General features: G+C 67.9%; 49 protein-coding genes, 1 tRNA gene, 1 other RNA gene and 1 pseudogene (1 of these 52 running past the window's edge). 30 read left to right on the forward strand and 22 right to left on the reverse strand.

The genetic code is table 11. From position 1 onward, the window contains the following. Positions 1-75: 75 nt before the first annotated feature. Positions 76-394 (forward strand): annotated as a pseudogene (locus TW83_RS03905) (integrase core domain-containing protein); the annotation flags it as partial. A 608-nt stretch (positions 395-1,002) separates the two neighbouring features. Further along, complete coding sequence (locus TW83_RS20430) at positions 1,003-2,223, forward strand: Hint domain-containing protein (protein WP_045981470.1); 1,221 nt, start codon at positions 1,003-1,005, stop codon at positions 2,221-2,223. A gap of 51 nt (positions 2,224-2,274) precedes the next feature. On the opposite strand, the gene opgC is transcribed toward TW83_RS20430, so the two are convergent. From opgC to TW83_RS03950, 8 genes are all read right to left on the reverse strand, one after another. Beyond that, the gene (gene opgC, locus TW83_RS03915; RefSeq protein ID WP_045981540.1) at positions 2,275-3,399 is read right to left on the reverse strand and encodes an OpgC domain-containing protein; all 1,125 of its coding nucleotides are present in this window, start codon (positions 3,397-3,399) and stop codon (positions 2,275-2,277) included. After that, positions 3,396-5,495, reverse strand: a complete 2,100-nt coding sequence (mdoH, locus tag TW83_RS03920) for a glucans biosynthesis glucosyltransferase MdoH (RefSeq protein ID WP_239441279.1) — start codon at positions 5,493-5,495, stop codon at positions 3,396-3,398. Before mdoH ends, opgC begins: the two co-directional genes overlap by 4 nt. Positions 5,496-5,509: 14 nt before the next feature. Next, on the reverse strand, positions 5,510-7,015 hold the full coding sequence (locus tag TW83_RS03925; protein ID WP_239441280.1) for a glucan biosynthesis protein G: 1,506 nt from the start codon (positions 7,013-7,015) through the stop codon (positions 5,510-5,512). A 187-nt stretch (positions 7,016-7,202) separates the two neighbouring features. Next, positions 7,203-9,446, reverse strand: a complete 2,244-nt coding sequence (gene ptsP / locus TW83_RS03930) for a phosphoenolpyruvate--protein phosphotransferase (RefSeq protein ID WP_045981473.1) — start codon at positions 9,444-9,446, stop codon at positions 7,203-7,205. 59 nt (positions 9,447-9,505) lie between these two features. Beyond that, positions 9,506-10,762: an aspartate kinase gene (locus TW83_RS03935; RefSeq protein ID WP_045981474.1), complete on the reverse strand. Its 1,257-nt coding sequence runs from the start codon at positions 10,760-10,762 to the stop codon at positions 9,506-9,508. A 74-nt stretch (positions 10,763-10,836) separates the two neighbouring features. Further along, positions 10,837-11,241, reverse strand: a complete 405-nt coding sequence (locus TW83_RS03940; protein WP_045981475.1) for a DUF1178 family protein — start codon at positions 11,239-11,241, stop codon at positions 10,837-10,839. A 14-nt stretch (positions 11,242-11,255) separates the two neighbouring features. Beyond that, positions 11,256-12,473, reverse strand: a complete 1,218-nt coding sequence (locus TW83_RS03945) for a glycosyltransferase N-terminal domain-containing protein (protein WP_045981476.1) — start codon at positions 12,471-12,473, stop codon at positions 11,256-11,258. A 29-nt stretch (positions 12,474-12,502) separates the two neighbouring features. After that, a tRNA-Cys gene (locus TW83_RS03950) sits at positions 12,503-12,576 on the reverse strand. 138 nt (positions 12,577-12,714) lie between these two features. Here TW83_RS03950 and TW83_RS03955 point away from each other — a divergent pair. From TW83_RS03955 to TW83_RS03965, 3 genes are read left to right on the forward strand one after another with little or no spacing between them, the layout of a single operon-like run. Then, positions 12,715-13,368 (forward strand): protein-L-isoaspartate O-methyltransferase, encoded by a 654-nt coding sequence (locus TW83_RS03955; RefSeq protein WP_045981477.1) that lies wholly within the window; start codon positions 12,715-12,717, stop codon positions 13,366-13,368. Continuing rightward, positions 13,365-14,750, forward strand: a complete 1,386-nt coding sequence (locus TW83_RS03960; RefSeq protein WP_046000130.1) for a TolC family outer membrane protein — start codon at positions 13,365-13,367, stop codon at positions 14,748-14,750. Before TW83_RS03955 ends, TW83_RS03960 begins: the two co-directional genes overlap by 4 nt. Positions 14,751-14,770: 20 nt before the next feature. Continuing rightward, complete coding sequence (locus tag TW83_RS03965) at positions 14,771-15,856, forward strand: hypothetical protein (protein WP_045981479.1); 1,086 nt, start codon at positions 14,771-14,773, stop codon at positions 15,854-15,856. Positions 15,857-15,870: 14 nt separating this feature from the next. Here the strand turns inward: TW83_RS03965 and TW83_RS03970 are convergent, their stop codons facing one another. Genes TW83_RS03970 through surE form a run of 3 tightly spaced genes read right to left on the reverse strand, consistent with a single transcriptional unit; the run spans position 15,871 to position 18,494 of the window. Continuing rightward, positions 15,871-17,001, reverse strand: a complete 1,131-nt coding sequence (locus tag TW83_RS03970; protein ID WP_204245715.1) for a M23 family metallopeptidase — start codon at positions 16,999-17,001, stop codon at positions 15,871-15,873. Between the two features lie 36 nt (positions 17,002-17,037). Further along, a complete protein-coding gene (locus TW83_RS03975) occupies positions 17,038-17,688 on the reverse strand; it encodes a protein-L-isoaspartate(D-aspartate) O-methyltransferase (RefSeq protein WP_045981481.1) in 651 nt (216 codons plus the stop codon). Next, positions 17,685-18,494 carry a 5'/3'-nucleotidase SurE gene (gene surE, locus TW83_RS03980; protein WP_045981482.1) on the reverse strand — a complete coding sequence of 270 codons (810 nt, stop codon included), beginning with the start codon at positions 18,492-18,494 and terminating at the stop codon, positions 17,685-17,687. The genes TW83_RS03975 and surE overlap by 4 nt, the downstream gene beginning before the upstream one ends. A 170-nt stretch (positions 18,495-18,664) precedes the next feature. Between surE and TW83_RS03985 the strand changes: the two genes are divergently transcribed. Both TW83_RS03985 and TW83_RS03990 read left to right on the forward strand, forming a co-directional pair. Continuing rightward, positions 18,665-19,579, forward strand: a complete 915-nt coding sequence (locus TW83_RS03985) for a sulfite exporter TauE/SafE family protein (protein ID WP_045981483.1) — start codon at positions 18,665-18,667, stop codon at positions 19,577-19,579. Continuing rightward, complete coding sequence (locus TW83_RS03990) at positions 19,579-20,478, forward strand: TIGR02186 family protein (RefSeq protein ID WP_239441281.1); 900 nt, start codon at positions 19,579-19,581, stop codon at positions 20,476-20,478. Before TW83_RS03985 ends, TW83_RS03990 begins: the two co-directional genes overlap by 1 nt. An 825-nt stretch (positions 20,479-21,303) precedes the next feature. On the opposite strand, the gene TW83_RS03995 is transcribed toward TW83_RS03990, so the two are convergent. Next, the gene (locus TW83_RS03995; RefSeq protein ID WP_045981484.1) at positions 21,304-22,260 is read right to left on the reverse strand and encodes an L-malyl-CoA/beta-methylmalyl-CoA lyase; all 957 of its coding nucleotides are present in this window, start codon (positions 22,258-22,260) and stop codon (positions 21,304-21,306) included. Positions 22,261-22,424: 164 nt separating this feature from the next. On the opposite strand from TW83_RS03995, the gene TW83_RS04000 reads away from it, so the two are divergent. Further along, entirely contained in the window at positions 22,425-23,285 is an 861-nt protein-coding gene (locus TW83_RS04000; RefSeq protein WP_045981485.1) for a D-amino-acid transaminase, read from the forward strand. A gap of 50 nt (positions 23,286-23,335) precedes the next feature. Here TW83_RS04000 and TW83_RS04005 read toward each other — a convergent pair whose 3' ends face one another. Then, on the reverse strand, positions 23,336-24,088 hold the full coding sequence (locus tag TW83_RS04005; RefSeq protein WP_045981486.1) for an N-formylglutamate amidohydrolase: 753 nt from the start codon (positions 24,086-24,088) through the stop codon (positions 23,336-23,338). A 98-nt stretch (positions 24,089-24,186) separates the two neighbouring features. On the opposite strand from TW83_RS04005, the gene pyk reads away from it, so the two are divergent. From pyk to TW83_RS04030, 5 genes are all read left to right on the forward strand, one after another. Beyond that, on the forward strand, positions 24,187-25,632 hold the full coding sequence (gene pyk, locus TW83_RS04010) for a pyruvate kinase (protein WP_045981487.1): 1,446 nt from the start codon (positions 24,187-24,189) through the stop codon (positions 25,630-25,632). Between the two features lie 30 nt (positions 25,633-25,662). Beyond that, a complete protein-coding gene (locus TW83_RS04015) occupies positions 25,663-25,887 on the forward strand; it encodes a hypothetical protein (RefSeq protein WP_045981488.1) in 225 nt (74 codons plus the stop codon). Positions 25,888-25,995: 108 nt separating this feature from the next. Beyond that, positions 25,996-26,196, forward strand: coding sequence for a 50S ribosomal protein L35 (gene rpmI / locus TW83_RS04020; protein WP_042244892.1), 201 nt, complete (start codon positions 25,996-25,998; stop codon positions 26,194-26,196). A gap of 15 nt (positions 26,197-26,211) precedes the next feature. After that, on the forward strand, positions 26,212-26,571 hold the full coding sequence (gene rplT, locus TW83_RS04025) for a 50S ribosomal protein L20 (RefSeq protein WP_045981489.1): 360 nt from the start codon (positions 26,212-26,214) through the stop codon (positions 26,569-26,571). Between the two features lie 125 nt (positions 26,572-26,696). Next, positions 26,697-26,879 (forward strand): CsbD family protein, encoded by a 183-nt coding sequence (locus TW83_RS04030; RefSeq protein WP_045981490.1) that lies wholly within the window; start codon positions 26,697-26,699, stop codon positions 26,877-26,879. A 57-nt stretch (positions 26,880-26,936) separates the two neighbouring features. On the opposite strand, the gene TW83_RS04035 is transcribed toward TW83_RS04030, so the two are convergent. Beyond that, positions 26,937-27,515, reverse strand: coding sequence for a LysE/ArgO family amino acid transporter (locus TW83_RS04035; RefSeq protein ID WP_204245716.1), 579 nt, complete (start codon positions 27,513-27,515; stop codon positions 26,937-26,939). A gap of 121 nt (positions 27,516-27,636) precedes the next feature. On the opposite strand from TW83_RS04035, the gene TW83_RS04040 reads away from it, so the two are divergent. From TW83_RS04040 to pheS, 4 genes are all read left to right on the forward strand, one after another. Beyond that, the gene (locus TW83_RS04040) at positions 27,637-28,557 is read left to right on the forward strand and encodes a LysR family transcriptional regulator ArgP (protein ID WP_045981492.1); all 921 of its coding nucleotides are present in this window, start codon (positions 27,637-27,639) and stop codon (positions 28,555-28,557) included. A 56-nt stretch (positions 28,558-28,613) separates the two neighbouring features. Beyond that, a complete protein-coding gene (locus TW83_RS04045; protein WP_045981493.1) occupies positions 28,614-29,969 on the forward strand; it encodes a cytochrome P450 in 1,356 nt (451 codons plus the stop codon). A gap of 63 nt (positions 29,970-30,032) precedes the next feature. Further along, complete coding sequence (locus tag TW83_RS04050) at positions 30,033-31,439, forward strand: alanine/glycine:cation symporter family protein (RefSeq protein ID WP_045981494.1); 1,407 nt, start codon at positions 30,033-30,035, stop codon at positions 31,437-31,439. A 75-nt stretch (positions 31,440-31,514) separates the two neighbouring features. Then, the gene (gene pheS / locus TW83_RS04055) at positions 31,515-32,597 is read left to right on the forward strand and encodes a phenylalanine--tRNA ligase subunit alpha (protein WP_045981495.1); all 1,083 of its coding nucleotides are present in this window, start codon (positions 31,515-31,517) and stop codon (positions 32,595-32,597) included. 42 nt (positions 32,598-32,639) lie between these two features. On the opposite strand, the gene TW83_RS04060 is transcribed toward pheS, so the two are convergent. From TW83_RS04060 to TW83_RS04070, 3 genes are all read right to left on the reverse strand, one after another. After that, the gene (locus TW83_RS04060) at positions 32,640-32,954 is read right to left on the reverse strand and encodes a TM2 domain-containing protein (protein WP_239441282.1); all 315 of its coding nucleotides are present in this window, start codon (positions 32,952-32,954) and stop codon (positions 32,640-32,642) included. 172 nt (positions 32,955-33,126) lie between these two features. After that, positions 33,127-33,426, reverse strand: coding sequence for a TM2 domain-containing protein (locus tag TW83_RS04065; protein WP_042244914.1), 300 nt, complete (start codon positions 33,424-33,426; stop codon positions 33,127-33,129). Between the two features lie 204 nt (positions 33,427-33,630). Next, entirely contained in the window at positions 33,631-34,857 is a 1,227-nt protein-coding gene (locus TW83_RS04070; RefSeq protein WP_157001335.1) for a hypothetical protein, read from the reverse strand. A 171-nt stretch (positions 34,858-35,028) separates the two neighbouring features. On the opposite strand from TW83_RS04070, the gene pheT reads away from it, so the two are divergent. After that, a complete protein-coding gene (gene pheT, locus TW83_RS04075) occupies positions 35,029-37,416 on the forward strand; it encodes a phenylalanine--tRNA ligase subunit beta (protein ID WP_045981542.1) in 2,388 nt (795 codons plus the stop codon). 266 nt (positions 37,417-37,682) lie between these two features. Here the strand turns inward: pheT and ffs are convergent. Continuing rightward, an RNA gene (ffs, locus tag TW83_RS19565) (signal recognition particle sRNA small type) lies at positions 37,683-37,781 on the reverse strand. Positions 37,782-37,831: 50 nt separating this feature from the next. Then, positions 37,832-39,691 (reverse strand): bifunctional 2',3'-cyclic-nucleotide 2'-phosphodiesterase/3'-nucleotidase, encoded by a 1,860-nt coding sequence (locus TW83_RS04080; protein WP_045981543.1) that lies wholly within the window; start codon positions 39,689-39,691, stop codon positions 37,832-37,834. Positions 39,692-40,023: 332 nt separating this feature from the next. On the opposite strand from TW83_RS04080, the gene TW83_RS04085 reads away from it, so the two are divergent. Next, positions 40,024-40,482 carry a hypothetical protein gene (locus TW83_RS04085; RefSeq protein WP_045981498.1) on the forward strand — a complete coding sequence of 153 codons (459 nt, stop codon included), beginning with the start codon at positions 40,024-40,026 and terminating at the stop codon, positions 40,480-40,482. A 6-nt stretch (positions 40,483-40,488) separates the two neighbouring features. On the opposite strand, the gene TW83_RS04090 is transcribed toward TW83_RS04085, so the two are convergent. Then, positions 40,489-41,349 carry a prephenate dehydratase gene (locus tag TW83_RS04090; protein WP_045981499.1) on the reverse strand — a complete coding sequence of 287 codons (861 nt, stop codon included), beginning with the start codon at positions 41,347-41,349 and terminating at the stop codon, positions 40,489-40,491. A gap of 120 nt (positions 41,350-41,469) precedes the next feature. Here TW83_RS04090 and TW83_RS04095 point away from each other — a divergent pair, with 120 nt between their 5' ends. From TW83_RS04095 to TW83_RS04145, 11 genes are all read left to right on the forward strand, one after another. Next, positions 41,470-42,000: a cytochrome c family protein gene (locus tag TW83_RS04095; protein WP_045981500.1), complete on the forward strand. Its 531-nt coding sequence runs from the start codon at positions 41,470-41,472 to the stop codon at positions 41,998-42,000. Positions 42,001-42,142: 142 nt separating this feature from the next. Next, positions 42,143-43,999 (forward strand): extracellular solute-binding protein, encoded by a 1,857-nt coding sequence (locus tag TW83_RS04100; RefSeq protein ID WP_045981501.1) that lies wholly within the window; start codon positions 42,143-42,145, stop codon positions 43,997-43,999. 102 nt (positions 44,000-44,101) lie between these two features. Continuing rightward, positions 44,102-45,184, forward strand: coding sequence for a microcin C ABC transporter permease YejB (locus TW83_RS04105; RefSeq protein WP_045981502.1), 1,083 nt, complete (start codon positions 44,102-44,104; stop codon positions 45,182-45,184). Next, positions 45,184-46,287, forward strand: a complete 1,104-nt coding sequence (locus TW83_RS04110; protein ID WP_045981503.1) for an ABC transporter permease — start codon at positions 45,184-45,186, stop codon at positions 46,285-46,287. Before TW83_RS04105 ends, TW83_RS04110 begins: the two co-directional genes overlap by 1 nt. 65 nt (positions 46,288-46,352) lie before the next feature. Then, positions 46,353-47,987, forward strand: coding sequence for an ABC transporter ATP-binding protein (locus TW83_RS04115; RefSeq protein ID WP_045981544.1), 1,635 nt, complete (start codon positions 46,353-46,355; stop codon positions 47,985-47,987). After that, positions 47,984-49,207: a glycosyltransferase gene (locus tag TW83_RS04120; RefSeq protein WP_045981504.1), complete on the forward strand. Its 1,224-nt coding sequence runs from the start codon at positions 47,984-47,986 to the stop codon at positions 49,205-49,207. The genes TW83_RS04115 and TW83_RS04120 overlap by 4 nt, the downstream gene beginning before the upstream one ends. A 33-nt stretch (positions 49,208-49,240) precedes the next feature. After that, positions 49,241-50,710 (forward strand): cysteine--tRNA ligase, encoded by a 1,470-nt coding sequence (gene cysS, locus TW83_RS04125; RefSeq protein WP_045981505.1) that lies wholly within the window; start codon positions 49,241-49,243, stop codon positions 50,708-50,710. Then, positions 50,707-51,477 (forward strand): squalene/phytoene synthase family protein, encoded by a 771-nt coding sequence (locus tag TW83_RS04130; RefSeq protein ID WP_045981506.1) that lies wholly within the window; start codon positions 50,707-50,709, stop codon positions 51,475-51,477. The genes cysS and TW83_RS04130 overlap by 4 nt, the downstream gene beginning before the upstream one ends. An 84-nt stretch (positions 51,478-51,561) precedes the next feature. Then, a complete protein-coding gene (locus tag TW83_RS04135) occupies positions 51,562-52,434 on the forward strand; it encodes an ABC transporter permease (protein ID WP_045981507.1) in 873 nt (290 codons plus the stop codon). Beyond that, positions 52,431-53,243, forward strand: a complete 813-nt coding sequence (locus tag TW83_RS04140; RefSeq protein ID WP_045981508.1) for an ABC transporter permease — start codon at positions 52,431-52,433, stop codon at positions 53,241-53,243. The genes TW83_RS04135 and TW83_RS04140 overlap by 4 nt, the downstream gene beginning before the upstream one ends. Before the next feature lie 14 nt (positions 53,244-53,257). Continuing rightward, positions 53,258-54,358, forward strand: coding sequence for an ABC transporter ATP-binding protein (locus TW83_RS04145; RefSeq protein WP_045981545.1), 1,101 nt, complete (start codon positions 53,258-53,260; stop codon positions 54,356-54,358). A gap of 13 nt (positions 54,359-54,371) precedes the next feature. Here TW83_RS04145 and TW83_RS04150 read toward each other — a convergent pair whose 3' ends face one another. Both TW83_RS04150 and TW83_RS04155 read right to left on the reverse strand, forming a co-directional pair. Beyond that, entirely contained in the window at positions 54,372-55,700 is a 1,329-nt protein-coding gene (locus TW83_RS04150) for a cytochrome P450 (RefSeq protein WP_045981509.1), read from the reverse strand. Continuing rightward, a protein-coding gene (locus TW83_RS04155; protein ID WP_045981510.1) for a hypothetical protein crosses the window boundary here: on the reverse strand, positions 55,697-56,375 show its 3' portion. Its footprint extends 485 nt past the window's final position; 679 of the gene's 1,164 nt are visible here — the last part of the coding sequence; its start codon lies off the right edge, out of view; its stop codon occupies positions 55,697-55,699. Before TW83_RS04155 ends, TW83_RS04150 begins: the two co-directional genes overlap by 4 nt.

Consider the following 56,375-nt stretch of genomic DNA (forward strand, 5'->3'; position numbering starts at 1 on the left):
CAACCCGATCAGCAGGAGCAGATCAGAGCTTGAAAAGCGCCAGATCCTGTCAAAGGAATGGGGAGCGCCTCACATCGCAACCCCGGCCTAGGGCATGTTCATCATTCGGATCGTGGATCACGATTCTTCTCTGTCGACTACCATTCGCTGCAAACGCGGCATCCTGATCTCAATGAGCGGGCGCAGGAACTGTTACGACAACGCGATGATCGAGATATTCTTCAAGACCCTCAAGTCCGAGCGGGTTTGGCTGGTCGAATGGCAATCCCACCAGCAGACTGAAAAAGCCGTCGCCAGATACATCGACGGGTTCAGTAACCCCGTCAGGCGACATTCATCGCTCGGCTTCCAAAGCCCCACCGCCTTCGGGCGAAAGACCTCGGACGTGAGCTAAGCGCTCTCTACAAAAGCCGGGCAAGTCCAATGATCTGATGTGCTGCTTCAGTAGGTGATCACGATAAAGTGATGCACAGCGTCTTGCGGAGATTCCAGGTCGTACAACCTGAGAGTGTATAGAGCCTAAATTGCTCAGCTTTCAGAATTTCTGCACTGTCTGCATTTGTTTTATCTAAACATTTCGGTACGTTTCACCTCCGTTTCAGCGATAATCCACGTTGCTGAGAGGCGACGTGTCCTTGGCAGATTTCGTTCGCTCGGAACGTATCATTGCTAGAGTTGCAGCCCATCTCGACTGGAACCGTACCGTTCGGTTCTTTCTTGGTCATGCATCTTCGCGTACATAATGTGGTAATGAAGATTAACAGGGTCGCCGTCGCGGTCCTGCACTTGGCCCCTGCAGTATTTGCGCACGGGCCCCGATCGGAGCGAGGCCAGACCATGCGACACGGCATCCGACCCCATCCCCCGTGCCCGCACTGGCCGATCGCTTACTGACCCCTGAAGGGTGCCTTCGGGCGCCCCGGCAATTCCGATTACCTGATTGGCCCCCAGAGCTGTTCTGCGGGGACGGACCTCTTACGCCCCTGTTCCAAGGAGACGCCCATGCCCGTCCTTACCCAACTTGAAGGCACGACCATTACCGGAACCGTCGACTCTCCGGTGGTGACGCTGCCGCCCACCTCCGTGCTGAATGATTTCGGCGCCGGCCAGTCCTTTGACGGCTATCGCGTCCAGGACGATGAGACCGGACCGAACACCGTTACTGCCGGTGAGTTCCTGACGCCGATCATCGATGGAGAGCCCCTGCCGGGCACGTATCTAGGGTCCGGCGTCCTGTCGACAGCGGCCGCCAATATCGGTCAGCTGTCGGGTGCGTTGACCAACGGCGTCCGCCTGCAGGTCAATCCAGTGGACGTCGACTATTTCCGCGACAATGACGGCAACGTGTATTTCATCAGCGATCAGCCCCTGACCGCAGACCGCCTTCAGGCGACCCTCACTGTTCGGGTCCTTGGTGTGAACACGACCGTGACGGTTCCGCTCAACGAGGTGAACCAAACCATTGCAGGGCTGGACCCGACAGGGGCTCTGCGTGCCGCGCTGCCGCAAGTCACAGGATTGACCCAGCAGGTGCTTGATACCGCCGTGATCAACACCACGATCAGCGGTGACGGGACGCTCGTGCTGGCGGATGACGATATCGAAATCGTGTGCTTTGCCGCTGGCACCCTGATCGACACGCCGGATGGGCCGGTGGCCGTCCAGACCCTTCGCCCGGGCGATCTGGTCATGACGCGCGACAACGGGGCGCAGCCGCTGCGCTGGACGGGATCGCAGCGCCTGTCCGCGGTGGCGCTGGCGCGCAATCCGCGCCTGACGCCGGTCCGCATCGCGGCAGGTGCCCTAGGCATCAACACACCGTCCCGGGATCTGATCGTCTCTCCCCAGCATCGGGTGCTGGTGCGGTCCCGGATCGCGCAGCGCATGTTCGGTACGTTCGAGGTGTTGGTCGCCGCCAAGCAACTGCTGTCGCTGGACGGGTTCGAACTGGCCACCGATCTGGCCGAGGTCGAATATTTCCACATCATGTTCGACCGCCACGAGGTCATCCGGTCCAACGGGGCGGATACCGAATCGCTCTATACCGGCGTGCAGGCCCTGCGCATGGTCGGCCCGGCCGCACGGCAGGAGCTGCTGACCCTGTTTCCGGATCTGGTCGATGCGGGTCGCGCGACCCTTCCTGCACGCGATCTTCCGCAGAACAGGATGGTGCGCAAGATGGCCGAACGCCATCAGCGCAACGCCTGCGCACTGGTGGGCTGAACCGCCGGCGCGACAGCAAGAAGGCCGCCCGTCACGGGCGGCCTTTTCGATTCAGGCCCGTCGTGCCTTGCGGGCACGCTGCCAGGGGGCGCCGTGCTCCAGCCACAGGGCCGACACCCACCACAGCGCCACGCAGGCCCACAGATCGACCGCAAGACGCCGCCACGTGGGCTGGTCCGCGGGGGTCATCTGGAACGCGTCGCCCAGCACCGACAGCAGCACGCAGGCCACGAAGGCGAACAGTCCGCCCTTGCCGATCTGCTGCAATGCGACGCCGGGGCGGGTGGCCGCCAGCCATTCCATCGGCCGTGCCAGGGGGACCGAGACCAGCCACGCGGCGGCGACGATCGCCAGATAGCGGGTGCCGTCCAGGCTCCATTTGTCGATGGTGCCATAGACCTGCATCAGCGCTTGGCGGAAAGCCAGCGCGGGCTCTCCGATCCGGGCGCCGATGACGATGGCGCTGCCGAAGGCGAACATGCCGATCGCCAGCACGGTCAGCACATGCCGCCACGGCCACAGCACCGCCATGATCGTCTGGCGATAGAGGCCGATCGCCGTACCTGTATAGAACAGCATCTGCCAGCCGAACGGGTTGAACAGGAAGCCGTTCTCGGTCCGGTGGTTCGGGATCATCGCGTTCAGTTCGGGCGCGTGCCACCACAGCAGGACCGACCCCAACGCCACGATCAGCGGCCAGCGCAGCATCAGCGGCACCACGACCACCGAAAGGGTGATCAGGATCACGTAGACGGCCAGCACATCGATGATGTTGGGCTGGACCCAGAAGGTGGCGACCGTGCCGACGAAGCCCAACGGGTTCTCCAGGATCCAGATCGCGTACTGATTCCAGATCGCCGTGTGCGGACGATCCAGCGCCAGCAGGGCCGCCGACAGCAGCGCCATCAGCACCGCGCCGATCAACATGGCGCGCCAGACCTCGAACGCGCGGCGGGCGAACCGGCGCTGGGCCATGCGGCGTCCCTCGCGAGTTTCGACGCTGCGCCAGACGAGGCCCACCAGAAAGCCGGACAGCAGCACGAACATCTCGGACGCATCGAAGATCGAGAAGTTCGGCAGCGTCGTCCCCCGCAGGACCGAGATCGGCATGTGGTTGATCATGATACTGACCAGCGCGTAGCCGCGCAGCATATCCAGCGCAATCAGACGGTTCATGCGGGCAACCGGCTCCACCGGGTCAGGAGGGCCGGATCCAGCAGCATGGCATCCGTTTCGGTGCGATCCATGTCGTCAAGGGCGGCGACCTGTCCGCTGGCATGCTCGATCTTGGCGCCGGCGGTGATCCGGGCCAGGCGGACCGCGCGGGGCAGGTCGTCGGGCAGGGGGGCCAGCATCGCGACATGGCGCGCCAGCAGGTCCGCGTCGGACCCAAGCCGCAGCAGGCTGTCGCGCCCGGTCATGGCCTGGGGCAGGGACCGGCTGATGGCCGCGGCCTCGGTCAGGATGGCGGGGGGATCGCGTTCTTCGGGGGTGACCAGCAGGCCGCGCAGACGTGCCCACCGGCCGAAGACCGGGCTGGCCGACAGGCGCGAGGTCAGAGGCGACAGGATCAGCCCCGCCAGGATCGGCGACAGCCAGATCAGCTGGGCAGGAGAGAAGGTCGCCAGCACGATCAGCGTTCCCAGGCCCAGGACGACATGCGCCCAATGGTGGCGCAGCACCACGCCCCAGGACGGCATCGACCCGGCGCGCGTCTGGGCGTTCCAGCCGCTGTCGCGGCCCGACAGGATCTCGAAGATCTGGCGGGTCTGGACCAGCATCTGCACGGGCGCGATCAGCGCGGACAGGACCGTCTCGAAGATGGCGCTGGCAAAGATGCGTACGCGGCCGCCGGAATTGCGCGCCAGGGGACGCGCCCAGGCCCGGAAGGTCGCGATGAACTTGGGCAGAAGCAGCAGGCCCATGGCGATGGCGAACAGCCACAGCATCCGGCGGCTATCGAAGACCGGCCATTCGGGGAACAGCTGATAGGCGTTGGGAAAATATTCCGGCGTCGACAGCAGCACGGTGGCCGACAGGACCAGACCCACCAGGATCAGGGCCAGCCACAGCGGGCTCATCAGAAAGCCCATGATGCCGATGATCATGTGCGCCCGGCTGACACCGCGCAGGCCCTTGACCCCCAGCAGGCGGGAATGCTGCAGGTTGCCCTGCGCCCAACGGCGTTCGCGCACGGCCATGTCCAGCAACGTGGGCGGGCATCCCTCATAGCTGCCGCGCAGGTCATGATCCAGGCGCACGGCCCATCCGGCCCGGCACAGGGCGGCGGCTTCGACGAAATCGTGGCTGAGGATGGTGCCACCAAAGGGCGGATTGCCGGGCAGGCGGGGCAGGCCGCAGGCCTGGGCAAAGGCGCTGACGCGGATGATCGCGTTGTGACCCCAGTAGTTGCCGGTATCGCCCGACCACGCGGCCACGCCGCGCGCGATCATCGGGCCATAGACGCGACCCGCGAACTGGGTCAGGCGGGCAAAGATCGTCTCTCCGCCGACCAGCATGGGCATGGTCTGGATCAGGCCGGCCTGGGGGTCGGCCGACATGCGCGCCGACAATGCGCGGATGGTGGCGCCCGACATTACGCTGTCGGCGTCCAGCACGACCATCTGGTCATAGCGTCCGCCCCATTGGCGCACGAATTCCGCCAAGTTGCCCGACTTGCGATCGTCGTTGGACAGGCGGCGGCGATACCACAGGGGCAGCGGCGACAGGGCGCGGGCGCGGTCGATCACCAGCGTCTCGTTGACGGCGATGGCGGGGTCGCGGGTGTCCGACAGCACGAAGATTTCGGTCCGGTCGGCCATGCCCTCGGCCTCCAGCTCTCGGGCGAGGGCGACCAAAAGGCCCGTGCTGGTCGCGACATCCTCGTGATAGATGGGCATGACGACGACGACGCGGGCATCGTTCGGCCCATCCGGCGTGGTCAGGCGGGGGGCTAGGAACCCGGCCAGCGTCCCGCAGAACGAAAAGCCCACCCAGGCAAAGGTCGGCACGAACAGCACCAGCAGCGCGATCTGCATCGGCGTGGGATCGGCGCCGAAGGCCGCCAGCATCTGCGAAAAGCCCACGACGGCCAGGACCGCGGTGCCGCCAAAGGCGATCAGCCGCGCCAGCCAGACGCGAAGGCTGTTCATGCGCCGCGCGGGCCCCGCCTGCGGAAGGCGCGCGAAATCCTGCACGGGCATCGTCAGCGGCGCCAGAGGCGGCACAACGGGTGCCACGGCCGGCGCGTCGGAACGACCGGCCGTCGTCATGTCATGATCCATGGTCATGCCGTCCAGCGCGTCAGCCAGGTCTCGCTGAGGGCGAGGCCGTCGGGATCGGTCAGCAGCGCGCTGAGTTCGGACAGCTGCGTCCGCCCCGGTTCGAATTCGAATGCCAGGCGCAGCACGCCCTGTTCCGGCAGCGGTTTCAGGTAGGCATGCGCGATCCGGCCCTCGGACGCGCTGACCTGGTAGTTGGGCAGCGTCTCGCGGAACATGCCAAGATCGAAATCGATGATATAGCTGCGCGTCGTCTCGACATTGATCGACCGGCCGGACCGCACCTGCCGGACCTTGGCCAACGGCAGGTTGCTGGGCGGCAGACCCGCAAAGCTGAGTCGATAGCGGAACTCGGTCCGCTCTCCGCCGGGGATCGTGTCGGAGGGCAGCCAGTAGCTGACGATGTTGTCGTTGAACTCGTTCTCGACCGGGATCTCGATCAGGCGCACCTCGCCCGCGCCCCAATCGCCCTCGGGCTCGATCCAGGCGGAGGGACGCAGATGGTACATCGCCTCGGCATCCTGATAGGTCTCGAAGTCGCGGGGCCGCTGCACCAGGCCAAAGCCGCGCGGATCGGTGTCGACGAAACTGCTGATCTGCAGGTTGCGCGGCGACATCAGCCCGCGCCACAGCGACTGGCCCGCACCGGTCTGCATCTGCAGCCCGTCGCTGTCGTGGCAGGCGGGGCGATAGTCGTCGACGACCCGTCGGCTGGCCGGGCTGAACCAGAACATCGACGTCAGCGGCGCCAGGCCCGTCTCGCGCAGATCGACGCGCGGGAACAGCGCGACGCGGGTCCGCACCATGGTCACCGCGCCGGGCGTCACGTCGAACTGGAACGCTGCCGCGACCGACTTGCTGTCCAGGATCGCATAGATGCGGACGCTTTCGGCGCCGGGCTTGGGCTCGACGATCCAGAAGTCGGTGAACAGCGGGAATTCCTCGCCGTCGGGGCTGCCGGTCTTGATGGCCAGGCCACGCGCCGACAGGCCGTACAGCGTGCCGCGCGCCACCGCGCGGAAATAGCTGGCGCCCTGAAAGACGATGAACTCGTCCATGACGCCGGGGCGGTTCAGCGGCGTGCGCATCCGGAACCCGGACCAGCCCATGTTGCCGATCGTGTTCAGGTCCGGGCCGTCGGGGAAATAGCGTTCGTCGAATTCCAGCAGCGCCGGGTCGAACGGGATCGGCCGGGTGACGCCGTCGCGGACCAGGTTGATCTGCACCGGTTCATAGAAGATCGAACCGGGCGACAGCAGATCCACCCGGAAGGTCGCGTTGCCCGCCAGCGGGTCCTGGTCGCGGCGGAAACGGATGCCGCGATACTGGTCATAGTCCAGGTTGGCAAAGCTGCCGACCAGTTCCGCGACCGGCTGGACGTAAAGGCGCGCGGACCGTTCCTGCGCCAGCGTCGCGACCTGTTCAAAGTCGAAGGGCTGCGGGGCAGGGGGCCCGAAGGCTGCGGGGTCCACGCCTTCGGCAGGCGCCTGGGCCTGTGCCGGGACCGCCATCAGCGATCCGCCGGCAGCCAGGGCGGTGGCAGCATTGAGAAATTGACGACGTTTCATATCCGGGGATGTCTCGACAAGGATAAGCGAATATACGCGGCACGCCGCAGTGCAGCAAGCGTGCCGGGCGGTTTGCTCGCTTATCGGCCGATATGGGCCCGCCGGGCAAGCAGGAATCGGCCTTATCGGTTCATTGTCGTGCCAGCCAGGCCGTCACGGGGCCGCGCACGCTGGTCAGGCCCTCGGCCTCGGCCTCCTCGATGACGCGGGCCAGCTCGACGATGCTGATGCGCCGGATGAGGTGCTTGACCGGTCCGATCGACGCCGGCCGCATCGACAGGCGGTGGATGCCCAGGGCCGCAAAGACCAGCGCCTCGACCGGCCGCCCGGCATCCTCGCCGCAAAAGGACAGCGGCACGCGGGCATCGGCGCAGCGCGCGATGATCTGGCGCAGCATCGACAGGAACGACACGTTCAGCGTGTCATAGCGGCGGCGGACCCGCTCGTTCTCGCGGTCGGCGGCAAAGAAGAACTGCTTCAGGTCGTTGCCGCCGATCGAGATGAAGTCGCACATCTCGAAGAACCGCTTGGGTGCGAAGGCCAGCGACGGCGTCTCCAGCATGGCGCCGACGCGGATGTCGCTGGGCATGGAATGCCCCAGGCGCTGTTCGCGCGCCATCTCCTGCATCAGGATGCGGTGCGCGGCCTCGTATTCCGTGATGTCCGCGATGAAGGGGAACATGACGTGCAGGGGCCGGCCAACGCTGGCGCGGATCAGGGCCTGCAGCTGCATCCGCAGCACGCCGCGCTTGTCCAGCCCCACGCGGATCGCGCGCCACCCCATCGCGGGGTTCGGTTCGTCCTGCGGCTTCATGTAGGGCAGAACCTTGTCCGACCCGATGTCCAGCGTGCGGAACATCACCGGCTTGCCCTGGGCGTTGTCCATGACGCGCGCATACAGACCGGCCAGCTCGGCGCGCCGGGGGACGTGGCTGCGGACCAGGAACTGCAGTTCGGTCCGGAACAGGCCCACCCCCTCGGCGCCCGACCCCTCCAGCGAGGGCAGGTCGGCCATCAGGCCCGCGTTCATGAGCATCTGGATGGTGGTGCCGCAGGTGCCCGTGGCGGGCTGGTCGCGCAGGTCGGCATAGCGGTCCTGCGCCTCGGCCTGCATGGCGATCTTGTCCAGGAACGCCTTGTGGACGGTCTCCTCGGGGCGCAGGTGGACGACGCCCTGATCGCCGTCGACCAGGATCGGGTCGCCGTTCAGCGCCTCGGTGGTGATGCGGGTGGCGTGGATGACCAGCGGAATGGCCAGCGCGCGGGCGACGATGGCCGCGTGGCTGCCGACCGATCCCTCCTCCAGCACGACGCCCTTCAGGCGACGCCCGTATTCCAGCAGCTCGGCCGGCCCGATGTTGCGGGCGACCAGGATCGGGCGTTCGGGCATCTCGGCGCCGGTGTCGTGTCCCTGTCCGGTCAGGATGCGCAGCAAGCGGTTGGACAGGTCGTCCAGATCGTGCAGGCGATCGCGCAGATAGGGGTCGGCGGCCATCTCTAGCCGGGCGCGAGCGCCGGACTGCTCCTTCTCCACCGCGGCCTCGGCCGAAAGGCCAAGGCGGATGTCCTCCTCCATGCGCTTCAGCCAGCTGCGCGAATGGGCAAACATCCGATAGGTCTCCAGGACCGCGGCATGATCGCCGTCGCCCATGTCGACCGCGCCCAGCATCCTGTCGACCGTCTCGCGCAGGGTCTCCACGCCCTCGTGCAGGCGGGCCAGCTCCTTGTCGGGGTCGTCGCCGACCGGGTTGGCGATGACCACGCGCGCCTCGTGCAGCCAGACGCGTCCCTCGGCCACGCCCTCCTGCCCGGTGGCGCCGCGCACCAGAAGCGGAAAGCGGTGTGCCAGCGGCAGGCTGTCGGACTGGCTGCCCTGGAACGCGCCCAGTTCGGTCATCTCGGCCAGGACCATGGCCACGACCTCCAGGCCATAGACCTCGTCCTCGGAGAACTGCCGGGCGGTCGCGCATTGCACGACCAGCACGCCAAGCCGTTCCCCGACCCGCTGGATCGGCACGCCCAGGAAGGCGGGAAAGACCTCCTCCCCGGTCTCGGGCATGAACCGGAAGCCGGGCTGGGCGGGGGCGTTCGCGGTGTTCACATTGCGCCCGGTACGGGCGACGCGGCCGACCAGACCCTCGCCCAGGCGCAGCCGGGTCTGGTGGACGGCCTCGGGGCGCAGCCCTTCGGTCGCGCACAGTTCCAGCGTGTCGGCATCGCGGAACAGATAGATCGAGCAGACCTCGGTGCCCATCGAATCGGCGATGTGGTGGGTGATCTGGTCAAGCCGATCCTGCCCACCGCCCGCCGCGGCCAAGATTTCCTTGAGCCGCTTCAGCAGCTTGCGAGAGTCGCTGTCGGTGCGATCCTGCATCGCCTGCCCCGCCTTCTGCCGTTACGCGTGCCCCCGACCGGGGAACCAACCAGAGGGCGTTATGCCTTCTCCAGTTCGAAGGCATCATGCAGCGCCTGCACGGCCAGTTCCATGTATTTCCGATCGATCAGCACCGAAATCTTGATCTCGGAGGTGGAGATGACCTTGATGTTGACGTTTTCATCGGCCAGCGCCTTGAACATGCGGGCGGCGACCCCCGCATGGCTGCGCATGCCGATGCCCACGACGGACACCTTGGCGACCTCGGTATCGACGACCAGTTCGTCATAGGCGATGTGGCCGGCCTGGCGGGCCTCCTCCATCGCACGCTTGGCGCGCTCGACCTGGTTGATCGGCACGGAAAAGGTCATGTCGGTCACCGAACCCGGGTGATCGTCATAGTCCTTTTCCGAGATGTTCTGAACGATCATGTCGACGTTCACGCCCGCATCGGCCAGCGGCGCGAAGATCGCGGCCGAGATGCCGGGACGGTCCTCGACCGTGACCAGGGTGATCTTGGCCTCGTCGCGCGACGAGGCGACACCGTTGACGACTTTCGATTCCATGATTTCATCCTCATCGCAGATCAGCGTGCCGGAATTTTCGTCGGTATCCTCGAACGAGGACAGCACCCGCAGGCGCACCTTGTAGCGCATCGCAAGCTCGACCGACCGCGTCTGCAGCACCTTGGCGCCAAGGGATGCCAGTTCCAGCATCTCCTCGAAGGCGATGCGGGGCAGCTTGCGCGCGCGCGAGGTGATGCGCGGATCGGTGGTATAGACCCCGTCCACGTCGGTATAGATGTCGCAGCGTTCCGCATCGAAGGCGGCGGCGAACGCCACCGCGGTCGTGTCCGATCCGCCGCGGCCAAGCGTGGTGATGCGGCCTTCGGGCGACAGGCCCTGAAAGCCCGCGACCACGGCGACCTTGAAGCCTTCGGCGAACTTCTGGTCCAGGTTCTTACGCGGGATGTCCACGAAGCGCGCGGCCGAATAGGCGGCGGTCGTGTTGATCGGCACCTGCCAGCCCTGCCAGCTGCGTGCAGGCACGCCCATCTCCTGCAGGGTCAGGGACATCAGGCCCGCGGTCACGTTCTCTCCGGAACTGACCACCGCGTCGTATTCGCGCGCGTCGAACAGCGGAGAGGTCTGTTCGACCCATCCGACCAGTTCGTTCGTCTTGCCGGACATGGCGCTGACGATGACGATCACGTCATAGCCCCGCTCGACCTCGCGCTGCACCTTGCGGGCGGCGTTCTTGATCCGGTCCAGATCGGCCACCGAGGTGCCGCCGAATTTCATTACCAGAAGCGGCATCAAGGGCCTCCAGCCAAAGGATGTGCGTCGGCGGGGCTTTTAGGGGCGGTGCGCGCGAACCGCAAGGGGCGGCGCTAGTTCGTCTTGGGACGCGGGACGAAGGGCAGAGGGGCCACGGGAACGCCGTCCTCGATCAGCTTGCGCGCATCCTCGGGGCGGGCCTCTCCATGGATGGCGCGGGCGGGCCGCGTGCCTTCGTGCATCGCGCGGGCCTCCTCGGCGAAGGACAGGCCGACATAGTCGGAGCTGGTCTCGATCTTGCGGCGCAGCGCCTGCAAGGCGGCCTCGGCCGGGTTGCGCGGCGCGGTCAGGGTCTTGTCGCTGACCGCCGGGGCCATCAGCGCCCGGTCGACCTTGGTCGCGCCGCAGACCGCGCAGCCGACCTGACCCGCATCGCGCATCGCCTCGAACCCGTCCGAGGACCGGAACCAGCCGTCGAAATCATGCCCCTGGTCGCAGCGCAAGGCATAGCGGATCATCGCAACAACTCCTGTCAGATGATCCCTATATCGGGTCCGCCGGGGGCGCGTGCAAGATCGTCCAGCCGCGCGATCAGCGCCGCAGGATCGCCCGCCCGATCCACCAGCACGGCCCGCGCCGCGAGGCCCATCGCACGGGCCTCGTCGGGCGTGTCGGTCAGCCGCGACAGGGTCGCCGCCAGATCGCCCGCGGGTCGCGCCGCGCCGTGCCCGTCCAGGGCATCGAAGGCCTCGACGAAGTTGCCGACATGGGGCCCGTGGATCAGCGCGCAGCCATGGGCCGCGGGCTCCCACGGGGTGTGGCCGCCATGGTCCTGCAGGCTGCCGCCGATGATGCAGATCCCGGCGCGCGCGTACCAGCGCGCCATCTCTCCCAGGGTGTCGGCCAACAGCACGCCGCCCGTCGGCGCATCGTCCGCGCCTGCGCTGCGGCGCGCGAAGGACAGGCCGCGCGCCGCGATCAGTGCCGCGATGGCATCGCCCCGGTCGGGATGGCGCGGCGCCAGGATCAGGCGCAGGTCGGGCCGGGCATCCCGCAGCGCGGCAAAGGCGTCCAGCACCGGGCCGTCCTCGCCCTCATGCGTCGATGCCGCCAGGATCACCCGGTCGCGGGCCGCGCTGTCCGGGGGCACGGGCTGCGCCGCAGGGGCCAGCAGCTTGAGGTCCAGCCGCGGCAGCAGCGCGCGGTGCGGCAGGCCCAGGTTCAGAAGGCGCGCCTCGCTGCCTTGATCCTGCGCCGACAGGGCCGCGACGCGTCCCAGCATCGGCTCGATGATGCGCGGAAACCGCGCCCAGGTGCCCGCCGACCGTTCCGACATGCGCGCCCCAATCATCGCCTGGCGGATGCCGCGTTCGGCCAGCAGGCGCGACCGCAGCGGCCAGAACTCTCCCTCGACGGTGATCGCCAGCGTGGGGCGCGCGGCATCCAGGAACCGGGCCAGCGCGCCGGGCAGATCCAGAGGCGCCAGCCGCGCGGCCAAGCCCCAGTCCTGCGCCAGTGCGCGGCCCGTCTCGCTGTTGGTGGTGACCGTCAGGAGGTGGCGGGCGGCCAGTGCCTCGATCACCACGCGGGCCGAGGTCAGCTCTCCGACGGATGCGGCATGCAGCCAGATCGCGGCGGGGCCGGGCGCGCCCGTGCAGACCAGACGCTCGCGCAGCGCCCGCGATCCGCCCAACCGCGCGCGCAGGCACAGCGCGGCCTCGGCGATGCGGGTCGTGGCGTCATAGATCATGCAGGAAGGTCCCCTCGGTCAGGATGAGGTGGAGGCGGGTACCGGAATCGAACCGGTCTTCACGGATTTGCAATCCGGTGCGTAACCTCTCCGCCAACCCGCCGCCGTCGAGAGTGGCCGTGTCCTAGCGGATTGCCGCGACCCTTGCAAGACGCGAAGCGCGGGGCCGATGTCCTGCGTTGCCCAACTGCGGGAAACATGGCAATAGTCGGCCAAACAGGTCCAGCAGAGGTTCCCCGACATGAGCGATTTCGCCGCGCGCCGCACGACGATGGTGGATACGCAGGTGCGCACCAGTGACGTCACCAAGTTCCCGGTGATCGACGCGATGCTGACCATTCCGCGCGAGGAGTTCGTACCCGCCAGCCGCCGCTCTGTCGCCTATTCCGGCGAGAACCTGGACATCGGCCACGGCCGCGTCCTTCTGGAGCCGCGGACCCTGGCCAAGATGGTCGATGCGCTGGACATCCAGCCCGACGAGCTGGTCCTGGACCTGGCCTGCGGCTATGGCTACTCCGCCGCCGTCATGGCCCGCATGGCCGAGGCCGTCGTCGCGATCGAGGACGACGCGGAACTGGCCTCCGAGGCCGAACAGCGCCTGTCGGAGGCGGGCATCGACAACGTCGCCGTCCTGCACGCCCCGCTGACCGAAGGCGCGCCCAAGCAGGGGCCCTATGACGTGATCCTGATCGAGGGCGCGGTCCAGGACATCCCCGCCGCCATCGTCGAGCAGCTGCGCGAGGGCGGCCGCGTCGCCGCCCTGTTCGTCGAGGGCGCGCTGGGCGTCGCCCGGATCGGCACCCGGCAGAACGGCCAGCTCAGCTGGCGTTATTCGTTCAACGCCAAGGCTCCGATGCTGCCCGGGTTCGGCCTGCAACGCGGGTTCGCATTGTGACCCCGCTTGCGCGGTTCGCGGGGGGGGCGCTGCTGGCCTTGGCCGCGGCACTGCCCGCCCGCGCCGAATCGCTGGCCGACACCATGGTGGCGGCCTATCGCCATTCGGCGCTGATCGAACAGAACCGCGCCGTCCTGCGCGCCGCCGACGAGGATGTAGCGGCCTCCGTCGCGGCCCTGCGCCCGGTCGTCGAATGGGTCGCGCGCCAGTCCGCCTCGCGGACCGAGGGGGGTACGACCGTGCGGTCGACCTCGCTGTCCCTTGGCGCGCAGCTGACGCTTTATGATTTCGGACGCTCGCAGCTGGCCATCGACGGGGCCAAGGAACAGGTCCTGGCCACGCGACAGGCGCTGGTGGGGGTCGAACAGGACATCCTGCTGGCCGCGACCGTCGCCTATTTCGACGTGCGCGAGGCCATCCAGCAGGTCGGGCTGCAGGAAAACTCGGTCGACGTCCTGTCCAGCGAACGCCAGGCCGCGCAGGACCGATTCGACGTGGGCGAGATCACGGTGACCGACGTGGCGCTGGCCGATGCGCAGCTGGCGGCGACCCGTGCCGCGCTGGCTGCCGCCAACGGCCAGCTGGAGATCGCGCGCGAGGCCTATCTGGCCGTGACCGGCCGCCAGCCGGGTCGCCTGGACGCGCCGCCGCCGCTGCCCAACCTGCCCGCCACCCTGGACGAGGCACGCCAGATCGCACAGCGCACCCACCCCGCCATCGGCCAGTCGCAACGCCAGGCCGCCGCGGCCGAGATCGGCGTGGCCGCCGCCGCCGCCGAACGCAACCCGACCCTGTCGGGCACGGCCAGCGTCGGCGTGACCCGTGCGCCCGAAGCGAGCCTGGGCGGCCGCTATGGCAGCCGCAATTCGTCGTCTGTGGGGCTGGAGCTGAGCCAGACCCTGTATTCGGGCGGGCGCCTGTCGGCCGCGCATCGCCGCGCGATGGCACAGCGCGACCAGGCCCGTTCGGCGCTGCTGAACACCGCGCGCCAGATCAGCCAGCAGGTCGGAGAGACCTGGGCGAACATCGCTGTCGCCCGCGCGCAGATCACCGCGATCAACCAGCAGATCTCGGCCGCGCAGCAGGCCTATGACGGCGTCCGCGAGGAGGCGCTGCTGGGTGCGCGAACCACGCTGGACGTGCTGGACGCCGAACAATCGCTGCTGGAGGCGCGGGCCGACCGTATTTCCGCGGAATCGAATCTGCAGTTAGCTCATTATCAACTTCTGGCTGCTATGGGTCTGTTGACGGTAGAAAACCTGCAACTGGGGATACCCACCTATGACCCATCGCAATATTACAACGCTGTGCGGGACGCGCCCGCAACCAGCAAGCAGGGCGAAAGCCTGGACCGCGTGCTGCGCGCCATCGGCCGGAACTGATCCGGCCCCGGCGGTGCGCCATGACTGAGGCGCGCCGCATGACCCCCGTCGAGGATTCGGCGATCGACACCCCCGCACCGCGGCGCAGCACCGCCAAGGCCGCTGCGGCGCCCAACGCACCGCGCCGCCGCAGCGCCAAGGCCGATGCGGCCCCCCCCGCCACCAAGCCTGCCCGTGCCAAGGCCCCCCGCGCCAAGGCCGACCCGGAGGCCAAGCCCGCCCGCGCGCGCACCCGCAAGGTCGCGCCGGCGCAGCCCGCTCAGGTCGTCACCCTGCCGGTCCTGACCCAAGATCAGCCGATCGGGCAGGCCGCCCAGGAAATCGCCCGCATCCGTGCCGAAATGCAAAGCATCCGGCACATGATCGACGGCCAGCCCGTGATTCACAGCGACGCGCGCCCGATGCTGCACCGCCTGTCTCAGGATCCGACCCCGCGAGGCATGCTGGCGGGCAGCACGGCCTCGGTCATCCAGCTGGCCCCGCATCTGCGCAGGGCGGTCGCGGATCTGCCGGACGACGGCGTCCCACCGTCGCGGCCCCGGCGTGCGACAGGCAAGGCCCGCGGCAGGACGGCAGCGGCGCTGGCCCTGCCTGACGCGGTCGTCGAGGCGCCCATCGCCGATGCCCTGACCGAGGAGGTCGTGGGGCCTGCCGTGGCACCGGCGGTCATCCTGGCCGCAGCGGCGCCCCGGTCCCGCATCGCACGGCTGCTCTCTGCCTGGGGCGACTGGTTGCTGTGGCGCCTGCTGCCGCCGGCGATGCCCGCCCAGGCATCCGCACAGGATGCGGCTGTCGGTCCTGCGCAGGTCCGCGGATCAGCGGCCGCCGATGTCGTCCCTGCGCCGCAGGCCCATGCGCCCGCGGGCGACGGTCCTGACCGTCCGCAGGCGGACGATGCCGCCGCGCTGCCGCATCTGCCGGTCGCGCAGATCGTCGCCCAGACCGTTGCGCAGATGATGGACGACAAGACCATGCGCGCCCACCTGCAGGAGATGATCCGCGAGGAGCTGGAGGGAGAGATGGGCGCCCGCTTTTCGGGCAACCTGCGTGCTGTGGTGCGGCGCGAGATCGCCACGGCGCTGGACGAGCGGCTGACGCATCTCTGATCCCCGTCCGGGGATCAGTTCAGGTACCGCTCGGGGTCGACGCTTTCGAACCCCCGGCGGATCTCGAAATGGACGAAGCCCGCGTCGCCCGCCTGGCCCAGGGATTGTCCCGCGCTGACGCTGTCGCCCTTGGCGACGGCGACATCGCCCAGGTTGGTATAGACGCTCATCAGGTCGCCCTCGTGGCGGACCACGATGATCGGCGTGCCCGCGCTGTCGCGGGTGATCGCGGCCACTTGGCCGCTGCCTGCCGCGGTGACCGCTGTGCCGCCCGAGGCCGCGATGTCGATCCCGTCGTTCTGGCCCTTTTCATAGACCCGGATGATCGACCCCTGGACCGGCATGCGGAACTGGCCGCCGCCCGATGCCGCGGTCCGCGTGGATCCCAGGTCGGTCTGCGGTGTGTCGGGGGCGGGGGCGCCCGCGGGTGGGGTCTCCTCGACGGGCAGGGGACGCGTGGCCGAGGGCGGGGTCGGGGTCGGGCTGCCCGCGCCGGGGGCGGTCGTGGCCAGCCTGTCGGGTTTCTGGCCGGGCTGCGGCACCAGAAGACGCTGGCCGGTCCGCAGGCTCATGTCGGCCGGCAGGCCGTTCCAGCTTGCCAGATCTTGGACGCTGACGTCATAGCGACGCGCGATGGCCCAGGCCGTCTCTCCGGCGGCGACGACATGTTCGCCCGGGTTTGCAGCGGCGGCAGGGGCCGGGGCGGCGCGTCGCGCCGTGGGGCTGGCCGGGGCGCTGCCGGCAAAGGGGTCGGTCACGATCGCCGTGCCGCCACCGGTCGCGGCCCCCGCGGGCGCACCGGCGGCGACCTGCGTCGGCAGGACCAGGACTGCACCCGCCAGCAGGGGCGCGTCGGCAGGCAGGGCGTTATGGGCGGCCAAAGCCGCCGCATCCAGCCCAAGCCGGGCGGCGATCGATGCAGGCGTGTCGCCCGCCTGCGCGACCGCGACTTGGCCGCTGGAAAAGCTGATGACGCCGCGTGCGTCGGGCGCCGGACGGGGTGCCGCGGCTGCGGCCGCGGGGGCGGTGTCCATGCCCCCGATCAGCCCGCGCAGGTCGGGGTCGAAACTGCCGTCCGGCCCGCAGGCCGTCAGCGCCAGCACGGCCAGCATGGCGCAGCCGGTCCGAATATCACGTCTTGTCATGGTGCTGTCCTCGGCCTGCCTGATGGTGGCCGGGGGTCATGTCTGGCCCAACCCCTCGACCAGCGGAACGAACCGCACCTGCCGCAACTCGTCGTAATCGAAACCCTCTTGGGTCCGCGTCACGCGGATCAGGGTCTGGACCGCGTCCGACTGTCCGACAGGCACCACCATGATACCGCCGATCTTCAGCTGTGCCAACAGGGGCCCGGGCGGATCCTCGGCCGCGGCGGTCACAAGTATGCGGTCGAAGGGGGCCTGGTCGGGCAGGCCCCGCGATCCGTCGGCCACCTGCGCGATGATGTTGTAGAGGCCCAGTTCGCGAAAGATCGCCTCGGCCTCGTGGACCAGGCGGCGGTGGCGGTCGACGGTGTAGACGCGCCGGCACAGTCCCGACAGGACCGCGGCCTGGTATCCCGAACCGGTGCCGACCTCCAGCACGGTGTCGCGGGGACCGACGTCCAGGGCCTGGGTCATCAGGCCGACGACCGAGGGCTGGCTGATCGTCTGGCCGCAGGGGATGGGCAGGGGGGTGTCCTCATAGGCGCGGTCGGCGAACTGGCCGCGCACGAACAGGCCGCGGTCGATCCCCTCCATCGCGGCCATGACCCGCGGATCGGTCACCCCGCGGGACCGCAGTTGAAAGACGAACCGCATCTTGCGTTCCGCGTCGTCGTCCTCGTCGCTCATTCGGCGGCCCGTGCCAGCGGATCGTCCAGCGCCGCCGCCAGCCTGTCCAACGACGCATGGCAGGTCAGGTCCGCCCGCATCGGCGTGACCGAGACGAACCCCTCCATGTTGGCGGCCACATCGGTCCCGTCGCGCGCCGGCGCCTGCTGCGACCCGCCCGCGATCCACATGAACCGGCGCCCGTTCGGCGCGCTGTAGGGCTGGGCGGCAAAACGCGATCCCTGGCGCTGGCCCTGGGGTGCGACGCGCAGGCCCCGGACCTCCGCGGCCGGGACCGGCGGAAAGTTCACGTTGTAGAACAGGCGGAAATCGGCATCCGTCGACCAGTCGCCATGATCCAGAAGGCGGCGGATCACCGCGGCGCCATGCGTGCGCGCGCCTTCGAAGGGGTCGGCAAGGTCCGCGGTGCGCGGGCCCAGGTACTGCGACAGCGCGATCGCGGGCAGGCCCTGCAGCGCGGCTTCCATCGCGCCGCCGATGGTGCCCGAATACATGGCATTCTCTCCGGCATTGTTGCCGCGGTTGACGCCCGACAGCACCAGGTCGGGGGCCGCGCCCACGATGTCGCCCAGTGCCGCCAGCACGCAGTCGGCGGGGCTGCCCTCGGCGGCATAGCGGCGTTCGGCCAGGCGGGCGACCATGGTGGGGTGGGTATAGCTGATGCAATGACCCACGCCCGACTGCTCGAACGCGGGCGCGACGGTCCAGACCTCGCCATGCGGGCCGGCCAGTTCGGTGGCGATCTGGTGCAGCACCTCCAGGCCCGGGGCGTTGATCCCGTCGTCATTGGTGATGAGAATGCGCATCCTGTCCCCTGTTCCGGCTGACCGCGCCCCTGCGCACGCGGATGTGACCCGATCTGCTTAGCGGGGGCGGCTTTCTGCTTCAACCCGTTCCTGCGCCGCAGGACGGAAGCGGTTTGACGTCGGGCGCGCCGCGTTGCATCGTGGGACGGTGCGCAACGGGCCGGGATGCGATGCAGATCTTTCTTCCCATCGCCGAAGTCTCGGTCAACGCCTTCACCCTGATGGGGTTGGGCGGGCTGGTGGGCGTCATGTCCGGCCTGTTCGGTGTCGGTGGCGGCTTCCTGATCACGCCACTGCTGTTCTTCATCGGCATCCCGCCCGCCATCGCGGTGGCGACCGGCGCGAACCAGGTGGTCGCATCGTCGGTGTCGGGCGTGCTGGCGCACATGAAGCGCAAGACCGTCGATTTCCGCATGGGGGGCGTCCTGCTGGCCGGCGGCATGGTCGGATCGGGCCTGGGGGTCGTGGTCTTCAACATCCTGCAGCAGCTGGGACAGGTCGAACTGGTCGTCCAGCTGTGCTATGTCGTCTTCCTCGGTCTGATCGGCGCGATGATGCTGCAGGAGAGCCTGCGGGCCTTGTTGCGTGCGCGCCATCCCACGGGGCGGCGGCGCCTGCACCAGCACATGTGGGTCCACCGCTGGCCGCTGAAGGTCAAGTTCCGTGCCTCGGGCCTCTATATCAGCGTCATTCCGCCCCTTCTGGTCGGGGTCGCGGTGGGGGTTCTTGCCGCGATCATGGGCGTCGGCGGCGGCTTCATCATGGTGCCGGCGATGATCTATCTGCTGGGCATGCCCACCAAGGTCGTGGTGGGAACGTCGCTGTTCCAGATCACCTTCGTGACCGCCTTCACCACGCTGATGCACGCGGTCAGCTACAACACGGTCGATGTGATGCTGGCGGTGCTGCTGATCGTGGGGGGTGTCATCGGCGCGCAGATCGGCACCACGCTGGGCGCGCGCCTGCGGGCCGAACAGCTGCGCATCCTGCTGGCGCTTCTGGTGCTGGCGGTCTGCGGCAAGCTGGCGCTGGACCTGTTCCTGACACCTGACGACCTGTTCGTCATCACCACGCGGGGGCAATGATGCGGGGGGTCGTCCTGGCGATGATGCTGGCGCTGCTGCCCGGTGCGCTGATGGCGCAAGGGGCGGGATCGACCATGCCCACGGACCCGGATGCGGGCCTGATCCCCCCGGTGGACGCCCCCCAGGTCTGGCCGCTGTTCCCCGATCCGGGGTCGCCGCGCGGTGATCCGGTCGCCCCCGCCGACCAGGGGGGGGAGCAGGTGGTGGCGGGCCTGTCGAACAGCGCCGTGGCAATCACGACCAGCTTTGATGGCAGCGACATCCTGATCTATGGGGCCGTGCGGCGCGAGACGCCGATTCCCGACGGCCCCCTGGACGTGATCGTGACGATCGAGGCCCCGTCCGAACCGCTGACCATCTGGCAGAAGGCCCGCCGCTTCGGCATCTGGGTCAACACCGAACGCGTCGATGTGGGGGCCGCGCCCAGCTTCTATGCGGTGGCGACGACGCGGCCCCTGGACGACATCCTGGCGCCGGACTGGGACAACCGGTACCGTATCTCGCTGCCGCTGGTGCTGCGCGCCTTCGCCGGCGCCCCCGAGGTCGAGGATACGCTGCCCTATACCCAGGCCCTGCTGCGCCTGCGCCAGCAGAACGGCCATTACCGGATGGAGGAGGGGGCCGTGACCCTGGTCGAGGACACGCTGTTCCGCACGGACATCCGCCTGCCTGCCAACCTGATCGAGGGCGATTACCGCGCCCGCATCTTCCTGCTGCGGGAGGGGGCGGTGATCGACGCCTATGGCGCCGCGATCGAGGTGCGCAAGGTGGGCCTGGAACGCTGGCTGTACCGTTTGGCCTTCGACCAGCCGCTGCTCTATGGCTTGATGTCGCTGGCGGTGGCGGTGATCGCCGGCTGGGGCGCCTCGGCCGCGTTCAGGAAGCTGCGGCGCGCGTGATCGCCGATCATCTTGGCTGCGGGGCAGCGGCGTAGGGTCTCCCTGCAATGTTAATCCCGCGTCTGCACGTCTTGATGGGCTTACGTGGCAATCGTCGGGGGCACTGCATGATACAGTTTGCAGCCATTCTGGCTGTCGAGCCGTCCGGGTATGCCATCCGCGGGATCGATCAGTCGGCCTGACCGGCAGCCAGCGCATGTGGTCAATGCATCCTATGGCCCAACGTCGTAGACCATCGAGGCGGAACTGGAGGCTTGGAGCCCGCTCGAATGCACGGCACCGGGCGGTGCAAGATTCAATGGTGGACGACGGACCGCAGACGGCGGCAGCGGAGGGCGGTGCTCGATATTTCAGGGTGGCCGACGGCGGGCCCATCGGAGGACCGGAACTGTTCCGGCGTTTGATCGGTAGGAGCAACCCAGAGGGTCATTTTGTCCCCAGCAAACCGACTTAGGACCTGCATCCGCCGGATGGCGGTAGGAACAGCAATGCGTGGCGGCGGAACCGCGCTGCGCTTGCGCTTCCGCCGCCACGCGGTAACGCCCGCTAAGGCGACGCCCGCGCCGGCGCGCCGGTTGACGGCGCGCGTCGCGTCACCCTTCGGACATACCGGGATGCGCGGTGGGCGGTACTGCTGGAGTTCGAGGGGAAGCAAGGTCCAGGGCGGCTGACCGGGATGGCTGCCGTGGCCAGGACCGTCCATGGTCCGGCCATCGGCAGGCCTCACCCGCGGTCATGCGATAAGGCCCCGCGATCACTCGCGGGGCCTCTCCTCCCTCGTGGTGCGGGCCGTTCCCCTCCACTGGTCCGGCCCGCGGGGGGTCTTCAGGCGCCGATCAGGTCGGACTGGCGCAGGGTCACCTCGGCCTGCTTGATCGACGCGATGTCGACCAGGCGGCCCTTGTAGACGGTGGCGCCGGCGCCTTCGGCCTTGGCCTTCTCCATCGCGGCCAGGATCTCGCGCGCCTCGGTGACGGCGGCCTCACTGGGCGAGAACACCTCGTTGGCCAGCGCGATCTGGCTGGGATGGATGGCCCATTTGCCGACCATGCCCAATGTGGCGCTGCGCAGGGCTTGGGCGCGGAACCCCTCGGGGTCGCTGAAGTCGCCGAAGGGGCCGTCCACAGGCAGCAGCCCGTGCGTGCGGCACGCCGCGACGATGGCGGTCTGGGCCCAGTGCCACGGATCGGGCCAGTATTTCTGGCCGTCCCGGATCATGTAGTAATTCTCCTGCGTGCCGCCGATGCCGGTGGTGGCCATGCCCATGGACGCCGCGAAATCGGCAGCCCCCAGGCTGATCGCCTGCAGGCGCGGGGACGCGGCCGCGATCTCCTCGACATGGCAGATGCCGGCGGCGGATTCGATGATGACCTCGAAGGCGATCGGCTTGGTGCGGCCCTTTGCGCGTTCGATGGCGGTGACCAGCGCATCGACGGCATAGATGTCGGCCGCGCATCCCGCCTTGGGGATCATGATCTGGTCCAGCCCGTCGCCTGCCTGTTCCAGAAGATCGACCACGTCGCGGTACCAGAAGGGCGTGTCCAGCCCATTGATGCGCACCGACAGCGTCTTGGTGCCCCAGTCGACATCGTTGATGGCCGCGATGATGTTGGCGCGGGCCTGATCCTTGTCGTCGGGCGCGACCGAATCCTCCAGGTCCAGGTTGATCACGTCGGCGGCGGATGCGGCCATCTTGGCGAACAGCGCGGGGCGCGATCCGGGGCCGAACAGCTGACAGCGGTTCAGGCGCGCAGGGGGCAGGGGCTGTTGGCGAAAGCTCATGGCAGGGTCCTGTTCGACAAGATTCGGGCCTGCCGTCGGTAATAATGTTGCGCTGCGGTTGCAGCAAGCCCTATTTCCGCAATGCGGCATCGGGCGCGGTTCTTGACGCAGCGGGGCTTTGGGCGCAGGACCGGCCCCGAACACGCGACGGCACGGAGGCAGCGATGACGCGGACGGTCTATGTGAATGGCGATTATCTCCCCGAGGATCAGGCCACGGTGTCGGTCTTTGACCGGGGGTTCCTGATGGCCGACGGCGTCTATGAGGTGGTCAGCGTGCTGGGCGGCAAGCTGATCGATTTCGAGGGGCACATGGTGCGGCTGAAGCGCTCGCTGTCGGAACTGGCCATTGCCAACCCGCTGTCGGATGACGCCTATCTGGCCGCGCATCGCGACCTGGTGGCGCGCAACGACATCACCGACGGGTTGGTCTATCTGCAGGTGACCCGCGGCAATCCGGGCGATCGCGATTTTGCCTATCCGTCCGCGGACACGGTGCCGACGGTGGTGATGTTCACACAATCGAAGCCCGGCCTGGCCGACGCCCCCGCGGCCAAGACCGGGTGGAGCGTCGTCAGCGTCGATGACCTGCGCTGGGGTCGGCGCGACATCAAGACGGTGCAGCTGCTGTACCCGTCGATGGCCAAGATGGAGGCCAAGGCGCGCGGTGCGGACGATGCCTGGATGGTCGAGGACGGGCGCGTGACCGAGGGGACCTCGAATAACGCCTATATCGTCAAGGGCAACACGATCGTGACGCGGGAACTGAGCCACGACATCCTGCACGGGATCACCCGCGCGGCGGTGCTGCGCTTTGCCCGCGAGGCGCAGATGCAGGTCGAGGAGCGCGCCTTCACCATTGCCGAGGCGCAGGAGGCGGACGAGGCCTTCATCACCTCGGCCTCGGCCTTCGTCATGCCGGTCGTGTCGATCGACGGGGCGCGCGTTGGGGCGGGCACGGTCGGCCCGGTGGCCACGCGCCTGCGCGAGATCTATCTGGAAGAGAGCCTGAAGACCGGGGTCTGAGTTGCGTCCCGCGACGGCGGGGGGCCAGCCCCCCGCACCCCCCGGCGGCGTCACAACCCGCTGTCGGCCAGCACCTTCGTGATCACCGGCGCCAGCCTGTCGGCCCAGATCTGCTGGCCTTCGGGGGTGGCGATGAGGTCGTTGCGGACCTCGATCAGCATGTTCGGGCGACCGTGGCGCAAGGCGTGGCGATCGACGCTGTCGCCGTCCAGATGCCCGTCATAGGGCTGGTTCTCTCCGGTGATCCAGCCCTGATCGCGGCAGGCGGCGACCATCGCGGGGCCAAGGCGCGGATCGGCATGCGAATAGAGGATGCCGACCTGCCACGGCCGGGGCGGGCGCCCACGCAGCTGCGGCGTGAAGCTGTGGACCGCGCAGATGCAGCGGTCCGGGTGCAGCGCCGCGACCCGGGCCAACGCGGCATGGTAGGGGCGGTGCAGCCGGTCCAGCCGGCGCTGGCGTTCGGCCGCGTCCGCCAGGCGGTTCGTCGGGATCACCGTCCCGTCATAGAGCCGCATCAGCAGGGTGGGGTCGTCCTCTCCGCGGTTCGGGTCGATCACCAGGCGCGAGAAATCGGACAGGATCGCCGGCGCGTCCAGCCGTTCGGCCAGCCGTTCGGTCAGCCCGGCCGCGCCGACGTCGTAGGCGATGTGGCGGGCCATGTCGGCGGGCGCGATGCCCAGAGTGCCGCCGCCGACCCAATCGGGCACGCGGTTCGTGGCGTGATCGCAGGTGATCAGCCACCGCGAGGGGCGGTCCTGACCCAGGATGCGGAAGGGCGTCGCTGTCGTGTCATCGGTCATGATGCAGGCTGTCTACGACGGAGGGCGGACAGACGCCAGTTGCCGACCATCGGCATTTGCGGCATAGATAGCGCTAAACCTGAGACAAGGGCGGGATGATGAGACGACATCGCAACGTGAAGATCGTGGCAACCCTGGGACCGGCATCATCGTCGAAAGAGATGATCCGCGCCCTGTTCGATGCCGGGGCCGACGTGTTCCGCCTGAACATGAGCCATGGCAGCCATGACGATCACCGGGCACGCCACGACACGATCCGCGAGATCGAGGCCGAGACGGGCCGTCCCATCGCCATCCTGGCCGACCTGCAGGGCCCCAAGCTGCGCGTGGGTCCCTTTGCCGCCGGGCCGCACGAATTGGCCGTGGGCGATCATTTCCGCTTTGACCTGTCGCCTGATCTGGGCGACGCGACCCGCGTCTCGTTGCCGCACCCCGAGATTTTCGCGGCCCTGATCGAGGGGTCGGAACTGCTGGTCAATGACGGCAAGATCCGCCTGACGGTGCAGAAATGCGGCCCCGATTTCGCCGATTGCGTGGTCACGGTCGCAGGCGCGATCAGCGACCGCAAGGGCGTGAACGTCCCGGACGTGGTGCTGCCGCTGGCCGCGCTGTCGGACAAGGACCGCGCCGACCTGGAATTCGCCTGCGAGTTGGGCGTGGACTGGCTGGCCCTGTCCTTTGTCCAGCGTGCCGAGGACGTCGAGGAGGCCAAGACCCTGGCCAAGGGTCGCGCCGCGATCCTGTCCAAGATCGAGAAGCCCGCGGCCGTGCGCGCCTTTGACGAGATCCTGCAGGCGTCCGACGGGATCATGGTCGCGCGCGGCGACCTGGGCGTCGAGCTGCCGGTCCATTCGGTGCCGCCGATCCAGAAGCGCCTGGTCCGCCTGTGCCGCAGCGCCGCCAAGCCGGTGATCGTTGCCACGCAGATGCTTGAATCGATGATCGACAGCCCGATGCCCACCCGCGCCGAGGTCAGCGACGTCGCCAACGCCATCTATGAGGGCTCTGACGCCGTCATGCTGTCCGCCGAGAGCGCCGCCGGCAGCTTTCCGGTCGAGGCCGTGCGCACGATGGACAACGTCGCCCGGTCGGTCGAGGCCGACCCGAACTATCGCTCGATCATCGAGGCGGCGCGCAAGGCCAGCCTGTCGTCGGTCCCCGACGCCATCGTGACCGCCGCGCGCGAGATCGCCGAGACGACCGACGTGGCCGCCATCTGCGCCTTCAGCCAGTCGGGCAAGACGATCAGCCTGATCGCCCGGGAACGGCCCCGCGTGCCGATCCTGGCGCTGTCGCCGATCCTGACGGTCACGCGCCGCATGGTGCTGACCTGGGGGACGCATTGCGTGACGACCCCGCGCATGTCGCGCTTCAAGGAGGCCGTGATCATCGGCACCCGCGCCGCCCGCGAATACGGCTTTGCCGATGAGACGCGGCAGGTCGTGGTGATGGCGGGCGTGCCCTTCAACGTGCCGGGCACGACGAACATCCTGCGCATCGCGCCCTGCGATGACCGCTTGATCTTCGCCACCGACCCGGAATAACGCTGGGGCCTTGAAACCCGGGGGGTGGTGATGTCCGATCTTCTTTTGCTGGCAGGGGTTGCCCTGTGCCTTCTGTCCGTGGTGCTGGCGGTGGTCCAGCTGCTGCAGACGCAGCCGCCGCGCGCGGCGATCCTGGCGCTTCTGGGCGGGATCGTGCTGCTGTTCGCGGGGGCCTGGATGGATCCCGAACCCTTCAGCCCGGCCGACATCCCGGCCGCGCTGGACACGGTCACCGGCGGCGCGCCCGCGTCCTGACCCCTTGCGCATTCCCGCGCGCCTGTGTAAGGCGACGCTTCCGTTCCCGTGCGGCCGGCCGACATGGCATTGCCGAGCCGCGCGTTCACTCTGATGAAGGAGATGAAAATGCCGAAGATGAAGACCAAATCCGCTGCCAAGAAGCGGTTCTCGATGACGGCCTCGGGCAAGGTCAAGGCAGGTCAGGCCGGCAAGCGCCACGGCATGATCAAGCGCACGACCAAGTTCATTCGCGACGCGCGCGGCACCACCATCCTGTCGGATGCGGATGCCAAGATCGTCAAGAAATACATGCCCTACGCTCGCTGATCAGGAGAACCACACATGTCCCGCGTTAAATCCGGCAAGGTGACCCACGCCCGTCACAAGAAAGTCCTTGATCAAGCCAAGGGCTACTATGGCGCGCGCTCGCGCAACTTCCGCACCGCCACCCAGGCCGTCGACAAGGCCAACCAGTACGCGACCCGCGACCGCAAGAACCGCAAGCGCAACTTCCGCGCGCTGTGGATCCAGCGGATCAACGCCGCCGTCCGCGCCGTCGATGCCGAGATGACCTATTCGCGCTTCATCAACCTGCTGTCGAAAGCCGGCATCGAGGTTGACCGCAAGGTCCTGGCCGACCTGGCCGTGAACGAACCCGACGCGTTCGGCGCGATCGTGGCACAGGCCAAAGCCGCCGCCTGATCGCGGCCACCGCATTGCCGCAAAGGCCCGTTCCCGATCCGGGGGCGGGCCTTTGTCATGCGCGGAACCCGCATGCGTGTCGGGCGTTCATTCCCCACAGAGACACACCCATCAAGGAGATCCCCATGGGCGAGATGACCGACAAGGCGAAAGCCGCAGGGAACAAGCTGGCAGGCAACGTCAAGGAGGGCATCGGCAAGATGACCGACAACGAGCGTCTGGAAGCCGAAGGCAAGGCCCAGCAGGCCAAGGGGACCGCACAGAACGTGTCGGGCACCGTCAAGGGCAAGCTGGGCGACGACATCTGATCCTCATCCATTGTTCGGAAAGGCCCCGCGATTGCGGGGCCTTTTTCATGTGGTGCGTCAACCAAGCAGCAGCTTGGCGGCGATGGACCACATGACGACGGCGATCACCGTCTCTAGGATGCGCCAGGCGGTGGGGTTGGCAAAGACCGGCCGCAGCCAGGCGGCGCCATAACCCAAGGCGAAGAAGAACAGGAACGACCCTGTCACCGCGCCCGCCGCGAACGCGTCGCGGTCCTCTGTGAACCGGGTCGAGATCGTGCCCAACAGCACGACCGTGTCCAGATAGACATGCGGGTTCAGCCATGTCAGCGCCAGGCAGGCCAGCACCGTGCGCCGCAGCCCGCCCGGTCCGCCACCGCCGCCTGCCTCCAGCGCCCCGGTCGCGCTGATTGCCGTGCGCAGGCTGCGCGCCCCGTACCAGATCAGGAACGCCGCCCCTGCCACGCGCATCACCGGGTCGATCCAAGGCAGCAACTGGGCGATGCGGCCAAAGCTTGTGACGCCCAGCACGATCAGCACCGCATCCGACAGCGCGCAGGTCAGGCAGACCGCCAGCACGTGATCCCCGCGCAAGCCTTGGCGCAGCACGAAGGCGTTCTGCGCACCGATCGCCACGATCAGGCTGAGGACCGTCATCAGGCCGGTCAGAAAGATCGCAGGGCTAATGGGGCGTCTCCGGTCATGGGGTCGGGGTTGATCTAGCCGCCCGTGGCGGATTAGACAAACTCATGCTGCTAAAGCCGGGTAAGGAAAACTGATGCTGGATTATGCCGCTGCCCGTGCCGTTGCGACGATCGTGCGGACCGGCAGCTTCGAGGCCGCGGCGCGGGCTCTCGGGGTGACGCCTTCGGCGATCTCGCAGCGGGTCCGCAATCTGGAGGAGCGGTTGGGCACCGTCCTGATCCGTCGCGGACAGCCCTGTACCGCGACCGAAGCCGGAGCCCGCCTGTGCCGCCACATGGACCATGTGGGCATGCTGGAACAGACATTGGCGCAGCACCTGCCGGGGATGGCCGACGGGGATGCCGCGCGGGTCACGGTGACGATCGCGACGAATGCCGACAGCTTGGGCACCTGGCTGATGCCCGCCCTGGCCGCCCACGCGCGCGACAGCGGGCACCTGTTCCAGATCGCCATCGACGACGAACAGCACACCGCCGACGGGCTGCGGCAGGGCAGGGTGCTGGCCGCCGTGACGTCGCTGGACAGCCCGGTGCAGGGCTGCGCGGTGCGGCCCCTTGGGCGGCTGCGCTATCACGCGACGGCCAGCCCCGATTTCATGCGGCGGCATTTCCCTGACGGGGTGACGGCGGCGGCGCTGGCCCGTGCGCCGGCGCTGGCCTTTGATCGCAAGGACGGGCTTCAGCTGGCTTGGGTCCGGCAGGTCACGGGGCAATCGCCGGTGCTGCCCGCGCATGGCCTGGCCTCGACCCAGGGTTTCGTGGATGCGTGCCGCGCGGGGCTGGGCTGGGGGCTGAACCCGGAGATGCTGGTCGCCGATGATCTTGCCTCGGGTCGGCTGGTGCAGATGGTGCCGGGCACGCCGCTGGATGTGTCGCTGTACTGGCAGATCGGGCGGCTGGCTGCGGATCGGCTGTCCGGGCTGACGCGCGCGGTGCAGGCGGCGGCGGTCGCGGCCCTGCTGCCCGCGACATCTGGGCCGCTGTCCAACGGTTGACCCGCAGCCCCCGCGGCCCCAGCTTTGTAGGACAGCCCCAGCCAGAGGCCGCCGCCATGTTCGACCTGCCCCAAGCCGATCCCGCCAAGGTGCCGTTGGCGACCGTCCCCCTTGGCCTGTGGGGCACGGCCATGACCGCGCGCCGCAATGTGCTGGAACTGATCCCCGCCATCGCCACGCGCCAGCCCATCGTGTCGGGCAAGACCGGTGTCAGCTGGCACATGGTAATGGACCCGACCGCCTTGCGCCGGATCCTCAAGGAGAAGCTGGACGACTATCCGAAATCGGTGACGACCAAGCTGATCCTGAACCCGGCCATCGGTGACAGCCTGTTCGTGGCCGAGGGTGCGCATTGGCGCTGGCAGCGCCGTGCCGCCGCCCCGGCCTTTGCCCAACGCCATGTCGAGGCGCTTGGCCCCGTGATGACCGCCGCCGCCGAGGCGTCCTGCCGCCGTCTGGCGGGCGCGCGTGGTCCGGTCGATCTGTTCGAGGAGACGGTGGCCGCCACCTTCGACGTGATTTCCGATGTGACCTTTTCCGGCGACGGGATGTTCGACCGCGATGCGGTGCATCAGTCGATCGACGCCTATATCGCGCAGACGGCCAAACTGTCGCTGATGGACGTGCTGGGCCTGCCCGCCTGGCTGCCGCGGCCGGGGCGGCTGTTTTCCGGTCCAGGGCTGAAGCGGATGAAGGCCATCGCCGACCAGTCCATCGCCGCCCGTGCGCAGGCCGCCGAAAAGCACGGGCCGCCAGACCTTCTGGACCTGCTGCTGGTCGCGCAGGACCCCGAGACCGGGCGCACGATGACCCGCGACGAACTGCGGGACAACCTGCTGACCTTCATCGTGGCGGGGCACGAGACGACCGCCCTGACGCTGGCTTGGGCGCTGTACCTGATGGCCTTCGCCCCCGACATCCAGGAGGCCGCCGCCGAGGAGGCGCGCCGTGCCTTGGGCGACCGCGCCGCCACCGCCGCCGATCTGGGCGCGCTTCCCCTGACCATGCGCATCGTGAACGAGACGTTGCGCCTGTACCCGCCCGCGGCCTTCCTGTCGCGCACCGCCCAGGCCCGCGACACGCTGTGCGGACGCCAGATCAATCCCGGCGATACGGTCATGATGCCGATCTATGCGCTGCACCGGCATCACCTGCTGTGGGACCGGCCCGACGCCTTCGACCCCGACCGCTTTCTGACCGCGCCCGACCGCTATGCGTTCCTGCCCTTCGGCGCGGGGCCGCGCATCTGCATCGGCGCCAGCTTTGCCCTGCAGGAGGCGGTGATCATCCTGTCGACGCTGCTGGCGCGGTTCCGCTTTGCCCGCGTGCCGGGGCGAGAGCCGCAGCCGCGCATGATCCTGACGCTGCGCCCCGAAGGCGGGGTCTGGCTGACCGTGACGCCTCGCGACTAAGCGGCTTGCGATTGCTCACATGGCTGTTACAGACTGCCCCTTGAAAAGGCAGCGGAGAACGCCATGACCGCCATCATCGATTTCCTCAACACCATCTTCTGGGGCTATGTGCTGATCTACGGCCTGCTGGCCGTGGGCATCTACTTTACCCTGCGCCTGGGCTTCCTGCAGTTCGTCCACTTCGCCGAGATGTGGCGCTGCGTGCGCGGATCGGGAGAGACGGACAAGGACGGCATCACCCCGTTTCAGGCACTGTCGGTGTCGCTGGCCAGCCGCGTGGGCACCGGCAACATCGCGGGGGTCGCGGTGGCGCTGACGCTGGGCGGGCCGGGCGCGATCTTCTGGATGTGGATGGTGGCGCTGGTCGGCATGGCCACGGCCTATGCGGAATCGACGCTGGCGCAGCTTTACAAGGTGCACGGGTCGGACGGGATGTATCGCGGCGGACCGGCGCAATACATCGCCCGCGGCCTGGGCCTGCCCTGGCTGGCCGCGCTGTTCGCAGTCGCGCTGATCGTCGCCTTCGGCCTGGTGTTCAACGCGGTCCAGGCCAACTCGATCGCGCAGGCGGTCGAGGGCGCCTTCGGCATCGGCGCGGGCATGGTCGGCATCGGCGTGGCGATCCTGTCGGGCATCATCATCTTCGGCGGCATTCCTCAGATCGCGCGGGCGGCCCAGTTCATCGTGCCGATCATGGCGGGTCTCTACCTGCTGGCGGCGGTCGTCATCCTGGTGATGAACATCACCGAGGTGCCGGGCATCCTGGGCGGCATCGTGCGTTCGGCCTTCGGCCTGCAGGAGACCGTGGGCGGGGTCGCGGGCGGCGTCGCGGCGGCCATGCTGAACGGGGTCAAGCGTGGCCTCTTCTCGAACGAGGCCGGCATGGGCTCGGCCCCCAACATCGCTGCGGTGGCAGTGCCCAACCCGCATCACCCCTCCAGCCAAGGCTTCGTGCAGGCCCTGGGCGTCTTCATCGACACCATCCTGGTCTGCACGGCGACCGCGGTGATGATCCTGCTGGCCGATGTCATGCCTTCGGACCAGCTGACCGGAGTGAACCTGACCCAGGCCGCGCTGACCGACCATTTCGGCGGCTTCGGCCAGATCTTCGTGGCGGTGGCGATCTTCTTCTTCGCCTTCACTTCGATCATCGGCAACTATTCCTATGCCGAGAACGCCATCGTCTATCTGGGCGCGGGCAAGCCGGGCATCATGGTCCTGCGGCTGGCGGCACTGGGCATGGTTGTCTGGGGCTCGCTGCAGGCGGTCACGACCGTCTTCAACTTCGCCGATGCCAGCATGGGGCTGATGGCCACGATCAACCTGATCGCCATCGTCGCGCTGTCGGGGACCGTCGCGGTCGTCACCCGCGACTATCTGCGCCAGCGCAAGGTCGGGCACGAACCGACCTTCCGCATCGGCGATCACCCCGGCATCGCGCCGGGCGTGAACCGCGACATCTGGAAATAAGGCGGCACGGGCGCGCGGTCTTTACCCCGCGCGCCCGGCCATGCTAACGCGGGCGCAACCAGGAAAGGCCCCGCGATGGACGATCTGACCCCCCTGCGCCAGCAATGGCTGGACCGCATTTCTGCCGCCTCCGACCCTCAGGCCATCGAGGACGTGCGCCTGTCCACGCTTGGCAAGAAGGGCGAGCTTAGCCTGATGATGCGCGAGCTGGGCCGCATGTCCCCCGAGGAGCGCCAGACCACCGGCAAGGCGCTGAACCAGATCCGCGACGAGATCGACGCCGCCCTGCGCGCGCGCAAGCTGGCGCTTGAGGATGCGGCGCTGGACGCGCGTCTGCGCGACGAATGGCTGGACGTGACCCTGCCGGGCCGTCCGCGCCGCCAGGGGTCGATCCACCCGATCAGCCAGGTCACCGACGAGGTCACCGCGATCTTCGCCGACATGGGTTTCGCCGTCGCCGAAGGGCCGCAGGTCGAAAGCGACTGGTACAATTTTGACGCCTTGAACATCGCCCCCGAACATCCCGCGCGGCAGGAGCACGACACCTTCTTCATGCACCGCGCGCCGGGCGACGACCGTCCGCCGCACGTGCTGCGCACCCACACGTCGCCGGTGCAGATCCGCGCCATGCAGGATCACGGCGCCCCGGTCCGCGTGATCGCGCCGGGCCGCGTCTATCGCATGGACATGGATCAGACGCACACGCCGATGTTCCACCAGATCGAGGGCGTGGCCATCGACCGCGACATCAGCATGGCGCATCTGAAATGGACGCTGGAGGAATTCTGCCGGGCCTTCTTCGAGGTGCCATCGGTCGAGCTGCGCTTTCGCGCCAGCCATTTCCCCTTCACCGAACCTTCGGCCGAGGTGGACATCCGCTGTTCCTGGGAGGGCGGCCAGCTGAAGATCGGCGAGGGCAATTCCTGGTTGGAGATCCTGGGTTCGGGGATGATGCATCCGCATGTCCTGCGATCTGGCGGGATCGACCCGGATCAGTGGCAGGGCTTTGCCTTTGGCATGGGCATCGACCGCATCGCGATGCTGAAATACGGCATTCCCGACCTGCGCGCCTTCTTCGAAAGCGACCTGCGCTGGCTGCGCCACTATGGCTTCGCAGCAGGCGACGTGCCGAGCGTCAGCGGCGGGCTGTCGCGCTGAAGGCGGCGCGCCCTTGCGATCGAGGGGCGCGCGCCGTGGACGTCACGCGGTGAACGGAACGCCCGGTGCGGATGCGGGGAAGGCGGTTGGGTGCGGTCCGGAATGACCCCCGAACTCCACGGCCAGCCTCTGCCGCAGGGCGTCCTGATCGGCCCTGATGATCCCGGGGATCAGGAACAGATCGACGAACGCCCAGATCCCGACTGCGGCGAGCATGATCAGTCCGACCCCGAGGATCAGCGTCATCCAGCCCAGCACCCACAGGATCAGCATGGCGACTGCCGTGCCGGTCTTGCCCAGATAGAACCGGTGCGCCCCGAATCCACCCAGGAAAACCAGCAGAAGATAGGCGATCACGGGCGACCTGGTGTCGTTCGTGACACGCTGTTCGATAAGGATTCGCTGTTGGGTATCAAGGGGCACGTCAAAATCTCCGGATCTGAAAAGGGAACGTAGGTACGGTGACCGCCCTAGCACGGGCCGCCTTTACAGATCACGGAAACTTCAACCTCAGGTTAACGGTGCGCCATCACCGCAGCCGGCGACGGATGTCCTCGCGATCCGCGCGGACCATTCCGGGGATCAGGAACAGGTCGATGATGCACCACAGCACCACAAAGCCCACCGCGGGCCAGCCGATCAGGATCGGCACCGTCAGCCAGCCGACGCCCCAAATGGCCAGCATGATGAACCCGCTGATCCAGCGGCCCAGATACATGCGGTGCACGCCGAACCCCCACAGGAAGATCAGCAGCAGATAGGCGATCAGCGGCGATTTCGCCTCGTTGGCCACCCGCTGCTCAATCAGCAATTCGCGCTGCACATCCATCCGCAAGGCTCTCCTGTTCCATGTCGCGCCCGCCATTCGGGCGCATTGCAAAGATAGGAACGCCCCGCCGCCACGCAAGATCCGCACCGCAGAACCCGGCGGACCCTGCGCGCGGTCAGTGACCCCGCGATGCCCGCGGCGTTCCGGCGGCACCGCCGACCACGGCGCCGTGCCCCCGGCCGATGGGTTCGACAGCGTCCGGAGTCAGTCGACGCGCTCGAACCGCTCGAACACCAGGCCCACGGGGCGGATCGGCGCGCCGGGCTGGTCGGGGCGGTTCACGTCCGTCAGCGCCATCCGGTACTCTCCGGCTTCCAGCACCACCGGCCCCAACCGGGCGTCCACGCTGCCGTCCTGGTCGTCGGCCTGCGCCACGACAGCCCCGTCCCGCGAAAACAGCGCCAGCTTGGCATCGACACCGACCAGTTCGCCATAGGCGCTGACAATCAGCGCGGTCTCTCGGTCCAGGGTGAAGGTCAGCCATTGCGCGGTGCCGTCCTGCAGGACGACCGTCTCGCGGTCGGCGGCCAGGTCGATGGCCTGCATCGGATAGTCGCCATCCGTGGGCGGTGCCAGCTCGCCCTTGCGCCAGGCGGTGCGCAGATAGCTGTCGCGGTCCAGCGCCTCGACGCTGACGGTGATCGTGCCCTCGCCCGAGGAGATCGGCGCGACACCCAGGCAATAGTCGCCCCCGGCCAGACCGCTTGGGAAATCGAGACGCGCGTTCAACCCGTCGGCATCGTCGTTGGCGGCGATCTGCGTGCCCGACCCGTCGAACAGGATCATGTTCGGGTCCAACCCGTCGCTGACCGCGCGCAGGGTCACGGAGGCGCTGCCGTTCAGCGCGAATCGCAGATAGCGGACTGTGCCGTCCGTCTGCGCCTCAACGGGCAGGGCGGCATTCAGCGGCCCCTGGCCCAGGGTCTCGGCAGGCGTTTCAGGGGTGCAGGCGGCGATGGTCGTGTCCACGGGATCGACCAGCAGGGCGGGCATGTCGGGACGCGTCAACTGGACGGTCGCGGTCATGTCCGCGTCCCCGACGGGGATCAGTCGCACGCAATAGTCGCCCGGTCCGACGGACTGTTCGATCCGCGAATTCAGCCCGACGGCATCGTCATTCTCGGCCAGCAGGTCGCCGTCGGGGGTTTCCAGCCTGATCGACGGGTCGCCGTCCGACATCGCCTCCAGCCTCAGGGGCTGCATGTCGCCCGTCACCCGGAACATCGCATAGGGGTTGGTGCCGGCGGTCGTGGTCATCTGCCGCGACAGCGCGGCCCCCGCCGCGGTGATGTCGCTGGCATCGGGATTGTCGCCCAGCCAGGTGGCGGGCTGACCGGAACACAGCGGCTGTGCCGGGGCGTCCTGCGCCTGCGCGGGCAGGGCTGCCAGCAGCAGGAGGGGCAGGGGGGCAAGACGGGACATGAGACTCATGATGACACCTTCGGTTTGCTTCGCGCTACAGTTGCACCCTGCGCAGGGCCCGGCAAGCGTGGTGACGGGCCGGGGATTCGGGGAAATCCGCTGATCCGGCTTGACCCAGGACGCATGGCACGGTTCAAGGCGGCAAAGTCCCCGCGCGGGCCGACCCGGAAGGCAGACGCCATGAAGTTCACCCTCTCCTGGCTCAAGGAGCATCTCGACACCACCGCGACCATCGACCAGATCGCCGATGCGCTGACCGATCTTGGCCTGGAGGTCGAGGAGATCGCGGACCCCGCCGCCAAGCTGGGGACCTTTACCCTGGCGCGGATCGATCATGCCGAACAGCATCCCGATGCCGACCGCCTGCGCGTCTGCCGGGTGATGACGGACGAGGGCGAAAAGCAGATCGTCTGCGGCGCGCCCAATGCGCGGGCGGGCATCACGGTCGTTCTGGCCAAGCCCGGCGATTATGTCCCCGGCATCGACACGACGCTTGGCGTGGGCAAGATCCGCGGCGTCGAAAGCCACGGCATGATGGCCTCCGAACGCGAGCTGGAGCTGTCCGAAGAGCATGACGGCATCATCGAACTGCCGTCCGGCGAGGTCGGGCAGCGCTTCGTCGACTGGCTGGCGCAGAACGCGCCGGACAAGATCGACCCGATGATCCACATCAAGATCACGCCGAACCGCCCCGACGCCCTGGGCGTCCACGGCGTCGCCCGCGACCTGGCCGCGCGCGGCCTGGGCAGGTTGAAGGCCGTGACGGTCGATGGGGTGCCCGGCGCCTTTCCCTGCCCGGTGGGGGTGACGATCGACGCGGGCGTGGCCGCCAAGGCGCCGTTCTTTGCCGGCCGCGTGGTGCGGGGCGTGACGAACGGCCCGTCGCCCGCCTGGCTGCAGAAGCGCCTGCGCGCGATCGGCCTGCGTCCGATCAATGCGCTGGTGGACATCACCAACTTCTTCACCTTCGACCTGAACCGGCCGCTGCACGTGTTCGACGCGGACAAGGTCGCGGGCGACCTGATCCTGCGCGGCGCACGGGCCGGAGAGGAGCTGGTGGCGCTGGACGACAAGACCTATGCCCTGCCCGAAGGCGCGGTGGTGATCTGCGACGACAACGGCATTGAGAGCATCGCGGGCATCATGGGCGGCGCGGCATCGGGCGCGTCCGAGGAGACGCGCGACGTCTTCATCGAGGCCGCCTATTTCGATCCGATCAGCACCGCCGCCACCGGCCGCGCGCTGAAGATCAACAGCGATGCGCGCTATCGCTTTGAACGCGGCATCGACCCGGCCTTCACCCTGCCGGGGCTGGAGCTGGCCACGCGCATGGTGCTGGACCTGTGCGGCGGCGAGGCCTCCGAGGTGGTGACCGCCGGCGCGTTGCCCGACACGGGTCGCGCCTATCGCCTGGACCCCGCGCGCACCAGCCGCCTGGTCGGCATGGATATCGACGAGGCCGATCAGCGCGCCACGCTGGAGGCCCTAGGGTTCCGGCTGGAGGGCGAGATGGCCCATGTCCCCAGCTGGCGCCCCGACGTGCTGGGCGAGGCCGATCTGGTCGAGGAGATCGCCCGCATCGCCAGCCTAACCAAGCTGCAGGGCAAGCCCCTGCCGCGGGCCCAGGCCGGGGTGCCAAAGCCCGTGTTGACGCCCCTGCAGGTCCGCGAGAAGACGGCGCGGCGCATGGCGGCGGCCTTGGGCTACAACGAATGCGTGACCTACAGCTTCATCGACCAGGGGTCGGCGGCGCTGTTCGGCGGCGGGGATGATGCAGTGCGCGTCGAGAACCCGATCAGCAGCGAGATGAGCCATTTGCGCCCCGACCTGCTGCCCGGCCTGCTGCAGGCCGCGGCGCGCAACCAGGCGCGCGGTTTCGCCGATCTGGCGCTGTTCGAGCTGGGTCCGGTCTTTTCGGGCGGAGAGCCGGGCGAGCAGGCGGTTCGCATCAGCGGGCTGCTGGTCGGCCAGACCGCGCCGCGCGATCCCTTCGGCAGCCGCCGCAAGGTGGACCTCTATGACGCCAAGGCCGACGCCGAGGCGATCCTGAACGCCATCGGCGCGCCTGCGCGTGCGCAGATCAACCGCAAGCTGGATGGCTGGTGGCATCCGGGGCGTGCGGGCAACATCGCGCTCGGGCCGAACGTGCTGGCAACCTTCGGCGAGATCCACCCCAAGGTCCTGCGTCAGATGGACGTCAAGGGGCCGGCCGTGGGCTTCACGATCCAGCTGGCCGCGGTGCCCTTCCCCAAGGTCAAGACGCCCACGCGACCCGCGCTGGAGCTGTCCGAACTGCAGGCCGTCGATCGCGATTTCGCCTTCGTCGTGGATGCGGGGGTCGAGGCGCTGACTCTGGTCAACGCCGCCGCCGGGGCCGACAAGGCGCTGATCGCGGGCGTGTCCGTCTTTGACCAGTTCCAGGGGTTGGAGGGCGGCCAGAAGTCGCTGGCCATCACCGTGCGCCTGCAGCCGCGCGACAAGACGCTGACCGATGCCGATATCGAGGCGGTCAGCCGCAAGATCGTCGAGAAGGTCGAAAAGGCCACGGGCGGCCGCCTGCGCGCCTGATCCGCCCGGTCACGGACATGAAAAGACCCCGCCCGGTGGTCCGGGCGGGGTCTTTTCATGCGGGCCGTCTGGCGCGTCTCAGAAGATCAGCGACAGGATGCCGATCACGACCAGCAGGCCGATGATGAAGATGATGCCGGCGGCGCCGCCGATGAACTTGAGCATGTCGGTCTCCTGTTTGTTACGCAGGACAACCGGAAAGGCGCGCTGTTGTTCCCCGGCATGCGCCGCGCGGTGCAGGAAAACCGGATCATCATGCGGGGAAACGGTGAGAGGCTGGACAACGACCCATGCGGGACTCGTTACGGCTGCTTCCTTCCGGACCTGACCGATTTGGCGAGGCGCTTGCCCGCGCCAACCTCTCGGGCGCACAGATAGGATGGTCGCGCGGCGGATGCAAGCCCATGCGCATGTCTTACAGCGACAGGCGCATCACCGCGAAACCGTCCTCGTTCAGTCCCACGCCCTGCAACCGGTCTGGTTCGGGCAGGGGACGGTCCAGCGCGGCGGGCGCGGTCTCGAACAGGACGGTGGTGCCGGGCTGGGGCGCGAAGGCCCAGTTGGGCCGGGCCGGAATGCGGACCCGCCGCAGCTGTCGGACATAGCGGCGCAGAACGTCCAAAGTCAGCGCGTCACGGTCCAGGATCACCCGGTTGCACGAGACCAGCGGACTGAACAGCCCGCAGCTTGCCAGCCGATACGAGTTCGTGGCCAGCACGAAGGCCTGGTTGTCCGCGACGGGCCGGGTCTGCCAGGTCAGGTCGCGGATGCGGTGGGCATTCGGGTCGGCAAGCCGCCCGTCGGGGTGAAACCGCGCCGGGGCGGACAGGTCGATCCGCCAGCTGACCCCGTCGATGACGTCGAAGTTGTAGGCCGGAAACTCGGGGTTTAGCAGCGGCGCGTCGCGCGCGCCGGGTTGGACGCGGTGAAACAGGCTGGCCGAACGTTCCAGCCATCCCCGCAGCTGCGCGCCCGTCAGGCGGATGGCGGTGATCCGGTTCGGAAAGGAGTAGAGGTCGGCCAGGTGCCGCAGGCTCAGCGTGCCCGCCGGGACGTCGGTGTAATGCTGCGGCCCGCCCCGCCCCCCGGCCCGATAGGGCGCCGAGGCAGACAGCACCGGCAGGTCCGCATCCGGCGTGCCCGCCAGCCGCTGCCGGACATGCCAGCGCTGTGCGAGGTTCACCAGGCGCAGGCCGCAATCATGGCCGATCACCGCGAAATGGCTGTTCAGGGGTTGCGCCGTGCGGCCGATGCGCGTGGACAGCTGCCGCAGCGTGGCCTTGTGCGCAGTCGCCACCTGGCGCGACACCAGAACCGCGGTCGGCATCGCCGGCGTGACCGATTCGGCGCGCACGGCAAAACGGTCGACCGCCAGCCCGCCATCCGCCCGCGGAGCAAAGCGCAGGTCGATCACCCCCAGATGCGATCCGCCAAAGCCGGGCATGACCGCGGGCTTGCCCGCCAGCGTTCCCCGATCGGCGTCGATGCCGGGGCGGCCGCGCCAGCGGGGGCCGGGAAAGACCTCGTGCGTGTGGCCGGCGATCAGCACGTCGATGCCGGGCAGGGCGGCCAGCGCATGGGCGGCATGCTCCATCCGGGGCAGGGGCTCGGGGCCGCCGATGCCGCTGTGGGCCAGCGCCACGACCAGATCGACCCCCTGGGCGCGCAGCCGCGGCACCAGGCGGCGGGCACAGTCCAGGATGTCGTCGCTGCGCATGACGGCGCGCAGGTCCTGGTCCCACTCCTCGGTCTGGGGCGGCAGAAAGCCGATCACGCCGATGCGCAGCGGCAGGCGGTTGCCCTGCGGGTCGGTCAGCTCACGCTCGATCACGCAGGTGGCGGCGAAATCGGCGCCGCGGCGCACGGTCAGGTTCGCGGCCAGCATCGGAAAGCGCGCCCGTGCCACCGCGCGCCGCAGGAAGGGCAGGCCGAAGTTGAAATCGTGGTTCCCCAACGCCGCCGCGTCATAGCCAAGCGCGTTCATCGCCGCGATGGCCGGGTGGGTGCCGGCGAAGGGTCCGCTGCGCCGCGCGACCAGGTCGCCCATCGGACCGCCCTGCAGGAAATCGCCGTTGTCCAAGAGGATGCTGGCATGCGGCCCGGTCCGCCGCGCCTCGATCAGCGATGCGATGCGCGCCAGCCCGATCCGGTCCGACGGACGATCCGCCAGGTAATCGTAAGGCAGCAGGTGCATGTGCAGGTCGCTGGTGGCCAGGATGCGCAGCGTCATGCCGTCCGGGGGCGGATCATCCGCGGCCGTTGCGGGCATTTGCATCGTCTTCCTGTCAAACATGTGATCGCCCGACGCCGCGTTGCGCATGCCGTCATGTCCTTTCCGGGCACGGACGACATACCGATACCATGCTTACTGTATACAATTCGAACCACACAACCAAAGATTGAAGAACGCACGCTTTATCAGGTCATTGTGGCACAGAATTTCACAAATCCGAAACGTTGCGATGAATTCGGGCGCGCCTTGGTTTTCGGGTGCCATGATCGCGGTTTGGTAATCCCCCGGTTGAACCTGCCGCGCGATCCGGATTATCTGCCAAGGGAGGGGTCGGGGGTCCTGGCCGCCCCGGATGGGTCATTGGGTCGTTTCAGATGAAGTTCTCCACGCGGATCGACACGGACCTTCCCGCGGAACGCCTGTTCGAGGTGATCGGGAATTTCGACGCGCTGGAACGGATGGTGATCGGCCGCGGCGCAACCGTGGCGCGCATCGATCCGTCGAACGAACCGGGGATCGGCATGGGCTGGAACATCGGGTTCGACTGGCGGGGCAAGGCGCGGCAGCTGCGGCGGGCCGTCACGCGGTTCGACCGCCCCGAACAGATGATGATGGCCGGTCATTCCGATGCGCTGGACCTGACGGTGGTGGCAACCGTCGTCGCGCTGAGCCGCGTCAAGTCGCGCCTGATCTTCGAGACCGAGGTCCGCCCGCGCAACATGAAGGCCCGGCTGATGCTGCAGACCGCCAAGCTGGGCAAGGCGCAGCTTGACCGCCGCTATCAGCGCCGGATCGAGGATTTCGTCCACCAGATGCGCAACTTTGCCCGCTAGGCGGGATCAGTCCGCCATGCTTGCCTGTCGCTGCGTCTCGCGCAGCGGATCGGCCGGATAGACGCCCAGGATGTCCAGGCTGGAGGTGAAGTAGCGCAGCTCGTCCAGCGCCCGGGCGACGTTCGCGTCCTCGGGGTGACCCTCGATGTCGGCATAGAACTGGGTCGCGGTGAACACGCCGTCGACCATGTAGCTTTCCAGCTTGGTCATGTTCACGCCGTTCGTCGCGAACCCGCCCATCGCCTTATAGAGCGCCGCCGGGATGTTGCGGACCCGGAAGACAAAGCTGGTCAGCATCCGCTCGGCGCGCCGGCTGTCGTCGGCCTGGCGCGACATGATCAGGAACCGTGTGGTGTTGTTCTGCCGGTCCTCGATCCGGTCGGCCAGGCGGTCCAGGCCATAGATCTCGCCCGCCAGGGGCGCGGCCAGCGCGGCCAGCGACGGATTGCCGCGCGCGGCGACCTCCTTGGCGGAACCGGCCGTGTCGGCCCCGGTGATCGCGTGGATGGCGTTCCGGCGCAGGAACCCGCGGCACTGGCCCAGCAGGACGGTGTGGCTCATCGCCTCGCGGACCTGATCCAGGGTCGTGCCGGGCACGGCCAGCAGGCTGATATGGACGCGCACGAAGGCCTCGTCGATGATGCGCAGGCCGGATTCGGGCAGCAGGTGATGGATGTCGGCTACCCGGCCATAGGTCGAATTCTCGACCGGCAGCATGGCCAGGTCGGCGTCGCCCGCGCGCACGGCCTCGATCACGTCCTCGAAGGTGCGGCAGGGCAGGGCCTCCATTCCAGGGCGCGCGCTGCGGCAGGCCTCGTGGCTGTAGGCACCCGGTTCTCCCTGGAACGCGATGCGATTCGTGGTCATGGCCGGGCCCCCGCTGTTCTAAATTTGAGCGTGCCGGGGTAACTATACCTTGATCCTTGAAAGCGAAAGCGGATACATACCGCACGACCTGACGAGCTTACCAAGGCGGGACCGCACGCGATGTTCAATACGATGACCCTGACCAAGGCAGCCGGCGCCTTCATTGGCGCGCTGCTGTTTTTGATGCTGGCCAACTGGGCGGCCAGCGGCCTGTTCACTGTCGGACATGGCGGCGGTCACGGCGACGAGGAAATTGCGCAGGCCTATACCATCCCGGTCCCGGAAACCGTCCCCGCGGGCGAAGAGGAAGCGCCGCTGGACTTTGCCGCGCTGATGGCCTCGGCCGATGCGGCCGCGGGCGAGCGTGAATGGGCCAAGTGCCGGTCGTGCCACGCCCTCGACGGCAGCGACGGCGTCGGCCCGCACCTGAACGGCGTCGTCGGACGCCCGACCGCCAGCATCGACGGGTTCAGCTATTCCAGCGCGATGACCGAACATGCGGCCGAATACCCCACCTGGGATCCTGACCACCTGCAGGCGTTCCTGGAGAACCCGCGCGGCTTCGTCTCGGGCACCGCGATGAGCTTTGCGGGCATCCGCGATCCGCAGGCCCGCGCCAACCTGATCGCCTATCTGGAAACCAATCCCTGATCGGTCCCGCCCGACCGTGCGCCATCCAGAAAACCCCGGCCCGGCGCCGGGGTTTTTTCATGGCCCGCGTTCACGAAATCGCGGCTTGAAGCCCGCCCCCTCGCTGGCCTAGCCTCTCGCTGGTCCAGACCGGAGAGACGACATGCGCCACGCCGCCCGCCTTGCCACGCTGCTTCTTGGGATCGCCGTGGTCCCAGCCTGGGCGCAGGACGCGGCCGGCGATCCGACGGTCATCAAGACGCATGGCATCGCCACCTTTGGCGAGCCCGCACTGCCCGCGGACTTTCCGCATCTGCCCTACGTGAACCCGGACGCGCCCAAGGGCGGCGAGATGTCCCAGCACGGCATCGGCACCTTTGACAGTTACAATCCGTTCACCTTCCGCGGTCGTGCAACCGCGCCCTCCACCATCATGCTGGAGCGTCTGATGGCACCGGTGCTTGACGACCCGTATTCAGATTATTGCCTGATCTGCGAAACGATCGAGTATCCGGAAAGCCGCGATTGGGTCATCTTCAACCTGCGCCCCGAGGCGCGGTTCAGCGACGGCAGCGCCCTGACGGCGGATGACGTGCTGTTTTCGTTCGAGTTGCTGCGCGACAAGGGCTTTCCGTCCTTCAGCGAGGCGATCAAGCGCCTTGTCGAAAGCGCCGAAGTTCTGGACCCGCACCGTATCAAGTTCACATTCCGCGAGGACGCGCCGCGACGCGACGCCATCGGGCAGATGGGTGCGCAGATCGTCTTTTCGCGGGCTGACTTCGAAGAGAACGCACGTGACATCCAGCAGACCAGCACGACGCCGTTCCTGGGGTCCGGCCCCTATGTCTTCGACAGTGCGGATTTCGGGCGGTCGATCACGATGCGGCGCAACCCGGACTATTGGGGCAAGGACCTGCCCATCAACAAGGGCCGGCACAATTTCGACACCCTGCGGTTCGAGTATTTCGGCGATTTCGACGCGGCCTTCGAGGCGTTCAAGGCCGGCATCTATACGTTCCGGGTCGAGCCGTCCGAACAGCTGTGGTCGACCGGCTATGACTTTCCGGCGGTGGCGGCGGGCGCCGTCATCAAGGAGGAGATCCCCGACGGCGTGATCGCATCGGGCGATGCCTGGGTCTTCAACCTGCGGCGCGACAAGTTCAAGGACATCCGCGTGCGCGAGGCGATCGGGCTGATGTTCAACTTCGAATGGTCGAACCAGGCTTTGTTCTATGGCATGAACACCCGGCTGGACAGCTTCTGGGACAACAGCGACCTGCAGGCCGAAGGCCCGCCCACGCCTGAGGAGCTGGCGCTGCTGGAACCCGTCGCGGCCGATCTGCCGCCGGGCATCCTGACCGACGATCCGGTCTCGGCCCCGGTCAGCGGCGAACGCCAGCTGGACCGCGGCAATGCGCGCCGCGCGGCGGCGCTGCTGGACGAGGCGGGCTGGACGACCGGCACGGACGGCATGCGCCGCAACGCCGCAGGCCAGACGCTGCGGGTCGAGTTCCTGGACTTCAACCAGAGCTATGACCGCATCGTGAACCCCTATGTCGAGAACCTGCGTGCGATCGGCGTGGACGCGGTCCTGTCGCGGGTCGACCCGTCGGAACTGACCACCCGCACCCGCAGCCATGATTTCGACATCGTTCGCGACAGCCTGGGCAACGGTTACGGAATCGGCGGCGGCACCGCACAGGCCTTTGGGTCCGAGCACAGCGACGACGTGTTCAACCCGATGGGCCTGGCCAACCCCGCCATCGACCGCCTGATCGAGATCGGCAGCGCCGCCACGACGGACGCCGAGAACCGCGTCGCCATCCGCGCGCTGGACCGGGCGCTGCGCAGCCTGCGCTTCTGGATCCCGCAATGGTACAAGCCGGTGACCACGGTCGCCTATTGGGACGTCTATGACCGCCCCGAGACCCTGCCCGCCCTTGGGTTGGGGGTCACCGACTTCTGGTGGTACGACCAGACCCGCGCGGACGAGCTTCGGGCGGCGGGCCAGCTGCGCTGAGACGGCGATGCGCTTGATTTCCCGGCGCGGATTGCCGACAAGCCCAGATAACGACAAGGCCCCGCCAAGGGGCACGGACCCAACGGGGAAGGGCATGCGCTGATGGGCGCCTACATCTTGCGGCGACTGCTGCTGATCATCCCGACCCTGATCGGGATCATGGTGGTGAACTTTACCCTGACGCAGTTCGTCCCCGGCGGCCCGATCGAACAGATCGCGGCCCAGGTCCGGGGCGAGGGCGACGTGCTGGGCAACCTGGCCGGCGCCACGGCCGACAGCGCCGAACAGCTGGGCGGCGACGTGGGATACGAGGGTGCGCGCGGCCTGCCTCCCGAATTCATCGCCCAGCTTGAAAAGGAGTTCGGCTTCGACAAGCCCCCGGTCGAGCGGTTCTTCTCCATGATGTGGAACTACATCCGCTTCGATTTCGGGACCAGCTGGTTCCGGTCGATCAGCGTGATGGACCTGGTCGTCGAGAAGATGCCGGTCTCGATCACGCTGGGGCTGTGGTCGACGCTGATCGCCTATGTCATCTCGATCCCGCTGGGCATCCGCAAGGCGGTGCGCGACGGATCGCGCTTCGACACCTGGACGTCGGGCGTGATCATCATGGCCTATGCGATCCCCGCCTTCCTGTTCGCGGTCATCCTGATGGTGCTGTTCGCGGGCGGCAGCTATTGGCAGATCTTTCCGCTGCGCGGCCTGACATCGGACAATTTCGCGGACCTGTCGGTCTGGGGCAAGGTCAAGGACTATGCCTGGCACGCGGCCCTGCCGGTGATCGCGGCCACGATCAGCAGCTTTGCGACGCTGACGCTGCTGACCAAGAACAGCTTCCTGGACGAGATCAACAAGCAGTACGTGATGACCGCGCGGGCCAAGGGGCTGACCGAACGCCGCGTCCTGTACGGCCACGTCTTCCGCAACGCGATGCTGATCGTGATCGCGGGGTTTCCGGCGATGTTCCTGGGCGTGTTCTTCGGATCAAGCATTCTGATCGAGACGATTTTCTCGCTGGACGGGCTGGGGCGCCTGGGCTTCGAGGCTGCGGTGCAGCGCGACTATCCGGTGATCTTCGGCACGCTGTATGTCTTCGGCCTGATGAGCCTGGTGGTCGGCATCCTGTCGGACCTGATGTACGTCTTTGTCGATCCGCGCATCGACTTTGAGAAGAGGGCGGGCTGATGGCGATGTCGGAACTGAACCGCCGCCGCTGGCGCAACTTCCGCCGGAACGGACGCGCCTTCTGGTCGCTGGTGATCTTTGCAGTCCTGTTCGTGACCGCGATGTTCGCCGAGATCGTGGCCAACGACAAACCCATCGTCGTCCGCTATCAGGGCGAACTGTACTGGCCCGCCTACAACTTCTATCCCGAAACCGCGTTCGGCGGCGATTTCGGGACCGAGGCGATCTATCGCGACGAGGCGGTGCAATGCCTGATCGTGTCGGGCGGCCGCGAGGAGTGCTGGGACGAGCCGGAGGGCTTCATGGCGGCGGTGCGGTCGGGTTCGACCGATGTGCCCAAGGCCGAACAGGGCTGGATGATCTGGCCGCCGATTCCCTATCACTACCGCACCATCAACAACGTGGGCACCGCGCCCTCTGCACCCGACGGCAACCACCTGCTGGGTACGGACGACACCGCGCGGGACGTTCTGGCGCGGGTGATCTACGGGTTCCGCACCTCGATCCTGTTCACGCTGATCGTGACGGTGGTGGCCTCGACCATCGGCATCACGGCGGGCGCGATCCAGGGCTATTTCGGCGGCCGCACCGACCTGGTGTTCCAGCGCGTGCTGGAGATCTGGGCCTCGACGCCCAGCCTTTACGTCATCATCATCCTGTTCGCGATCCTGGGGCGCAGCTTCTGGCTTCTGGTCTTCGTCACCATCCTGTTCGGCTGGCCCGCGCTGGTGGGCGTGGTGCGGGCGGAATTCCTGCGCGCGCGGAACTTTGAATATGTCCGCGCGGCGCGCGCCCTGGGCGTCAGCGACCGCAAGATCATGTTCCGCCACATCCTGCCCAACGCGATGGTCGCCACGCTGACGATGATGCCCTTTGTCGTCACCGGGACGATCAGCGGCCTGGCCGCGCTGGACTATCTTGGCTATGGCCTGCCCGCCGGATCGGCATCTTTGGGAGAGATGGCGCTGCAGGCGAAACAGAACCTGCAGGCGCCCTGGCTGGCCTTCACGTCCTTCTTCACCTTCGCGATCATGCTGTCGCTTCTGGTGTTCATCTTCGAGGGCATCCGCGACGCCTTCGACCCCAGAAAGACCTTCCGATGAGCGATCAGCCCGTCCGCCCCGCCCCCGGCGCCCCCGCGGCCGTGGCCGAGAGCCATGGCGGCTCGATGCCCGGCGCACCGCAGGCGCGTCCCGTGCCCGCCCCGTCCAGCGATGCCGTGCTGGCGGTCAGCGACCTGCGCATCGGGTTCCGGTCCGAAGGCGTCCTGACCGCGGCCGTCAAGGGCGTCAGCTTTCACATCGACCGTGGCGAGACCGTGGCCCTGGTGGGCGAATCCGGGTCGGGCAAGTCGATCACGGCGCTGTCCACCGTGCAGCTGCTGGGCGCCTCGGCCGAGGTCCAAGGGTCGGTGAAATACGCGGGCCGCGAGATGGTCGGCGCATCGGACCGCACCATGCGCGACATCCGCGGCAACGACATCAGCTTCATCTTCCAAGAGCCGATGACCTCGCTGAACCCGCTGCACACGCTGGAAAAGCAGCTGTCGGAAAGCCTGGCGCTGCACCAGGGGCTGTCGGGGGCCAAGGCGCGGGCGCGGATCATCGAACTGCTGACCCGCGTCGGAATCCGCGACCCGGAAACGCGCTTGGCCGATTATCCGCACCAGCTGTCGGGCGGTCAGCGTCAGCGCGTGATGATCGCGATGGCCCTGGCCAACGGTCCCGACCTGCTGATCGCGGATGAACCCACCACGGCGCTGGACGTGACCATCCAGGCCCAGATCCTGGCCCTGCTGGCCGAGCTGAAGGCCGACGAGGGCCTGTCGATGCTGTTCATCAGCCACGATCTGGGCATCGTGCGCCGCATCGCCGACCGCGTCTGCGTGATGAAGGATGGAGAGATCGTCGAACAGGGCGCGGTCGAGGACATCTTTGCCCGGCCCCAGCACCCCTATACCCGCAAGCTGCTGGCCGCCGAGCCGACCGGGCAGGCCGATCCCATAGCCCCCGATGCGCCTGTCCTGGTCGAGACGCGCGACCTGAAGGTCTGGTTTCCCATCAAGCGCGGCCTGCTGCGCCGCGTGACGGGGCACGTCAAGGCGGTGAACGGCGCGACCCTGTCGCTGCGCGCGGGAGAGACCCTGGGCATCGTCGGCGAATCGGGATCGGGCAAGACCACGCTGGCCCTGGGCATCATGCGCCTGATCGAAAGCGACGGCCCGATCCTGTATCTGGGCCAGGACATCCAGGCCTGGACCAGCGGCCAGTTGCGCCGCCTGCGCCGCGACATGCAGATCGTGTTCCAGGACCCCTATGGCAGCCTGTCGCCCCGCATGACGATCGAGCAGATCATCACCGAGGGTTTGGGCGTGCACGGGGTCGAACCCGGCCGCGACCGCCGCCAGCTGGTCACCGAGATCATGACCGAGGTCGGGCTGAACCCCCAGATGATGCACCGCTATCCGCACGAATTCAGCGGCGGTCAGCGCCAGCGCATCGCCATCGCCCGCGCGATGATCCTGCGCCCCAAGGTCGTCGTCCTGGACGAGCCGACCAGCGCGCTGGACATGACCGTGCAGGTGCAGATCGTGGATCTGCTTCGCGACCTGCAGCGGAAATACGGGCTGGCCTACCTGTTCATCAGCCATGATCTGCGCGTGGTGCGCGCGATGGCGCATCACATCATGGTCATGCGCGCCGGAGAGGTCGTCGAACATGGCAGCGTCGCGCAGATCTTTGACGCGCCCCGGCAGGATTACACCCGCGCCCTGCTGCGCGCGGCCTTTCCGATCCAAGAATGAAGATCCTGTTCGTCCACCAGAACTTTCCGGGCCAGTTTCCGCATCTGGCCCCGGCCCTGGCCGCGCGCGGCCACCAGGTCCTGGCCCTGACGGATGAGAACAACCAGCGGCCCAGCCCGATCCGGACCCTGCGCTACAAGGCGCCGGCGGCGGTGCAGACCGACAGCGCCCTGGGCCGGACCTATGCGGACCATGCGGAACGCGGCCTGCTGGCGGCGCGGGGGGCGCGTGCGCTGCGCGACCGGCACGGGTTTCACCCCGACATCGTCATCGGCCATCCGGGCTGGGGAGAGACGCTGTTCCTGAAGGAGATCTGGCCCCACGCGCGCCTGCTGGTCTATGCCGAGCTGATGTACCGCACCCGCGGCCACGACGTGGGCTTCGACCCCGAGATCAGCCCCGACCGGGACGAGGTGCGCTTCATGACCGTCGCGCGGTCGGCGCATCTGGTCCAGGCGATGGTGCAGGCCGATGCGGCCATCGCGCCCACCCGTTATCAGGCCGACAGCTTTCCGCCCGAGCTGCGCGGCAAGATCACCGTCATCCATGACGGCATCGACACCGCCCGCGTGGCCCCCGATCCCGCGGCCCGCCTGACCCTTCCGGGCGGCACGATCCTGCGCGCGGGGGACGAGGTGCTGTCCTTCGTGTCCCGTTCTCTGGAGCCTTACCGCGGGTTTCACGTGCTGATGCGGGCATTGCCCGACGTGCTGGCGGCGCGCCCCGACGCGCAGGTGGTCCTGGTCGGCGCCGAGGGCACCAGCTATGGCGCCAAGCCGCGCGATGCGAAAAGCTGGAAGGACAAGCTGCTGGCGGAGGTCGGCGCCCGGCTGGACCTGTCGCGGGTGCATTTCCTGGGCCGCGTGCCCTATGGCGACTATCTGTCGCTGATGCAGGTCGCGCGGGTGCATTGCTATCTGACCTATCCGTTCGTGCTGTCCTGGTCGCTGACCGAGGCGATGGCGGCCGGGGGGTATGTCGTGGCGTCCGATACCGATCCGGTGCGCGAGCTGATCACCGACGGGGTGAACGGGCGGTTGGTGCCGTTCTTTGACGGGGCGGCCCTGTCGGCGGCCCTGATCCGCGGATTGGCGGGCGATCCGCAGGCGGCGGCGATCCGCAAGGCGGCGCGGGCCACGATTCTGCGGGGCTATGATCTGGCATCGCAATCGCTGCCGCGCCAGATTGCCTGGGTGGAAAGCCAGGGCGCGATGCGATAGACCCTTGGCCACGCTTGCCAAAAGGGCCGCATCATGACGCAGATCAGGCTGACCAACACCCGCACCCGCCGCAAGGAGGAGTTCGTCCCCATCGACCCGGCCAACGTGCGTCTGTATCTGTGTGGACCCACCGTCTATGACCGCGCCCATCTGGGCAATGCCCGGCCGGTCCTGGTGTTCGACCTGCTGGTGCGGCTGCTGCGGCATGAATACGGCGACCGTGCGGTCACCTATGTGCGCAATTTCACCGATGTCGACGACAAGATCAACGCCGAGGCGCAGCGCCGCCGTGCGGCCGGTTCCGACCTGTCCCTGGAGGCGCTGATCGCCGAGCGGACCGAGGAGACGATCGGCTGGTATCACGCCGACATGGACGCGCTTGGCGCGGCGCGTCCGGACCACGAGCCGCGGGCGACCGCCTATGTCGGCCAGATGATCGCGATGACCGCCGACCTGATCGCCAAGGGCCATGCCTATGAGGCAGAGGGGCATGTGCTGTTCGACGTGCGGTCCTTTGCCGACTACGGCACGCTGTCGGGCCGTTCGGTCGACGACATGATCGCGGGCGCGCGGGTCGAGGTGGCGCCCTTCAAGCGCGACCCGATGGATTTCGTGCTGTGGAAGCCGTCCTCGGACGATCTGCCGGGCTGGGACAGCCCTTGGGGCCGGGGGCGTCCGGGTTGGCACATCGAATGCTCGGCCATGTCGGCGGCGCTGCTAGGGCCGCATTTCGACATCCACGGCGGCGGCATCGACCTGCAGTTCCCGCACCACGAGAACGAGATCGCACAGAGTTGCTGCACCCATCCTGGCGCGGGTTTCGCCAATGTCTGGCTGCACAACGAGATGCTGCAGGTCGAAGGCAAGAAGATGTCCAAGTCCCTGGGCAACTTCTTCACCGTACGCGACCTGCTGGACCGGGGCGTGCCCGGCGAGGTGATCCGCTTCGTCATGCTGTCCACGCATTACCGCAAGCCGATGGATTGGACTGAGGCCAAGGCGCAGGAGGCCGAACGGCATATCGAAGAGTGGTTTTTCGCTCTTGTAAAGGCGGGCTATAGTCGCCGGATGATAGACGTTCTAAAAAACGGCGGCGTCTGGAAGCCCTTGGATGCCGTCGTTAATGCACTTGCTAATGACTTAAACGCAGCGGAGGCAATGGCCGCATTGCATAAGTTCCCAACCAGCGACAGCGCTGTGCAAATGGCACCGTTCGCCGCATCGTTGGAATTGATGGGCTTCGTGTCGGATTGGGATGAAATCGGAAGCATCGCCCGATTGGGTGTAGGGAGCGTTGGCGATCACCCCGCCCGCGAACGTGTCGCTGCCGTATTGTTTGCCCGAGATGAGGCCAAGCGGGTCAAGGACTTTGCGACAGCCGATCGAATTCGGAAAGCGTTGGTGGATGCAGGTATTGAGATCCGTGATACGCCCGGCGCACCGTCCTCATTTACCATCCCGGGCGATTTCGATGAGTCGATCTTGGACGGTCTAGCTTCATGACTCTGGAGGCCTGCACCGAGGCGCTGCGCCAGCATGACCCCGACCGGTTCGGCGCGGTGCTGGTGGCCGAGGCGGCGGACCGTCCGGCGCTGGTCACGCTCTATGCGCTGAACCTGGAGATCGCCCGCGCGCCGTTCCAGTCGGCCGAGCCGATGCTGGCCGAGATGCGGCTGCAATGGTGGATCGACCGCCTGGACGAGATGGGGCAGGGCACCGCGCCCCCGCTGCACGACGTGCTGACGCCCCTGTGGGAGGCTTGGGGGACCGACGCGGGCGCCCTGTCGGACCTGGCCGAAGCACGGCGCAGGGATTGCGAACGCCAGCCCTTTGACGGGCCGCAGGCGGTGCTGGCCTATGTCTACGCGACGGCGGGCGCGCTGATGTGGACCGCCGCGCGCCTCTGCGGCGCGCCCGAAGGCACGCGAGAGATCGTGGCCCATCAGGCCCGCGGTGCCGGTCTGGCCGCGTGGCTGCGCGCGCTGCCGCAATTGCAGGCAGTCCGGCTGGGGCTGGAACCGGCCCGCCCCGAGGACGCGCGGGCCTTGGCGGAACAGGCGCGCGACGGGCTGCGCATGGCCGCACGGATGCACCGCAAGCTGCCGCGCCGGGCGGCGGCTGCGCTGTATCCCGGCCCCCGCGTGCCGCGCCTGCTGTCCGAGATCATGGCCGGGCGCACCGATCCGTTCGAGGCCACCACCGCGATCACGCCATTTCAGCGGCGCGCATCGCTGGCGCGGCTTGCGCTGACCGGGCATTGGTGGCGCTAGGCGGGCTAGAAACCTCTTTTCCTCGCGCGCGGCCTGTGACAGCAATTGCGAAAGGCCCGGCGGGGCGGACGGAAGGGGATCGCCATGGCAAAGGCCAAGTTCGACGACCAGGCACGGGCCGGGCTGTCGCTGATCGCGCCGCCGTTCCTGTATGCGCTGGTGATCCTGGCGGCGCCGCTGCTGACCATCCTGGCCTACAGCTTCCTGACCGACGGCTATCTTGAGATCATCCGCGACTTCACCTTGGACAATTATACCCAGGTGCTGACCGACCCGATCGTGCGGACGGTGATGCTGCGGTCGCTGGTCGTGGCGGCCATCGTGACGCTGGCGACCGTGGTGATGGCCTTTCCGGTCGCCTATTACGTCAGCTTCTGCGTGCGGCCCGAAAAGAAGGCCATGTGGCTGTTCCTCATCACGATACCCTTCTGGACCAGCTATCTGATCCGGGTGTTCCTGTGGAAGGTGATCCTGGGGTACAACGGCGTCATCAACTCGTCCCTGACGGGGCTTGGCGTCATCGACGAGCCGCTGACCTTCATCCTCTACAACACCAACGCGATCGTGCTGACGCTGGCCCATGCTTATGCGCCCTTCGCGATCCTGCCGATCTTCGTCGCGCTGGAGAAGATCGACCGCTCCCTGCTGGAGGCCGGGCGCGATCTGGGAGAAAGCCGGCTGATGACCTTCTGGCGGGTGACGCTGCCCCTGGCGATGCCGGGCGTCATCGCGGCGGTGCTGATCGTCTTCATCCCGACCATCGGCGACTATGTCACGCCCGAGGTCATCGGCGGCGGCAAGATCCCGATGATCGCCAACCTGATCCAGGTCCAGATGCTGGCGCTGGACAACCGGCCCCTGGGATCGGCGCTGGCGGTGACGGCCATGGCCATCGTGGCGGTGGTCAGCCTGGTCTTCCTGTTCCTCAACCGCCGCTTCCTGAAGGTGCGCCAATGAACCGCCAGGGACGCGGCCTGCAGGCCTATGCCATCTTCTATCTGCTGTTCCTGTATGCGCCGATCATCCTGCTGCCGATGTTCGCGTTCAACTCGGGCACGATCATCGCCTTTCCGCTGCAGGGGGTGACGACCGACTGGTTCCGGCAGATGTGGGCGGACGCGACGCTGCGCCGGGCGCTGACCAATTCGCTGACCGTGGCGGTGGCCTCGTCCATCCTGGCCACCTGCTTTGGCATCTTCGCGGCGCGCGCGTCGACCCGCTTCGTGTTTCCGGGCAAGGGCGGGATGATGGGGTTCATCATGCTGCCCATGGTGCTGCCGGAAATCATCGTGGCCATGTCGCTGCTGGTCGTATTGCTGGGCATGGGGGTGCAGCTGTCCCTGATGACGGTCATCGCGGGGCACACGCTGATCTGCATGCCCTATGCCATCGCGGTGCTGACCACCGCCTTCTCGTCGCTGGACCGCAGCCTGGAGGAGGCGGCCTATGACCTGGGCGAGAGCAAGTGGGGCGCGTTCCGTCTGGTCACGCTGCCCTTGGTCATGCCGGGCATCATCAGCGCGCTGCTGATCAGCTTCACCATCAGTTTGGACGAGTTCATCCTGGCCTTCTTCCTGGCGGGGAACGAACCGACGCTGCCCACCTACATCTTCAGCCAGCTGCGTTTTCCGCGCGCGATCCCCGTCATCATGGCGTTGGGCACGGTGCTGGTGATCCTGTCGATCGTCCTTCTGGCGATCGGCGAATATTTCCGCCGCCGGGGCAATGCCCGCATCGGCGGCAAGCCCACCGGAGGGTTGATGTGACCGAAGCCAAGCCGATGATCGAATGTCAGGGCGTCCACAAGTATTACGGCGACTATCACGCGCTACGCGGGATCGACCTGACCATCCGGGCCGGAGAGTTCTTTTCCCTGCTGGGCCCGTCGGGCTGCGGCAAGACCACGCTTCTGCGCACCATCGCGGGCTTCGAGGACATCAGCGACGGCGCCATCCTGATCGGCGGCAAGCGCATGGAGGAGGTGCCCGCGAACAAGCGGCCCACCAACATGGTGTTCCAGTCCTATGCCATCTTCCCGCATCTGACCGTCGCCGAGAACGTGGCCTTCGGCCTGCGCCGCGATCCGCGCAGCAAGGCCGAAAAGGCCGCCGCGGTCGAGGAGGCGCTGGCCATGGTCGGCCTCAAGGGATACGGCGCGCGATCCGCGCATGCCCTGTCGGGCGGCCAGCGGCAGCGGGTGGCACTGGCCCGCGCGCTGATCCTCAAGCCCAAGGTGCTGCTTCTGGACGAGCCGCTGTCGGCCCTGGACCGCAAGATGCGCGAGCAGATGCAGGTCGAGCTGATCAAGCTGCAGCGTCAGGTCGGCATCACCTTCGTCCTGGTCACCCACGACCAGGAGGAGGCGCTGGTCATGTCCGACCGCATCGCTGTCATGTTCGAGGGAGAGATCGCCCAACTGGACGGCCCCGAGGCGCTGTATGCCCGCCCGGCCACGCGCCGGGTCGCGGATTTCATCGGGGTGATGAACTTTCTGCCTGCCACGATCCTGTCCGAGGAGGGCGGCACGGTCACCGTCGATGTCGCGGGCCTGGGTACGGTCGAGCTGCCCGAACGCCAGGTCAGTCGCGCCAATCCCGACGATGCAGGTGCCGTGATCGGTTTCCGTCCCGAGACGATGACCCTGGTCGGTCCGGGCGCGACCCACACGCAGCCACGCGAGACCAACGCCACCATCGACGAGGTCGTCTATTACGGCGACATGACCTATTACGACCTGCGCCTGGACGGCGTGGCGCGGGGCGACGGCAAGTCGCGCACGGTCCGCATCTCGATGCGCAACGTCTTTGGCCGCGACGTGCAGGAGGTCGGGACGCGGACCCGGTTGGCTTGGTCGCCCGGATCGCTGGTGCTGTTCCGCTGAGGCGCGCTGCGCCTTAGCGCGGCGTCAGCCTGACCCAGATGCCGTCGCGCGCCCGGATCGTCAGCCGGGCGATGGGCATCGGCTGGCGGTCGGTCACCTCCAGCCGCCACCGCGCGGTGATCGCGGCCAGCATCACCACCCCCTCGACCATCGCCAGCCCCGCGCCGGGGCAGGCGCGCGGCCCGGCCGAGAACGGCAGGAACGCCGCGCGGGCGCTGGCCTTGCCCTCCGGCGTGTCCCACCGGGCGGGGTCGAAATCATCCGGCCGGTCCCACAGCCGGTTGTGCCGGTGCAGATGCCACGGAGAGATGACCAGCTGCGCCCCGCGCGGCACGGGCCGGTCGCGGAACGTCTCGGGGGCGGTGGCCTCGCGCACGAACATCGCAACGGCCGGATACAGGCGCAGCGCCTCGCGGAACACGGCACGCGTGGCGCGCAACCCGCCGACGCTGGCGAAGTCGTCCAGGGTCGCGGCCTCTGCCGCCACGCGGTCCTGCCAGTCGGGATGGGCGGCCAGCAACCACAGCGCCCAGGCCAGGACCGAGGCACTGGTCTCGTGCCCGGCCAGGAACATGACCGCGACCTGGTCGATCATCTCGGCTTCGGAAAACGGCGTGCCGGTGTCGGGGTCTGGGGTTGTCATGATCCGCGTGGCCAGATCGTCGGGCGCCGTGCCCGCTGCGATGGCCCCGCGACGCTCGCGCACCAGATCGCCGATCAGCCCGCGAATGCGCGTGGCCGTGACGCGGGTGCGGCGCGAATGGGGCCTCGGCATCCAGGCGGGCAGGGGCAGTAGGGCCGCCAGGTTCACCAGGGGTTGAGCGGCCTGATGGTCGCGGAACGCCTCGAACACGTCCGTCGCAATGCGGTGTTCGACGGGCATCGAGAACAGCGTGCGAAAGATCACGTCGGCGGCGGCATGGGCGGCCTGCGGCTCGATGTCCTGTACTCCCGCCGTCAGCCGCTGGCTGGCCGCGCGCGCGGCGGCCAGCACGGCGGGAAAGCTGTCGCGCAGGCGGCCGCCGTCAAACGCCGGGTCGATGATGCGCCGCTGGCGCGCCCAGTCCGCGCCGTTCGCGATGAAGACGCCGTTGCCCAACAACGGCGCCAGACCCTCGCGCATGCGGTTCGATTTCGGGAAATCGCCCGGCCGATCCTGCAGGATCAGCCGGATCAGCGCAGGGTCGTTGCAGAAGAAGCTGTGGATCACCGGACTGCGGAATTCCGCCATCCACGCGCCGTACAGGCGTTCCGGCAGCGCGCCCAGCAGGTCGCGCCTGAACCCGCGGATCAGCCCGCGCAGCGTCCCGCGGCCCTGTGCGCCCTGGGGGCGGGGCGTCATCGCGCGCCCACGGGCCGGGTGATCCGCCCCGGCGACGGCTTGCGCCCGGCGAACCGCTGCGCCAGTGTCCGCGGCCCGGCGGTGATCGCGAAATAGTCGTAATCGCCCGGCCGATCAAAGGCGCACAGATACTGGAAGTGCAGCTTGAACCATCGGTTCCTCAACGCGGCCTGCCGGTCCGGCGACAGCGTGTGCGTGAACGCCGCCGAAATCACCAGCGGCCAGCGCTGGTCCGGGCCGGCCTGTCCGCAGACCGCCACCGGATCGCACAGCGCGAAACAGCAGGCATCGCCCGGCGCCGTCACGTCCAGCCAGAACAACCCGTCGCTGCGCGCCAGCCAGCCCAGATCGTCGCGCAGCCGCCCGGCATCGGGCAGGAACGCCGCCATCGGCACCACGTGCCCAAGCGTCAGCAGCGACAGCGCCGGGCCGGGGTCGGCACGTTCGCGCAGCAGATCGGCCATCAGCGACACGGCCAGATAGGCGCCCGAGGAATGGCCGACGACCAGCACCTCGTCCGGTCCGTCGTCCAGGATCGCCGTCAGGCGGGCGCGGAACTGGGCCAGCCGGTCCTCCAGCGCGGGGGGATAGGCGCCGCGATGGCGCGCGGTGAACGCGTAATCGTGCATCAGGTAATAGGCGAACAGCCGATGATCCAGCCGTCGCCCCAGGACC

This window comes from Paracoccus sp. S4493 (assembly GCF_000967735.1).
GTDB classification, from domain to species: Bacteria; Pseudomonadota; Alphaproteobacteria; order Rhodobacterales; family Rhodobacteraceae; genus Paracoccus; species Paracoccus marcusii.

What these genes read in the sequence shown, in the direction of transcription:
- ptsP (WP_045981473.1), bottom strand. Translation starts at nt 9,446, where the DNA reads ATGCAGGATCGCACCGACAGCGACTCTCGCAAGCTGCTGAAGCGGCTC.
- rplT (WP_045981489.1), top strand. Translation starts at nt 26,212, where the DNA reads ATGTCCCGCGTTAAATCCGGCAAGGTGACCCACGCCCGTCACAAGAAA.
- TW83_RS04070 (WP_157001335.1), bottom strand. Translation starts at nt 34,857, where the DNA reads ATGAGTCTCATGTCCCGTCTTGCCCCCCTGCCCCTCCTGCTGCTGGCA.
- TW83_RS04035 (WP_204245716.1), bottom strand. Translation starts at nt 27,515, where the DNA reads ATGACGGTCCTCAGCCTGATCGTGGCGATCGGTGCGCAGAACGCCTTC.
- TW83_RS03975 (WP_045981481.1), bottom strand. Translation starts at nt 17,688, where the DNA reads ATGAGCGACGAGGACGACGACGCGGAACGCAAGATGCGGTTCGTCTTT.
- TW83_RS03955 (WP_045981477.1), top strand. Translation starts at nt 12,715, where the DNA reads ATGAGCGATTTCGCCGCGCGCCGCACGACGATGGTGGATACGCAGGTG.
- cysS (WP_045981505.1), top strand. Translation starts at nt 49,241, where the DNA reads ATGACGCAGATCAGGCTGACCAACACCCGCACCCGCCGCAAGGAGGAG.
- TW83_RS04130 (WP_045981506.1), top strand. Translation starts at nt 50,707, where the DNA reads ATGACTCTGGAGGCCTGCACCGAGGCGCTGCGCCAGCATGACCCCGAC.
- TW83_RS04085 (WP_045981498.1), top strand. Translation starts at nt 40,024, where the DNA reads ATGAAGTTCTCCACGCGGATCGACACGGACCTTCCCGCGGAACGCCTG.
- surE (WP_045981482.1), bottom strand. Translation starts at nt 18,494, where the DNA reads ATGCGCATTCTCATCACCAATGACGACGGGATCAACGCCCCGGGCCTG.
- TW83_RS04040 (WP_045981492.1), top strand. Translation starts at nt 27,637, where the DNA reads ATGCTGGATTATGCCGCTGCCCGTGCCGTTGCGACGATCGTGCGGACC.
- pheS (WP_045981495.1), top strand. Translation starts at nt 31,515, where the DNA reads ATGGACGATCTGACCCCCCTGCGCCAGCAATGGCTGGACCGCATTTCT.
- TW83_RS04095 (WP_045981500.1), top strand. Translation starts at nt 41,470, where the DNA reads ATGTTCAATACGATGACCCTGACCAAGGCAGCCGGCGCCTTCATTGGC.
- TW83_RS03985 (WP_045981483.1), top strand. Translation starts at nt 18,665, where the DNA reads ATGCAGATCTTTCTTCCCATCGCCGAAGTCTCGGTCAACGCCTTCACC.
- TW83_RS04080 (WP_045981543.1), bottom strand. Translation starts at nt 39,691, where the DNA reads ATGCAAATGCCCGCAACGGCCGCGGATGATCCGCCCCCGGACGGCATG.
- TW83_RS04145 (WP_045981545.1), top strand. Translation starts at nt 53,258, where the DNA reads ATGATCGAATGTCAGGGCGTCCACAAGTATTACGGCGACTATCACGCG.
- TW83_RS03945 (WP_045981476.1), bottom strand. Translation starts at nt 12,473, where the DNA reads ATGATCTATGACGCCACGACCCGCATCGCCGAGGCCGCGCTGTGCCTG.
- TW83_RS04115 (WP_045981544.1), top strand. Translation starts at nt 46,353, where the DNA reads ATGCCCGGCGCACCGCAGGCGCGTCCCGTGCCCGCCCCGTCCAGCGAT.
- rpmI (WP_042244892.1), top strand. Translation starts at nt 25,996, where the DNA reads ATGCCGAAGATGAAGACCAAATCCGCTGCCAAGAAGCGGTTCTCGATG.
- TW83_RS04030 (WP_045981490.1), top strand. Translation starts at nt 26,697, where the DNA reads ATGGGCGAGATGACCGACAAGGCGAAAGCCGCAGGGAACAAGCTGGCA.
- pyk (WP_045981487.1), top strand. Translation starts at nt 24,187, where the DNA reads ATGAGACGACATCGCAACGTGAAGATCGTGGCAACCCTGGGACCGGCA.
- mdoH (WP_239441279.1), bottom strand. Translation starts at nt 5,495, where the DNA reads ATGACGACGGCCGGTCGTTCCGACGCGCCGGCCGTGGCACCCGTTGTG.
- TW83_RS04065 (WP_042244914.1), bottom strand. Translation starts at nt 33,426, where the DNA reads ATGGATGTGCAGCGCGAATTGCTGATTGAGCAGCGGGTGGCCAACGAG.
- TW83_RS04015 (WP_045981488.1), top strand. Translation starts at nt 25,663, where the DNA reads ATGTCCGATCTTCTTTTGCTGGCAGGGGTTGCCCTGTGCCTTCTGTCC.
- TW83_RS03965 (WP_045981479.1), top strand. Translation starts at nt 14,771, where the DNA reads ATGACTGAGGCGCGCCGCATGACCCCCGTCGAGGATTCGGCGATCGAC.
- TW83_RS04005 (WP_045981486.1), bottom strand. Translation starts at nt 24,088, where the DNA reads ATGACCGATGACACGACAGCGACGCCCTTCCGCATCCTGGGTCAGGAC.
- TW83_RS03970 (WP_204245715.1), bottom strand. Translation starts at nt 17,001, where the DNA reads ATGACAAGACGTGATATTCGGACCGGCTGCGCCATGCTGGCCGTGCTG.
- TW83_RS03925 (WP_239441280.1), bottom strand. Translation starts at nt 7,015, where the DNA reads ATGGCGGTCCCGGCACAGGCCCAGGCGCCTGCCGAAGGCGTGGACCCC.
- TW83_RS04135 (WP_045981507.1), top strand. Translation starts at nt 51,562, where the DNA reads ATGGCAAAGGCCAAGTTCGACGACCAGGCACGGGCCGGGCTGTCGCTG.
- TW83_RS04100 (WP_045981501.1), top strand. Translation starts at nt 42,143, where the DNA reads ATGCGCCACGCCGCCCGCCTTGCCACGCTGCTTCTTGGGATCGCCGTG.
- TW83_RS04000 (WP_045981485.1), top strand. Translation starts at nt 22,425, where the DNA reads ATGACGCGGACGGTCTATGTGAATGGCGATTATCTCCCCGAGGATCAG.
- TW83_RS20430 (WP_045981470.1), top strand. Translation starts at nt 1,003, where the DNA reads ATGCCCGTCCTTACCCAACTTGAAGGCACGACCATTACCGGAACCGTC.
- TW83_RS04150 (WP_045981509.1), bottom strand. Translation starts at nt 55,700, where the DNA reads ATGACGCCCCGCCCCCAGGGCGCACAGGGCCGCGGGACGCTGCGCGGG.
- TW83_RS04050 (WP_045981494.1), top strand. Translation starts at nt 30,033, where the DNA reads ATGACCGCCATCATCGATTTCCTCAACACCATCTTCTGGGGCTATGTG.
- TW83_RS03990 (WP_239441281.1), top strand. Translation starts at nt 19,579, where the DNA reads ATGCGGGGGGTCGTCCTGGCGATGATGCTGGCGCTGCTGCCCGGTGCG.
- TW83_RS03935 (WP_045981474.1), bottom strand. Translation starts at nt 10,762, where the DNA reads ATGCCGCTTCTGGTAATGAAATTCGGCGGCACCTCGGTGGCCGATCTG.
- TW83_RS04045 (WP_045981493.1), top strand. Translation starts at nt 28,614, where the DNA reads ATGTTCGACCTGCCCCAAGCCGATCCCGCCAAGGTGCCGTTGGCGACC.
- TW83_RS03995 (WP_045981484.1), bottom strand. Translation starts at nt 22,260, where the DNA reads ATGAGCTTTCGCCAACAGCCCCTGCCCCCTGCGCGCCTGAACCGCTGT.
- pheT (WP_045981542.1), top strand. Translation starts at nt 35,029, where the DNA reads ATGAAGTTCACCCTCTCCTGGCTCAAGGAGCATCTCGACACCACCGCG.
- TW83_RS04105 (WP_045981502.1), top strand. Translation starts at nt 44,102, where the DNA reads ATGGGCGCCTACATCTTGCGGCGACTGCTGCTGATCATCCCGACCCTG.
- TW83_RS04090 (WP_045981499.1), bottom strand. Translation starts at nt 41,349, where the DNA reads ATGACCACGAATCGCATCGCGTTCCAGGGAGAACCGGGTGCCTACAGC.
- opgC (WP_045981540.1), bottom strand. Translation starts at nt 3,399, where the DNA reads ATGAACCGTCTGATTGCGCTGGATATGCTGCGCGGCTACGCGCTGGTC.
- TW83_RS04110 (WP_045981503.1), top strand. Translation starts at nt 45,184, where the DNA reads ATGGCGATGTCGGAACTGAACCGCCGCCGCTGGCGCAACTTCCGCCGG.
- TW83_RS04120 (WP_045981504.1), top strand. Translation starts at nt 47,984, where the DNA reads ATGAAGATCCTGTTCGTCCACCAGAACTTTCCGGGCCAGTTTCCGCAT.
- TW83_RS04140 (WP_045981508.1), top strand. Translation starts at nt 52,431, where the DNA reads ATGAACCGCCAGGGACGCGGCCTGCAGGCCTATGCCATCTTCTATCTG.
- TW83_RS03940 (WP_045981475.1), bottom strand. Translation starts at nt 11,241, where the DNA reads ATGATCCGCTATGCCTTGCGCTGCGACCAGGGGCATGATTTCGACGGC.